Raw genomic sequence first — 57,671 nt, forward strand, 5'->3', positions numbered from 1 at the left:
GCGGAGGTACGGAGCACGTCCTCGCCGTCCTCGTTGCCGGCGGGCATGTCGATCACTCGGTGGAAGAGGTCTCTGCTCTCCCAGAGCGCCCCGGTCGTGCCGAGACGACAACGCCCTCGCGGAGAACCTGTGGTGATCACCAAGACGGAGTGCATCCGCGGCCGCGTCTTCGCTACCCGGGCCGAGACGAACCTGGCGCTGTTCGAGTACATCGATGGGTTCTATAACTCCCGGCGCATCCAGAAACGGCTCGGCTACCTCAGTCCGATCGAGTTCGAGGAGAAGCACTACGCCGACCAGGCAACGGCCGAACGAACGAACCTGAAACCCCGTCAACCCGTCCTGACCAGCTGATCAGCACCTCCCGCACGCCGGGGGAACCTCAGTGCGCCAGGCCTTGGCACATCACTGGGCCGATGGCGGACCGCACGTCCGGATCGCCGACCGGCGATCCGCTCTGCGGGACACCAGCACACACCTGTACATGGACTACTGACCCGACAAGACGACACCGGATCGAGCCGTCCGAGCAGGGACAGGGCGGCGGCCGGCACCACCGCCCCCCACCTTCACTTGTCTGGTGTGCCTGTCTTCCCGCTCCCCGCTCCCCTGCTCGAACAACCCTGTCGAACGGCACTGTCAGTGGCGCGCGGTAGCTTCGGGATTGTTCGAGATCACGGGGTGAGAGGGGTGAATTCGTGGGTGTCAGGCATGCGTTGAGCGTCGTCCTGGTCGACGTCAACGACGAGGTGGTGACGGCCTGGCGGTCCGCGTTCGCGGACACGCCGGAGGTCGAGATCAGGCGGGGTTCCCTTCTCGATGTGGATGCCGACGCCTGGGTCTCCCCCACCAACGAGCGTGGCCGGATGGACGGTGGGGTCGACGCCGTCGTCAAGCGGTACCTCGGTGCGGGCATCCAGGTGCGGGTGCAGCGGGCGATCCGCGATCGGTTCGGCGGACGGCTGCCGGTGGGCAGCGCGGTGTGCGTCCCGTCCGGGGCGGACGTACCCCGGTACCTGATCTCGACGCCCACCATGCGCCAGTCGTCGCAGAACGTCAGCGACACGATGAACGTGGCCCTGGCCTGCGCGGCCGCCTTCCAGGCGGTGCATCTACAGAACCGGGCGAAGCCGGGCAGCATCCGGTCGGTGGCCCTCGTCGGGATGGGCGCGCAGACCGGGCAGGTGCCCGCGAAGGTGTGCGCCAACCTGATGTGGACGGGCTACACCCTCTTCCACGACCACGGTTTCGCGGACTACGACGAGTTGCGGGCCGCCGTACTGGGGCAGCTCGACGACATCGAGGGAGCGGGGTCCGCACGGCGGGTCCGGATCAACGTGCCGCAGGGGCCTTCCTTTCGTCACTGACCCGAAGACCTCGCAGGCCGGTGCCGCCCAGGGCGCGGACACCGGCGACGACCCTGCCGCATCTGTTCAGCACTCCGGGGCGCCCGTGGAGGCGTCCGGTTCGAGTATCGGGAGTTCCACCCTCGTGAGTGATGTCGACGTGACGGCCGCGGGCGATGCCGGTTCCCCGGCCGGGGATCCGCTGGGACTGGCCGGCCTGTTCACCGGTGGCGGCGAGCCGTGGCTGCCGCTGCTCGGACCGGTGATCGAGGCGCAGCCGGGAGCCGCCGACTTCATCGGCCCGAAGCGCAGCCCGGAGGTCGTTCCGGTGCGCGAGCTGACGTTCCAGGCGTTGAAGCCGCATCCGCCGGAGAAGTGGAAGGTGGTCGTCTTCGGACAGAACCCCTATCCGCGGGCGGAGAGCGCGACCGGCATCGCGATGTTCGACAACACCTTCAACGACTGGAAGGACAGCCAGTTCGGCCGGGTCGTCAGCATCCGCTGTCTCATCAAGGCGGCCGCGATGTGGAAGTACGGCATCGTCAAGAAGACCCCGATCGCCGATGTCCGCGCCCTGCTGAAGAAGGAGGACACGGTTCAGCCGCCCGAGTGGTTCCAGGCGATGCTCACCCAGGGTGTGCTGCTGCTGAACGCGTCCCTCACGGCGAGCGCGGACGGGGCGATGGCGACCGATCGGCACACGTCGTTCTGGCGCCCCGTGGCCGAGCAGATCGTCGAGGAGATCCTCCGGGCGAAGCAGGACGCGGTGGAGGAGGACGACCGAGGGGTGGTGTTCGCCTGGTGGGGCGCGCACGCCCGGAGTCTGAAGAGGGTCGTCCAGCGGCTGGAGAAGAAGTACCCGGGGGTGCAGGTCCGTCACCTGGACCACGCCAATCCGGCCGCGCAGGGGGATCTGTTCTGCGAGGGCGACCACTTCGCCCAGGTGAACGACGCCCTGGCGGCGGTAGGGGCCGAGCCGGTCGACTGGCTGCCGCGGAAGGGCTGGGACCAGGGGACGGGCGGGGCCGACGGGCCGGAGGACGGTGGTGTCGCGCAGCGGATGGCGGCGTTCATCGCATCCACGATGGAGTTGCACCAGCTGTATCTGGAGCGGCTCACCAGCGTCAAGGACGAGGGCCTCGTCCTGCCGCCCGTCACCGGGGTGTTCGACACGCCGCTGATGGACTTCCGGAAGGCCGTCGAGCCGGTCTCGCGGGTGCTCGCGCACCTGGATCGGCATATCGATCTGTCGAGCCGTTTCGGGGAGACGAAGGCCGCGGAGGCGGCGTCCGCGGGCGCGCTGTCCGGGGAGGCCGGGGGCGCCTTGTCGGCCGACGCGATCTCGGCCCTCTACCTGTACACGTGCGAGTCGGGATTCTACCGCGAGATCAACGCCGTGCTGCGCTCGTCGGACCGCGAGCGCGTGGTGCCGTACCTGCCGTACCTGCGGTTGCTGTTCTCGGCAATGGAGGCGTTGCCGGCGCAGACGCGGCCGCTGTGGCGTGGTGTGGCGCTGGATCTGCGGTCCCAGTACCCGCTGGGGCGGACGGTGACGTGGTGGGGCGTGTCGTCGTGCACGTCCGAGCTGGGTGTGGCCCGCGCGTTCCTCGGCGGGCGTGGTCGGCGGACGCTGTTCGAGGTGACGCCCGCGCGGGCGGTGGGGATCCGGCGGTTCTCCGCGTTCACAGGTGAGGAGGAGTACATCCTCGCGCCGGGGACGCAGCTGGAGGTGACGGAGGTGAAGGCCGAGCGTGGGGGTCTGTGCACCGTGCGGCTGACCGAGCTGGAGGGGGCCGGGCTGGTGTCGTGACGTCCCCGGGCCGGGCACACGAGCGCCCCGTGGCGGGCCTGAGCCGTGCCGTGGAAGAGGACTGGAAAAGCCGTACCTCGCCTTTCACTCTGACCTGGACGGTGCCGCGCAACGGCTGACCATCTCCCGGAGGTTGTTCGGGTCCCGCCCCTGCCTCTGCCCGACGCTGACCAGCCGCCGTAGCTTCACCACCGCGCGGCGGCCGAAGGGCCACCAGCTCCGACGTGTCCGGCGGAGGGGGACGGCCGGTCGTGGTGGTGCAGGCGGCCGCGGCGGCAGAGGCGGGTGTGCCGGGGGCTTCGGCTCAGCGGGTGGCGTCGTATCCGATACGGCCGGACCGGGCGGGGACGTCGGCGTCGGCGGACCGGGGGACGGCTCGATCGACGGTGCCGCTGGCGCCGAGGGCGGGACCGCTGGCGGGGCAGCCTCTGGCGGTGCGGCGGACGTGGGCGGCCCGCTGGGGTGCGGCCTGGGGGAAAGACGGGCCGCCCGTCCCGGTGCAGGCTTGCGTTCGGCTGCCGCCTCGCGAGCCTGGCGGAGGGTGCGCTGGGCGAGGGAGAGCGGTGGCGGGCAGGCGGGCTGGCCGCTGTGGCCGGTGGCGGCGTCGTATGTCCAGTGGGCGGGAGTTTCAGCGAGCGGCGCGCGCGTTGTCGACCGGGGCCGCCCGCTCGTGGAGTGTGCGGGCCGTGCGCGGCCAATCCGCAGGTCCAGGCCGTTCTGCTCCCGGTCTTCCCGAACGTACGCGCCATGGTCCGACGCGCCCTTTGCGGCCGAGGTCGACCGCTTCAACGAACTCGCCAAGCTCATCGCGTTCAAGACGCTAGTGATCTCCCAGCCAGCCGCCCAGCACGAGGAGATCGAGCGCCTGCGCAAGCAGGCCGCCCCGGGCGCCAACTCCCGGCGGCCCGAGGCGGCACAGCCCCGTACGGGTCGTGCAGCTGAGATGGGTGTAGTTCCTTCTGTTTACACTCCCAAGGCGAGCAACCAGGCTTCGGTCCTGCGCCGGATCGGCGAGAGAGTGAGCGCTGCGAACGTCATCGTCCGTTCGGTCTGGCCTTCGCTTTCTGCGGCGTTGGGTGTTCTCGGTCGGGTCAGCATGCCGCACACCTGCCTTTGCTCGGTGTCCTACAGGGTTTTCGCGGCTCGGTGTATGAAGGTGTCGAGCACGCCGTCGGCGACCTTGACGTTGCCGTGCGGGCGAGTGGCGCCGGGGATGGTGCGTACCGCGGCCGCCTCCCGCGCGAGCTCGGCCGCTGCGGTGAACGAGCGGGTGGCCTTGCCCTTCTCGCCCTTGGCGCGGTGTTCGAGCCCGTCACAGGTGTGCTCAAGGGCCTTGGCCCACAGGGTGAGTGCGTCCAGCCAGGGCTTGGTCTCGGCGACGAAACCCGGGTCGGTGACGGTTCTGCGGATCTCGGCGGGGGCTTCGGCGAGTACGCGTGTCTGTGCGCGCAGTGCCGTGACCGCTTGGTGTTTCCTGCCCGTGTGCCAGGATCGTTCGATGGCGTCCAGCCGGGCCTTGAGTGCGGGGGCTGCGGGCTGCCATGGTGTGCCGGTCCAGCTGGGCGCCATGTGCTGGGTGTCGAGGAAGGTCAGCAGGGCGTGGGTGCCTTGCGGGTCGTGGGCGGTCATGTGTGCCGCGGCGCTGTGCCAGGAGTCAGTGGGCCGGTAGGCGCGCGGGTTCCAGGCGTAGTCGGCACCGGTGAATTCGGCGATCTTGCTGGCCGATGCCTGGTTCATGGGGTTGAGCGCGACGCCGCTGAGGTGCTCGCCGAGCCTGGGGGTGCGCTTGGCGTAGGGGGCGAGCAGCAGGCGTCCGGCGGCGTGGTCGTAGTCGTTGGTGGGGTAGTTGTCCCAGAGCAGCACGTCGTGGCCCCACACGTCGGCCGCTCGACGGGTCTGTGCGGTGGTGATGGAGGTGGGCACCACGTCGGCGCCCGTCCACCACACCTGCACGCGGTCGTCCAGGGCGCGGCGCAGGGTCTTCTTGTACGGGGTGTCGGCGAGGTCGCTGTACTGCGTGGGCACGAACTGCAGCGGGCGCATGCCGCGGTGCTGGTCGACAAACTCGCGCTGCATGCGGTTGGTGAGGTCGGCCTGAGCGGCGGCGGCGGACTGCTCCGAGACAGGCCCGTAACGGGCGAAGTCCGCGGCACCGTTCCATACGGGCAGCGGGTGGATGTCGTCGAAGGCCAGGGCGAAGTCCCGGATCCCCAGGTTGTACAGGGACTGGAGCTTGCCGGTCAGGGCCTGGCGGTCGCCCGCATCGTTGTAGGTGATGGACTTGCCCGGGGACAGGACATAGGTGAAGCGCACATGGTGGTCGGCGGCGTGCCGGGCCAGCTCGGCCAGCTCGCGTTCCAGTTTCCTCGGGTAGCGCTCGCGCCAGCGGTCACGTTCGTACGGGTCGTCCTTGGGCGCGTACAGGTAGGTGTTCAGTTTGACGGAGCCGTGGAAGGCGATCTGGTCCAGGCGCTCCTCGTGGGTCCAGGGCTTGCCGTAGAACCCCTCGACGACCCCGCGCAGCGGCATGGCAGGGTGGTCGACGACCGTGGCGCCTGCTATCCGGCCGTCGGCGGTCAGCTGGGTGAAGGTCTGGGCGGCGTAGAGGACACCGTCGCCGTCGACGCCCGCGAGCAGCACTTCGATGTGGCCGTCGAGGCTGCTGGTGGTGATCTGGTAGCCCTCAGGCGGCAGTGTCCCGGAGGTGAAGGCATTGCTGCGTCCCAGCTTGTCGGCCATGTGCGGAGCCGAGACGGTTCCGATGACGACGGCCATCGGCCCTGCGGGACGCGAGGCACCGCTGAGGGGAGAGACACGGACGTCGGTGGCACCCGCGCGGCGCAATGCCGCTTTCACCAGAGCGACGGAGCGGGCGTCGGTGCCCTGTGCGGTGAGCAGGTCCACCCGACGCGGCACCGAGAGATCGGGCCCGGTACGGCGTATCTGCTGCGGGGTCGGCGACACCCGTGGCAGGTCATTACCGGTGACGGATGCCCGGGTGATCGAGGGCGCATCGGGGGTACTGCGGGGGCCTACTGCGTGGTCGTGCCTCCCCACTGCGTCCAGCGGTGCGCAGCCCGCGAGCAGCAGCCCGCTGCCCAGCCATGCGGTGACGGTCCTGCGGCGGATCATCGGCCCTGCTCCGCGCGGCGGGCACCGAGCAGGGCCCAGGCGGCCAGCAGCAGCAAAACAAGCCAGCTTCCGGGCACCAGGAGGAACAGAGAGGTGGCGACGGAGGAGACCGGGTCGCCCAGTGGCAGGACCAGCCAGTACGCCACGGCACTGGTGAGGATCACCACCAGAGCGGCCAGCGGCCACACCAGTGCCCCCGCCACTTTGGCGCGACCGCTCCATCCGCGGGCCGGCAACCACACGGCCAGGCCGATCAGCCAGCCGACGACGGGCAGCAGGAACCCCCCGAAGACCAGTAGCACTACGGCTGTTGTCTGCGCGGGTGTGCAGCCGCGCGCGGCGGTGCGAGGTACAGCCGGTGCGGGGGCGTCCGGGGCAGGAAAAGGGGTACGGTTCATGGAGGTTCCTGTGGGTGCGGAGGGTACGGAGGGCCGCTCCTGGCCGGAGGGGTTCCGGCGGGCGGCAGCTCGGCGACGGCGATGATCGCTCACCCAGCCAGCGTTTCCGCGCCTTGTCCGCCGCCTGTGGGCAGAGTATGGACGGACCGTAACAAAGCTTCCGGAGAGGGCCTGAGCTGCCCGGATCTGCTGGCAGAGGTAGCCATAATTTCCTTATGCCCAAGATTCTGCTCATCGAGGACGACCAGTCCCTGCGCGACGGCCTTCAGCTGGCCCTGGAGCACCAGGGCCACCGGGTCCACGCCGCTGCGTCCGGCCAAGCGGGTCTCACGGCGCTGCGGACAACGCGCACCGACCTGGTCGTCCTCGACCTGATGCTGCCGGACACCGACGGTTTCGAAATCTGCCGCCGCATCCGCGCCTCCTGGCCGGTACCCGTCATCATGCTCACGGCCCGCGGCGACGACTCCGACATCGTGCGCGGCCTCGACGCGGGCGCGGACGACTACGTCGTCAAGCCCGTACGCGGCCGGGTCCTCGACGCCCGTATCCGCGCAGTCCTACGCGGGCAGGACCCCTCACCCGCAACCACAGCCACCGAAATCTACGAGGAGCTCACCGTGGACCGCTCCGGCCTCAGCATTACCAAGAACGGACACCCCGTCGCCCTCACCCCGCTGGAACTACGCCTGCTGCTGCACCTGTCAGCGGACCCCGGTCACGTGTTCGCCCGGCAGGAACTGCTCGAAACGGTATGGGGCCACGACCCGTCGGCCGACGTACGCCTGGTGGACTCCGGTATCGCCCGGCTTCGTACGAAGATCGAGGATGATCCGGCATCCGCCCGCTACATACAGACGGCGCGCGGCTTCGGCTACCGCTTCGGACCGCTGTGAAGCGCCCCTCGCCGGTCAAGCGCCTCACGCTCGGGCTGCGGGGCCGCCTGATCGCCGGATACCTGCTGGTCGCGGCCATCAGCGTAGTGGCGACGGCGGGATTCACCTACTACCAGGCGCACATCTCGATCCTCCGGACCGGGCAGGACACCCTCCTCAACAACCTGCGGGACACGACCACCACGTTCGCCGACGACCTGCCCTACCCGCCCACCCGCGCCCAGCTCACCTCCTTCGCCGGAAAACTGGCCTCCGGCAGCGGCTTCCGGATCATCACCGTCACCTACGGCACCCAATCCGTGACCTCGGCCCAGGGCGGCCCTGCAATCCCCGAAACCCTCCGCCGTGATGTCACCGCCAACCGGGAACTGACCTTCCAGCGCGTCACCCAGGACGGCACCCCCTGGCTCACAGCCGGCACCCCGATCACCTTCGCCGACAGCAGACAACCGTCCGGCATCGAGGTCTACGGAGCCACCCCGCTGCGCTCCCTCAGCGACGCGAAGGCCGCCGTGTGGGTCGCCTCCCAGTACGGCGCGATCCCCGCGCTCGTCCTCGCCGTGCCGCCCGCACTGCTCGCAGCCCGCGGCGTACTGCGCCCCGTGCGCCGGCTCCAGCACGGCGCCCGACGAGTGGCCGACGGCGATCTCACCAGCCGTATCAAGGCCACCGGAAACGACGAACTGGCCGACCTTACCAGGGTGTTCAACGAATCAACCGCCGCACTGGAGACCACGGTCGGTGAACTCCGCAGAATGGAAGCCTCCGCCCGCCGCTTCGCCGCCGACGTCTCCCACGAACTGCGGACGCCCGTCGCCACGATGGTCGCCGTCAGCGACGTCCTCGACGACAGCGCCGACACCCTCCAGCCGGATATAAGCCGGGCGGCCCGCCTGGTCACCACCGAAGCCGACCGCCTCGCACGGCTCGTCGACGACCTGATGGAAATCTCCCGCTTCGACGCCGGCGCCAATACCCTGATCGCCTACGACATCGACGTGGCCGAGGCCGTACGTGCCTGCCTACGCGCCCGCGGCTGGCAGGACAATGTCTCCACCGACCTCCCCGAACCCCCCGTCACCGCGCGCCTGGACCCCCGCCGCCTCGACGTCGTCATAGCCAACCTCATCGGCAACGCCCTGCGCCACGGAGCACCGCCCGTGACCGTCCGGGTGACCGCATCCGAGGGCGACGAGGATTGCGTACGGATCAACGTCACCGACCACGGCGGCGGGCTGTCTCCCGAGACCGCCGCGCATCTCTTCGACCGCTTCTACAAAGCTGACCAGGCCCGGTCACGTTCCGAGGGCAGCGGCCTCGGCCTCGCCATCGCCTGGGAGAACACCCGCCTGCACGGCGGCACCCTGACCGCAGCCAACGGCCCGCACGGCGGAGCAGTCTTCACCGCAGAATTCCCACGCACCCCCACGGCAGGAGACGGTACGTGACACAAAGCAGCCGCCTCCTTCGCCCTTTTCTCCCTGTGCTCCTACTCGGCCTCACAAGCTGCGGCACCGGTCCGGCGATCGACGCGTCCAAGCCCATGGGAGCTGGTGAGCCGGCCACCGGAATCGTGGCAGGCACCGCCGTCTATTTCCTCAAAGACGGAGCGCTGCACCCCGTCGAGCGCTCCGCCGCCGGCATCACATCACCCACCGAAGCCGTCCGCGCCCTCCTCACCGGCCCCTCACCCGAAGACCGCAAGCAGGGCCTGACCAGCGCACTACCACCCCTGACCGGCACCTTGGAAACTGCCTTGGCCAAGGTGACCGCCACCCCGAACGCCCCCGGGCGGCTGCGCGTCACCCTCCCCTACGACCCGACCACACTCACCCCTCTCGCACTCGGACAGCTCACGTGCACGGCGTCCGCCACAGCACTGGTGGAACTGACCGGCACAGGCCACACCACCCCGGCCACCCACTGCTCCGACTACGCTGTGCGACATCCCGTGAGTTCTCCTGAGTCCCCCTGAGTGAGCCCCTGTGCCCGTGGCCAGGAAGTTGTTCCTCCTCGGGCGCTCTGCGGTCTCGTGACGTAACCGGCCAGGCTCGTGCAGGCAGGCCATGCCCAGGGCAGCCTCGAGGCCGTCGATGCACGCGCGGGTGGTGCGGACGGTCCGGGTCCCAGGTGGAACCACAGGTCGTAGTAGCCGTCGCCGTCCAGGGCCGGGCCGACGTTCTCACGGGTGGACAGCGGCTGCGGCTGAAGGGGTTCGGTCAGGGCCGGGGTCTGCCCGGCCGGCCACGCGTAGAGGGGGCCGGCCGCCGACATGAAGTCGCTGGACATCACCCCGTGGCCCACCAGACGGCCCTTGTCGCGGGTGACGGAGAGGGTGGGGTGGAAGCCGCCGTGGACGACGGGGACGACGATCAGGCCGTCGTCGCTGAGCTGGTCGAGCCAGTGGGGGGAGATGCCGGTGACGCCGCAGGTGACCACGATCCGGTCATACGGTCCCTTGGCCGGGTGGCCGAGGTAGCCTTCGGCCGTCAGCGCGGTGACGTTCTTCTCTCCGGCCCGCTCCGTTGCGCGTGCGGGCTCAGCGCGGCCTCCAGGGTGCGCGACAGGGTGGTCTTGCCGATCCCGCCGACACCGTGGAACACCAGCACGTTTGGTGCGGGGCGCCTCCAGGTCCTCAACGGTGAGGCCGGTGCCGGTGATGCGGGCCAGGTGTTCGCCGAGCGCGGCCTGGACGATCTGCCACTGAGCCTTTTCCAACCTCACGCTGACGCGTGATGAAGGACGAGGACGGCCTGGACGATCGCCGTGATGCGGTTGGTGCTGCAGCGGAGCTTGGCAGGAGGCGCCGGCCCTTCAAAGTGGCCATGGCCTGCTCGCCGAGGCAGCGGATCTCGGCGTGCGTGCTGTTGTGCCGACGCTGCCACCGCTTGAGACGACGGCCACGGAAGGGCACCCGGATGGAGCCGCCGGCACCCTGATACGCCTTGTCGGCCCAGCACTTGAGGCCCGCCTCGGCGAGCGCGTCAACGATGCCGTGGGTGCGGGTGGCGGTCAGGTCGTGGGTGGAACCGGGCAGCGCGGGCGAGACCCACAACAGCCGCCCGAAGGGATCGGTGAGGACCTGGACGTTCATGCCGTGCCGCTTGTGTTTGCCCGAGTAGTACGGGGTATCGGCGGCGATCCGGTCGATCGGCAGCAGGGTGCCGTCCAGGATCACGAACGCCTTGGTCCGCGCGATGTGCATCGCCTCGGCCAGGGTGGGCGCGAGGCCGGCCAGCACCTCGACCGCCTCGCGTATGTAGCGGTATACGGTCGCGATGCCGATGCCGAACCCAGCGGCGAGCTGGGCGTACGTGTCACCGCATCGCAGATGGGCCAGGGCGAGGAGAGCCTGACGACCGGCGGTCAGACGCCGCCACCGGGTCCCGATCTCCCCACGCCGCACAGCGAGCCGTCCGGTCAGGCACCGCAGGGTGCGACTGGACAGGTCGATCGACGACGGGTAGACAAGCACACGAAGCTCCTGGTGGCTGCGGGCGATCTTGGTCGAGAACCCGTCTACCAGGAGCTTCGTCGTTCCGCAGAACCGTCCAACACGCGGCCATCAGTGTCGGGTTGGAAAAGGCTCACTCTCTGCGCTCGTGGCGCACTTAAAGATCAAGTTAGCCGCGAACTGTTGCAAGGCGCAGGTGAATCACCGTATTGTCTCGCAGGCGATGATGATCGCGACGGGGATTCCGCCAGCGGGCACCGCGAGGTCCTCGGGCTGATGGTCGGCGACAGCGAGTCGAAGCCGTTTTGCACCGAGTTCCTGCGCCGTCTGCGGGCCCGCGGCCTGGACCACGTCCAGCTGGTGATCTGCGACTCGCACAGCGGCCTGGTGGCCGCGACCATCCACACGATCCTCGCCCAGACCGTCCGCAGTCAGCTGAACGTGGTGGCCGACATGCTCGCACGGCAGTTTTCCCCTCGGTCAAGGCCATGCTGCTGGAGGCAGCCGGAGACATCACAGCGTTCGCGTACTTCCCACCCTCGCACTGGAAGAAGATCTGGTCGACGAATCCACTGGGGCGCCTGAACCGGGAGATCAAACGACGGACCGACGTCGTCCAGGTCTTCCCCAACCGCGCCGACCCTGGACCGACTCGCCGCCGTCCTGATCGAAACAGCTGCCGTGACTACACCGCTCAGCGGGACGTGACCGTTGAGTCGGCAGGTCAAGCCCGTACCGGGGGCTCAGCGTCGGCAGGACAGGGTACGTCGTGTCGAGAGCTGTTCCGGCAGGGCGTGCTGGTCACTTCGCACACCGAACAAGGAGAGATCTTGCCCACCCATCCGCTCACGTCAGACGGCAGTGAACTCAGCTCGCTTCAGCATGATTTGCCGTTCGACCCCACCTACGGCTACGACCTGCCGCGCCTCCTTGCGGTGGGGGCTCCGCCAGGCCCGGACGGCTTCGCCGACTTCTGGCAGGAGCGCTACGCGAGTGCGCTACGCGTCGACCCGGCGCCTCGGATCGAGGGACCTTGGGCCACGGTGGACGGCGTGCGGGTCGCCGACGTCTCGTACACATCCGCCGACGGCGTCCGTATCGGCGGGTGGCTGACCGTCCCTGCCGATGGCCGCGTTACGCAGGGCTGTGTGGCGACACACGGATACGGAGGCCGGGCGGCCCCGGACCCCTGGCAACCCCCGCCGGGGACTGCGACCATCTGGCCCTGCCTGCGCGGGCTCGGAACGCGGAGCCTGCTGCCCGGCGTTCCCTCGGTCTCGGCGGGGCACGTTCTGCACGGCATCGGCGCCCGGGAGTCGTACCTCATCGGCGGGTGCGTGGCGGATGTCTGGTGTGCGGCCACCGCACTGCTGCGGCTGGTGCCGGAGGCTGCCGGGCGGCTGACGTACCTGGGCACGAGTTTCGGCGGCGGCATCGGGGCGTTGGCGCTCCCCTGGGACGACCGTTTCCATGCCGCCGGCCTTACGGTGCCGACCTTCGGAAACCATCCGCTCCGGGTGACACTGCCGTGCACGGGCAGCGGAGAGTCGGTGCGTACGCGGCTCGCCGAGGAGCCCTCGGTGCTGGACGTCCTGGCGTACTTCGACGCCGCGACAGCGGCCCGGCACCTTCACATCCCAGTGCATGTGGGTGCCGCCCTGTTCGATCCGGCGGTACCCCCACCGGGGCAGTTCGCGGTGCACAACGCACTGGCCGGGCCGCGCGAACTCTTCGTTCTGCGGGCGGGGCACTTCGACCACCCGGACGAGCGGGCCGAAACGGCGGCCCTGGAAGAGGTCCAGCGACGCTTTCTGTCGGGGGCGGACTGAGTGGTGGTATCGCGCCCTACCGCTTGACCGCCTCCCGCGCGGACGCGGTTACGGGGCTCAGCACAGTCGGCGTGACAGCGGTGAGGGGCAGCTCGCGCCTTCCCGGGGGAAAGGGCCCGCCGGACGGGCAGATGGGAGAACACAGGTCCGATGCCTGCACCACTGAAGTACCCCGACGGCCTGCGCGAGCGGGCCATCCGCGAGGTGCAGGCCTCCGGCCGTCCGGTCGCCCATGTTGCGAAGGACCTGGGCATCCACAAGGAGGCCCCGCGCGGCTGGGTTCACCAGGCCGAGGCGCTCAACGGTTCCTTCAAGGCTACGAAACTCGGGGCAGCTCGGACTGACGGGTGAATGCCGGCAGTTCCGCGACGTCACCCGCGTCCGGCCCCAGTGACGTCGCGGAACTGCCACTGTCGCTGATTTCAGGTACGGGCATCGACCATGCGCGATATGCTGATGCAGATTGTGCAAGCGATTTGCAAAACGAGGAGGGTCATGGCTACGCGGGCGACTGATGTCGGGACGAACCAGAGCGTCGAACGAGCGGTCTCGGTGCTGCGCGCACTCGACTCCGGTCGGGCCGAACTCCGTGTCTCCGACGTCGCCGAGCTCACCGGACTGGGCTCGTCGACCACCTCTCGCCTGCTGTCCACCCTGGAACGCCTCGACATGGTCGAACGCGATCCGGTCAGCAACCTCTACCGGCTCAGCCTCGGCCTCCTCCCCCTCGCCGCCACCGCCACCAACCGCCACCCCGTGCACCGGGCCGCCCGCATGGTGCTCCAGGACCTCGCCGCCCGCACCGGGCTCGGGGCCAACGTGGCCGTACGCCGCGGTACCGAGCTGATGTTCCTGTGCAATTTCGAGGGCCCGCGCGCCCCCAAGTCCTATACGCAGGCCGGACACACCGCCCCGCTGCATGCCACGAGCATCGGCAAGTGTCTGCTCACCGGTCTCGCCCCCAAAGAGCGTCGCAAACTGCTGGGAGAGCCTCTCGACGCGCACACCGAGTACACGACCACCAGTCACGACCTCCTCGACAGCGAGATCGACACCGTCCGGCGCACCGGTTACGCCGTCGAAGCCGAGGAGCGCGCCCTGGGCCGCGCGTCCCTGGCCGCGCCCGTCCGCGACGCTTCGGGGGACGTCGTCGCCGCCATCTCCCTGTGGGGCCCGACCTCGCTGCTCGGGGACCGCTCCGATACCGAGGGGCAGCGCCTCGCCCTCGTACGCGAGGTCATCGAGGCCGCCGACGCCATCAGTCAGGCACTTGGCGCGCTCTGACGTACATGGCGAAGGGGTCCGGTGGAGGCTGATCAGCCTCCACCGGACCCCTTCGCCATGTGGCTATGCGCCGTACGCCTTGAAGGCGATCACGTGCGCGTGCCGTGCCCCGTGCGTCGCCTCGACCACGAGCCGTAGCGCGTCGGTGCGTACGGGGCTGCCGTCCGCGGCCTTCAGTTCGTGTACACGGTGGCGGCGTCGGTTGTCCGTCACCGTCAGGAGTGTGTGCCAGGTACCGGCGGCGTCGCGGCTCTGGATGCGGTAGTCGCGTACGAGTTCCGGCATGACCTCGTACGGGGTGCGGTGGCGGTGCAGGTTGTTGAGGTATTCGTCGACGTCGTCGTCGAACACCAGGCGGGTTTCGACGAGTTCTTGCTCGTTGTGCCAGTCGAGACGGAGCCACTCAGCGGCGTCCTCCGGCGCGGAGGACCACATGTGCGGGCCGCCGTAGGGACGTTGGTATCCGCCTACGGCCCGTTCGGGGCGGAATGCCGTGGTGTCGGGGGCCGCCCGAAAGGCGAAGGTCTGGCGGCGCAGGCCGCGGGCCTGCCATTCCAGGACCAGTTGTCCGTCTTCTTCCGGGATGTCGTGGTCGACGGCCGCGTCTCCCTCGGCCTTCCTGCGCAGGGCGAGGACACCGTCGGTGCGTTCGGGGAGGAGGACCAGGGCCGTGTCCGCGCAGGCCCGGACGATGAGGATCGCGTTCTGGGGGGTGTCGGGGTGGTGGTCCAGGCGGGCCGTGACCCAGTGGGGGCCGTCGGACGGGACGGTGACAGTGGTCGTGAGGAGGTGGTCGGCGGGGACCGCGTTTTCGGGGTGGCCCGTGCTCCACAGTTCCACGGTGAGTTCGCGGGACTGGCCGTTCGGGGCGCCGTGGACGAGGAGGTCGACCGTGTCGAGTGCGGGGTCGACCGGAAGCAGGAGGGCCAGGTCGCGGGTGAGGGGGTACGGGGTGCCGGGCGCGGCCGGTGTGGGTTCGGCGGCCAGACGGGTCAGGTGGGAGGAGGCGGTGACGCGGGCAGTGCGCGCCAGGTTGTCGGGGTCGTCGTCGGCGAGACCGATCACGGAGGCGTCCTGGCGCAGCAGGGTGTGGCGTACCAGTTCCGTTCGTTTGGTGGCGAGTTCGCGCGGCGTGAGGCCCTCGGCGACGCACAGGGCCGCGGCGGTGCCCGCGGCCTCGCCGAGTGTCGCGCAGGTGGCCATGACGCGGGTGGCCCCGAAGGCGATGTGGGTGGCGGAGATGTTGCGCCCGGCGAAGTGCAGGTTCGTGACGTTCGCCGAGTACAGGGAGCGCAGCGGGATGTGGAAGATGCCGTCCGCGTATCGCTGGCGGGCACCGGGCTCGTCGGCGTACATGCCCTGCACGGGGTGGAGGTCGACGGACCAGCCGCCGAAGGCGATCCGGTCGGCGAACTGGCGCTGCTGAAGGATGTCCTGCTGAGTGAGGACGTAGTCGCCGAGGAAGCGGCGGTACTCGCGCTTGCCGGGGAGACTGCCGACCCATTCCAGGGTGAGGTTCGCCGCGTCGGGGAACTGGCCGGAGTTCTTGATGTGGTCCCAGATGCCCATGATCACGGCCTGGAGCTCGTCGCGGATGCGCTCGTTGTCGTGGACGGTGTCGAGTTCGCCGCCCCACTCGATCCACCAGTAGTCGCAGCCGTTGTCCCCGGTGCGCAGGATGCGGTTGCGCAGGATGGGCGTGGTCGACAGGTCCTTGGCGTAGGCAGGCGGTACGAACTTCGCCGGCCGGCCCGTGTCCCTGGTGTGGAAGAGGATCGTCGAGCCGAGCAGCGCCTGGTCCGCCTCGGCCGGCGCCCAGGGCTCGTCGAACTCGGTCTGTGCCTCGCGGCCTATGCGGTAGCGGGCGCCGGCGAGGTGGCCGAGCAGGCCGTCACCGGTGCAGTCGAGGAACTGGCTTGCATGGAAGGTGATGCGGCGCTCCGAGCCCACCATCCAGCCGGTGCAGGAGTGCACCTCGCGGCTGTCGTCGGGGCCGCTCGCGTCGACCTCGCGTACGTCGGTGTTGAGGTAGAGGTCGATGTTCGGTTCGGCACGGACGGCGTCGAGGACGACCTGGTCCCAGTAGTAGGGGTTGCCCTCGGGGTTGCGGTACTGGTTCTCGGTGTACAGCTCGCCCATGATTCCGGTCTCGCGGGCCCAGCGGTGCACGCCGTGTGCGGTGGCGCCGCAGACCCAGACGCGGATCTCGCTGCTGGCGTTGCCGCCCAGGACGGGCCGGTTGTTGACCAGGGCGACGCGTCGGCCGAGCCGGGCCGCGGCGATGGCCGCGCAGGTCCCCGCCAATCCGCCGCCGATCACGGCGATGTCGTAATGGACCTCTTCTTCCCGCACGTGCGGCCTCCTTGGTGTGAAGCTCGGATACTCCCCGTCGCAGCGGAGCAGCCTTGAACGTACATCACATCCATATTGTGCAACTACTGTTCAGCCCGTGGGATTCGTTGTAAGTTCCGGTTACGGCCACCGACCCGTCTGTCGCAAGCCGAAGTTCAAGTTCAGAGCAGGTGGGGCGAGTTCGCCGGTCCTGCACAGAACCGGCGATTCGCCGACCAAAAGGGTTGACGCCATCGCACGATATGGAGAACGATCCCGCATGCTGCAACTTGCATTCACTGGAGCATGGATGGCGTTCACACAGGGCCCCGGCGCTCCTGCCCCGTTTGAGAGGACACACCCATGAGTACGGCCGCACCTCCCCAGAAGGCGCCCCCGCCCCGTCAGCGGACCGGCGGACGGCTCTCCAACGGTGCGTTCGCCCTGCTGCTGACCGCACCGGGACTCGCCCTGTTCGCGGCGATCATCTTCTACCCGCTGCTGTCGGCGCTGTTCACCGGCTTCTTCAAGCAGGATCTGCGGCTGCCGGGCCGGGAGTTCGTCGGCCTGGACAACTTCACATACTGGCTGGACGGCGACTTCCTCACGATCCTCAAGCAGACGCTGATCTTCACCGTCGGCGCGACGCTCGTCCCCTTCGCGCTCGGCTTCGCGCTCGCGCTCGCGCTGAACACCGGCCTCAGGGGCAGCGGCTTCCTGCGCGGCCTGTTCCTGTTTCCCTGGGTGATCCCGGGCGTGGTGGTCTCCTTCCTCTGGATGTGGATCTTCAACGCAAACTACGGGGTGCTCAACGGCGTCCTCATGGAGACCGGAATCATCGACGAGTCCGTCGCCTGGCTCGGCCGGCCCGGCACCGCGATGCTCGCCGTCATCGTCACCAAGACCTGGGCCAGCTTCCCCTGGATGATGGTGATGCTCCTGGCCGGTCTGCAGACCGTGCCCAGGGAGCTGCACGAGGCGGCCTCGATGGACGGGGCGGGCTCGATCCGGCGCTTCTTCGCCGTCACCTGGCCGCAGGTCCGCGGTGTCGCCTCGATCGTGCTCCTGCTGGAGTTCATCTGGAACTTCCAGCACTTCGACACCATCTACGTCCTCACCGGAGGCGGACCGGCCGGCACCACCGAGACGTTCGCGACCGCCGTGTACCAGACCGCCTTCAAGGGCTTCGACATCGGCCGGGCCACCGCGCTGGGCGGACTGTGGATGCTGCTCCTGCTCCTCCTCGTCGCCGTCTACCTCAGGATCACCGAGCGGAAGGGCGACGCCTGATGACCTCCACCACCTCCACCGCGCTGTCCGCCGTCGACCGGCCGCGGCCATCCGCCACGCGGGCTGGGCGCAGCGCTCGGCGCCGTATACGCAAGGACGTGCTGCGCTCGCGGATCGCCGCCTGGAGTGCGGTCGTCGTCATCGGCGCCTTCGGTCTGCTGCCGGTCTACTGGCTGCTCGCCACCGCGCTGAGCACCCCCGAGTCGACCTTCCGGTTCCCGCCGAAGCTGATACCCACCGATCTCACCCTCAGCAACTTCACGGCCCTCGCCGAGAACGACCAGCTGATCAAGTACATGATCAACTCGCTCATCGTGGCCTCGATCACCGCCGTGCTGAGCGTGGTCGTCGCCACGTACATGGGCTACTCGTTCTCCAAGTTCCGCTACCGCGGGCGCCGGTCGCTGATGCACCTGGTGCTGGCCTCCCAGATGTTCCCCCAGGCGCTCCTGCTGGTGACGCTGTACGCCGTCTTCTCCAGCTTCGGCATGCTCAACACGTACACCGCCCTGGTGCTCTCCTTCACCACGTTCACCATGCCGCTGTGCGTCTGGATGCTGAAGGGCATCTTCGACACCATCCCGGACGCCCTGCTGGAGGCGGCGTCCATCGACGGCGCGTCCCGGTGGCGGACGCTGCACTCCATCGTGGCGCCGCTGGCCGCGCCCGGGATGATCGCCGCCGGGCTCTTCGCCTTCGTACGCGGCTGGAACGACTTCATCTTCGCGCTGACCCTGGCCGACAAGGAGAAGCAGACCCTGCCTCCCGGCCTCGTCTCCACCTACATCGGCGAATTCCAGACCGCCTGGCCCCAGTTGATGGCGGCCTCGCTCATCGTGTCCATCCCGGTGGTCGTCGCCTTCATGTTCCTGCAGCGCTACCTCGTCGGCGGCATGACCGCCGGTTCGGTCAAGAGCTGAACCCGCGGGATCAGCCCGCGCCCTCACCTACCTCCCCTCCCGCTTACTCCCCCATGGAGAGATCATGACCACCTCTGGCATCAGCCGACGCGGCGCGCTGCGCATGTTCGGCATCGGCGCGCTCGGTGTGGCCGGCGCCGGTGTGCTCGGCGCCTGTGCACCGTCCGGCGCCGGCAGCACCTCCAACGGCGGCGACCCGAAGTCCAAGAACTTCGACTTCACCTCCTGGTCGCTCAACGAGGAGGCAGCCAAGCCCTCGATCGAGAAGATCATCGCGGCATGGGAGAAGGCCGAGAAGTCCACGATCCGCGCGGTCTCGTACCCGTACAACGAGTACCTGAGCCAGCTCACCCTCAAGCTGGGCGGCGGGGAGACGACGGGTGCGGTGCACCTCGACATCGCCTGGCTCGCCGCGATGGCGCAGATGGGCAAGCTGGCCGACCTCGGATCGGTGGCCGGCAAGGGCGGCTACACCGACGTGGCGCTGAACAGCGGCAAGTACGACGGCAAGCAGTACGGGCTGCCGTGGAACACCGGATCGATCGGTGTGATCGCCAACTCCCAGCTCCTGGAGAAGGCCGGGATCAAGAAGCACCCCACCACCGTTGAGGAGTTCGAGGCCGCACTACGGGAGCTGAAGGGGCTCGGCGGCGGTGTCGTACCGTATGCCGCTGCCACCAAGGTCGCGCAGCTCAAGGACATCTTCCCGTGGATGCAGACCTTCGGCTGCAAGCTGCTCGACGGTGGGAAGGTCACGATAGGCGACGACGCCTCGATCGACGCGGTCACCTGGTACAAGAAGCTGCACGACGAGAAGCTGATCGCCGCCGACGTGGACCGCTTCGACGCGCGCGCCCTGTTCGGGCAGGGCAAGGCCGCCTTCTACGACGACGCGATCATCGGCAAGGGCGTGACCTCCGCCCAGTCCAAGGACAAGACGCTGGCCAACGCCATGCAGCCGATGGAGCGTCCGGTGCTCAAGGCCGGGGACACGCCGCAGGCGCTGCTGTGGGGCGGCGTGATCGCGATCGTGAAGGGCAAGGGGCAGGACGCGGCGACCGAGTTCGCGCTGCACACCACCACCGACCAGGCCACCACCTCCGAGTACTTCGCCGCGCGCGCACTGCCGCCGTCCACCACTGCGGGTCTGGCCGCCCCGGAGGTCGCCAAGGACACCTTCACCACGGAGTGGACCGAGAAGATCACCAAGACGGCGACCGGCAGCCCGTTCTGGCAGTTCGCGCAGAATGCCCAGATCGAGGAGGCCGTCGCCAAGCAGGTGCAGGCCGTCCTCGTCGGCAAGTCGAAGCCGAAGGACGCGATGAAGCAGGCCGGCGAGGAGGCCGCCGCGCTCATCAAGCGCTGAGGCCGAGCGCCGTAGTCCGGGCCCGGCGAACGTCGCACGACCCTCGCCGGGCCCTGCTCCGTACCCCGCACGACGACCGCGCCGGCCGGCCCTCGGGCCGCTGCCGACCGCGTCACCTCCACGCCCGCGCACGCACCCGCGAAGGAGCTCATCTTGCGACGTCCCACGGTACGCACGTACACCGCCTCGGCCACGGCCCTGGCCGCCCTGCTCCTGCCCGTCCCGGCCGCCCGGGCCGACACCGCGCAGAGCAGGGCAGCCGCGGCGGCGGTGATCGAGAAGGTCCCGTACGCGATGGACTCGTCGAACCAGGCCGCTTGGTGGACGCCGGTCGCCACGTACAAGGGCCGCGGCCAGTACACGTACTTCGCCTTCAACGAGCCGGGCTCGACGGCCGCCACGCACCGGCCCGCCATCGCGCGGCGCGACCCGGACGGGGTCTGGAGCCTGCTGCCTCTACTCGACCGGAGCGGGGTGCAGGCGGAGTTCCCTGACGACAACGGCCACAACCAGCCGTCCGTCGCGCGGGACGGCAACGGACGTCTGCATGTGTTCGCCTCCATGCACGCCGACGCCTGGCGCTACTTCCGTACCGAGGCCCCCGGCGGGGACGTCACCGACCATGCGGCCGAACTGCCCGACCAGGGCCAGGGCATCACCTATCCGATCGTCGCCACGGCGCCCAACGGCGATCTGTACCTGGCCGCCCGTGTCGGCGCCGGCGCCGATCAGCGCCCCGGCAAGCTCTACCGCTGGGACAACGCAGCGGCGCGCTGGAGCGTGGTTGCCACGTTCGCCGGCGCGCTGAACCGCTCCGTGTACCCCGACGACCTGACGGTCGACAGCGAGGGGCGTGTGCATCTGCTGTACGAGTGGGCCAAGGCGCCGGCGACCGGGTTCCGCCACCAGCTCTCCTACCTGCGCTTCGACCCGGCGACCGGCGACTTCGCCGACAGTACGGGTGCGGCGCTCACCGTCCCGGTGACGCCCGACACCTCCGACGTGATCCAGCAGCTGACCACCGGCGAGGAGTGGAGCATCGACAACGGGTACGCCGGTCCTGCGGTGCAGAGCGCCAAGCTCACCCTCGACGGCTCCACCCCGAAGGTCGCCTACCGCTACCGCTCGGCCGACAGCGGCAGCAACTTTCGCGTGTACTACGCCTATCCGAGCGGCAACGACTGGGTCAGCAAGACCGTGTACGCCGGCGGACAGACCGCAGCCGCCCTCGGCATCACCTGGGACGAGACGGACACCAAGCGGATCTACTACGTGACCACCTCGGGCACCGACCGGGTCTTTGCCGCGACGCAGTCGGCGGACGGGGCCTGGACCGCGCAGTCCGCCGCGCCGGGCGTGAGCGCGGACCGGCTCGCGGTGCGGCGGGACTCGGACGGTCACGATGTGCTCTATCTTCCGGACACCGTGCACAACACCCTCTACTACGGCTTCCGTTGAGGCTGGTGCACCGCCCGCGCCATCTGTACGGGGACGAAGCCGTCCCCGTACAGAACCCGCAAGCGGTCAGGTCGCGGGCTTGCTCGCCAGGTACTCGTCCAGCCCTTCACCGGTGAGTGGGTAGTAGTCGGAGAGCAGGCCCCCCTCGTCGAGGCGACGGCGTGCGAACGCCTCACGGTCCTGGTGCAGGAGCGAGTCCTCGGCCAGCGGGACCGCGCGGTCCTGCGGTACGACCACGGACGGCACCGTCCTCGTCGGCCACGATCAGGTCCCCCGGCGTGACCAGTGTGCCGCCGACACCCACCGGCGGGGGCCCGCACGGACGCCTGCCGGGCCGGAGCAAGGGCGTCCGCAGGGGTCGTGGATGCCGGTACCGCGAACTGACGTGGTGCCGGAGATCTTGCAACCTTGCCCTGAGGGCCGAGGCCGCACGGGGTGCTGTACCACCCGAGGGGACATGAACTTCACGCGCGCTATGCTCGGCACTTCAGTCTTGAGGGGCCTGTGTCGCGGAGGATCTGAGGTGCCGAGTCCGGCGGTTGTGGTGGTGGGCGCGGGACCGACCGGCCTTGCCCTGGCGTGCGGCCTGGGCATGGCCGGGGTGCCGGTCAAGGTCATCGACAAGGAAGAGCGGCCGTCAATGGCATCGCGTGCCTTGGGGCTGCAGCCTCGGGGCTCCGAGGTTCTCGACCGACTCGGGGCTCTGGAAGGGCTGCCGGAGCGATCGGTTCATGTGGCGGAGTTCGTCACTCACGTTAACGGCAAGTGCCTGGTTCGCTTGAGGGTTGGCGCGCATGCGACGTTGGTGAATCGTCCTGTGCTGGTCAATTCGCAAGCAGAGGTGGAGGCGCAGCTGCGGCGCCGGCTCGGCGAACTGGGTGTCGAGGTGGAGTGGGGGCAGAAACTTGTCCATGCCACTCAGGATGCAGAGGGAGTGACTGTTCAGCTCAATGACGGGGAGGTGCGCGCAAGGTGGTTGGTTGGCTGTGACGGGGCGCACAGCCGTGTGCGCAAACTGGCGGGCATCGACTTTCCCGGAGCCCCCATGATGGACGGATTTCTGCTCGCGGATGTGCGGGCACCGTTGCCTTTCCCCAGAGACGTGGTGTCGGCATGGCTGCACAGGGATGGGATGCTCGGGGTTTTCCCGCTGCCCGGAAGTGACATCTGGCGCCTGGTGGCCTCGGCCCCGGCAGACGGTGAGAACATCGACTCACACCGAGTGCCGACCGTACTGGGACAGGCCCTGCAGGACCATGCGGGCATTGAGCCGCCAGAGGCATGGAACGCCTTGTGGACCTCCGCATTCCGTATTCAGCGCCGTCTGGCCACAAGGTACCGGTGTGGCCGGATTCTGCTGGCAGGAGACGCCGCTCACGTGCACAGTCCGTTCGGTGGACAAGGCATGAACACCGGACTCGGCGATGCCGAGAACCTGGCCTGGAAGCTCGCCCTGGTCGCCTCGGGCCGAGCCCAGGACTGTCTGCTGGATACATACGAGGCGGAGCGGCGGCCGGTGGCGCGCGAGGTGGTCGCGGCAACCAGCGGCGTTACCCGTCTGGTCGCCGGGGACAACGCCCTGGCTCGCACCTTCCGTGATCGCGCTCTGGCTCCGCTGCTGAATCTGCCCATGGCCCAGCGGCTGCTCTGGGAGAGGTCTTCGCAGCTCAGGACCACCTACCGTAACGGGCCTCTTGGACGCCGGTGGCCTCGCTCGTGGACCGGCGCCGGTTTGCGTGCCGGTGACCGTGCACCTGACCTGCCGTGCGTCCGGGAGGACGGCAGCCGGACCCGCCTGCACGGGGAGCTCGGTCCCCGGTGGGCGCTCGTTGCTCCCGCTGCGAACGGGCGGGCATTCGTGGACGTCGCCCGTCGGCGGCTGGGGGGAGACACCGCTGTTGCCACGCTGTCGGAGCCTGGAGACGGGCGGGAGATCATGCTGGTACGCCCCGATGGCCATCTGGGGTGGTCCGGTGCCTCGCCAACTGCCCTGGACGCCTGGCTGACTCGCGCCCTGGGCTAACAGTTGCGGCCCTCCGGTGATTCAGAGGGCCGCAACTGCCTTCGTCACTGCTTGCTTTCTACGCCATGGCGAGCAGCACGGCGGACAAGAAGGACACCATCCCGCTGAAGAACAGAACCGCCGCGGCGAAATGCAGGGCCCTGCGAAGCTGGACACGGGCGGTGATCCCGAACACGAGCACCAGCAGCGAGGCCATCGCGGGCAGCACCGCCAGCATCAGCATGGTGATGCCCAGCCCGACCGAGCCGTTCCCGGACTCACCGGCTTCCTGTACATGCTGCATGCCGTTCAGAGTGAGCGGTAGGACCGCGATGAGCCAGGGAACCGCGGCCACGATGGTGATGACCAAGTAGCTCAGTGCCGACCGTGTCCGGTCGTGGGCTGCAGTGTCCATGACGCATCACCAGATTCCGTAGGCCGTTGTATAGAACGCGATGTTCACCGCGAAGACCGCAAATCCTGTCCTGGCAGAGATCTTGTTCGCTGTCGAACAGAGCTTGTTGTTATTGCACTTCGTGTTGTTCGGCCCCCATGCCTTGACCTTCATGTAGACCTGCCCCCAGCTCTTGGTGAAGGTGAACCTCAGTCTCTTGCCAGGGCCTTCGAAGTGCCCCTTCAGAGAAAGGAATTGGAAGTAGGTCGAGGTCAGCTTCTCCACCTTGACCGGACCCAGCACGGGCTTGAGGTTGCACCGCTCCCCCCTGTTGAGAGTCGAGCCGCACCCGGTGAGGGGGAAGACCCAGAAGTGGTTGCGGATCCATTTGAAGACCGTCTTGGCGGAGCTGAAGTAGAAGCCGAGGTTATACGAGAACGAGTACGAGTAGGCGCCGGTCAGGTCCGTGCACGAGACGGGGTTTCCGCGGCAGTAGTCGTAGCTGTTGTCATTCCCTCCGTAGACTGGGTCGGTCTGGAGAAACCGGCCGCTGGAGGAGTCGTAGAGACGGACTCCCATGAGGGTGATTCCACTGAGGGTTCCACTGTCCCTCTGGTAGGAACCCAGCCATCCGTACGCGGTCGACGCCGTACCATCGAGCGCGTTGCCGTACTCGTCGTACTGCTGGACGGTCGGAGCCACGGAGGTGTCCAGCGGAAGCTGGACCGTGACGTCTCCGTGCAGGTTGGACAGTTGGAGAACCACGTCCCCCGTCGCTGTGCTGACGGCTCCGAGAGCGCCGGTCAGGTCGGCGACGTTGCGGCTGACGGCACCGGCCGAGGACTTGCTCCAGCTGGGGCTGTCACAGTCGCAGCCGTAGTGATTGGTGACGGTGCTCGTCGTACTCCAGGAGCCGTCCGTGGCCTGGGTCTGGTCTGCCAGGACGGCCAGTCGCCCTGCAGCGTCCAGGGACCGGGTCTGCCGGCCGGTGCCGACGGTCTCGCTGTGCACGAGGTCGTTGACGTAGTACGTCAGCGTGCTGTCGCCGCTCGTTGTGGTGCGGCCGAACGCGTCGTAGGCCACACCGTCGGCGACGTACCGGTCGGCACTGTCGTAGGCGTACGACATGGTGGCCGTGGTCGTGTCGTCGGTGCTGTTGTCGCAGTCGTCCGAACTGGCCTTCAGCGCTGTCCGGTTGCTGCTCGCGCCTAGGGTGTAGGCGCGGGTGGTGCAGCCGGTGGCAGTGGTGTCGGCGGCCTGGGTGAGGCGTCCGGCACTGTCGTAGAGGTAGGCCGTGTCCGTGGTGGAGCCGTCGGTCTGGGTGTGCCCGACCTGCTCGCCACGGGCGTTGTACCGGGCGTTGTCCGAGACGATCGTGTCACCCTCGGCATCGGTGTAGACGCGGCCGGTCTCGTTGCCAGTTGTGTCCGTGCCGACCGTCAGCGTGCTGCCGCCGGGCAGGGTTTCGGAGGTGAGTGCACCGTCGGCGTTGTACGAGGCGGTGAAGGTTCCCGCGACCGAGTCGGTCAGGGTCTTGCGGTTGCCGGCGGTGTCGTACGCGTACGTCACGCTGGACGGAGCCGAGTCCGTGACCTTCACCGGCCGGTCGAGGACGTCGTAGGACATGGTGGTGGCGTTGCCGGCGCCGTCACCGTAGGACGTCTGGCGACCCAGGGCGTCGTAGGTGTAGACGATGGACTGTCCGTCCCCGGTCCGAGTGGCCACCTTGCCGTTGGTCTCGTTGTAGGCGACTGTCACTGCCGGGACTGCCTGGCCGGTGCCACCGGTGACGGTCGTCCTGACGGGTCGGCCCGCACTGTCCTTGGCGATGGTGGTCGTGCGGGTCACGCCATTGGCGCTCTCGGCCTTTGTGGCGAGCTGGGTCCATCGGTCGTAGGTGTAGACCGTGGTGACCGTCTCGTTGGGATTGCTGCCGCCGCCGGTGATGCCGGCCGCCGGTGAGGTCCGGCAGACCAGGCCCGCCCATTCCGGCCGACCCGCACAGGTGCCCGTGCCATTGGCGGTGTAGTACTCGTACCTGATGGTCGCAGCATCCGTCCCGCTGGATCCCGCGGTACGTGTGGTGGCCACCTTCCCGGCGGAATCGTACGTAGTGACCATGCCGGTGGAATCGTCGCCGCCGCTCGCCTTCGTCTGGCCCGTGGACCATTCGTAGCTGGTGGTCACGGTGCGGATGTCGCCGTCCGTGCCGTACCCGTCGACAGAGGCACCCGTCTTCGTGGTGGTCACCAGGCCCGACAGCTCGGCGTCGGAGGGGCGGTTCTCGTCGTACGCGTACGACGTGTGGGTGCGCGCGGGGACGACCGTGCCCGCCGCGAGGGTGGACTCGGCGGTGGAGCCGACCAGTTCCTTGGTCAGGGTGACCTCGTGGAGCGGGCCGTAATCGTTCAGCAGACGCTCGCCGTCGGAGGAGTAGGCGGAGACCACGGCCAGCAGCTGGGCGCGGTCCGCGGTGGACAGGTCGGTGAGACCGAGTGCGGCCAGCGTTTCGGCGGCACCGGACGACTTGCCCAGCGCCAGTTCACGGTTGGCGGCGCTCAGTTCGGTGACCGTGTTGCCGTACTCGTCGTACTCGGTAGTGGTGATGGATCCGCCGGGCGTGGCGGTGTTGGTCTCCTCGCCGTTGGCGTCGATGTAGGTGATGGTGGCGTTGGTGTAGGCGTCAGCGGCGAGCTCGCTCCCGGTGTGGGAGAGCGGAGCCGAGCCGGGCGGGAAGACAGCCGTGGCGTCGGTCGGCGCCCCGTCCTGGGCCCAGGTGGCGACTGTGTCCTTGTCCAGCTTGTACGGAGCCTTGGACCCGGACAGCGGGACGTCGTAGACGACACCGGTCACGGCGGTACCGGAGACGTTGCTGTTCGATCCCGTTGCGAGTGCGGGGCGCGAAGCCTGCAGCAGCATGCCCGCACCGGAGGTCAGCGCTGAGCCCGCCTTGCCGTAGGTGAAGGTCCAAGGGAGTTCACCGGGCTCGGTGAGGGTCGCGACGCGGCCGTCGGAATCGTAGGTGTAGGTCGTCTTCAGCGCGGGGCTGATCTGCGGGTCCCACACGCTGCGCAGGTGCCCGGAGGCGTCGTAGGCGTAGGACGTCACCGTTTCGGCCGTGGAGGCGGAGGTGCCCGGGTCAGTGGCCCACAGCTTCACGGCCTTGACCTGGTTCCTGTAGTCGCCCAGGGCACTGCTGGTGGCGGTGGTCGTGTCGGCGTAGACGAACTCCAGTACTCGGCAGCCCTTGGTCGGCGGGTCCGCCTGGCAGGTCGAAGTGGTGACCGCCGGGGTCGGGGAGATGACGTACTTCGGACGGGCCAGCGTGCCGTCGCCCACCACCACCGATTCCGACGCGACAGTGACGGACGAGTCACTCACCGCGGACGCCGTGGACGACAGCGTCCAGGTCGAGGCCGCGGATGCCGCCTTGGAGAAAACCGTACTGTTGGCGTCGGTGTCGGTGAGCGTGAACTTCGTCCCCGACAGCGTGCCCGTCAGGGTCAGTGACTCATAGCCAGGCTGCGCCTTCCACCCGCCGCTCGTGGTACTGGTGAACGCGATGGAGCTGCCGTCCGCGCTCAGAATCTCGACCGAGGTGCTGGAGGTGGCGCGCAGCTGGGTGTACGAAGCGCCCTGGGACGCGACGGACGAGATCCAACCCGGACCGAAGATCTCCGCCTGGCCTTCGTTGTCCGTGTCATTCGCCCGAGACGAGAAGGAACGGCTCACGGTCGTGTCGAACGCCGAGGCGTCGGTGGCCGACAGGGTGTAGTCACCGGTCAGCTGGTTCACGGAGCCCGGCCCCACGGGGGCGCCCGGCGCGGTGCCGGCGTCACGGTCGAGGGTGACCTCGACGGTCTGCGAGCGGCCGGTGCCGCTGCCGTCCGTGAAGGCGGCACGCAGCTCGATCACGCCGTCCTCGGAGAGACTGGCGACGGTGTTCCACACCAGCTTGGTGGCAGTGCCGCCGCTGACCGCGACCGGCCAGGCGGAGACCGCCGCGCCGGAGGCGGTGACGTCGTCGACCGGAACGGTGTGCCAGGAGTCCTCCTCACCACGCCGGTACTGCCAGGTCACGCCGGTGTAGGTGGTCAGGCCCTTGGCAGACAAGGTCAGGCGGCGGGCCGTCTCGTCACCATCCTGCGGGGACAGAATCGCCGCGCCGTCCGCGCCCACGCCGAAACTGTAGGCAGTGATGGCCGAGGAGAGGTTCCCGCCGGAGTCGACCGTGCGGGCGTACAGCGTGTGCCATCCGTTCGCCGGGTCGATGCTGATCGTCAGTGCGTCGCCGCCGTTGCCGTCGGTCGTGTCCAGCTTCTTGTTCGGCAGGCTGCTGTTGTCCAAGCCCCAGTGGTACCCGGCGCCGTCGGTGGAGGAGGTGTCCAAGGTGCAAGACACCGCGCTGTCGGCCTTCGCTGTCCAGCCGTTCTCCTCGTACATGTCACACGTGACTGTCGGGGCGACGGGCAGCCCGGTGTTCATCACGAACGTTGTGAAGCCGGACCACGAGCCGTAGTCCGTGCCGTCGTACGCACGCACCCGGTAGCGCAGATGCTTGCCCGCAGGGAACGTGCTCGCCGAAGGAACCGTCAGCTTGGCCGTCGAGCCCGAGGAGACCGACGAGGACGTGCCGGTGTACGAGTACGTGGTGTCCGCGTAGCCCGGATCGGCGGTGATCTCGAACTGCGCCTTGGTGTTGGAGCCGTCCGGGTCGGTCACCTTCGCCGACAGCGTCGGGGCCAGCGAGGTGACGTACCGCTTCCCGTTGTAGGCGTTTACCTGCGACGGCGAGATCGCCAGCGAACTCGGCACCACAGGGTACGAGTTGTACGTCACCGTCAGGTGCGGCTCGGTTGAGCCGTCCCCGGAGACGTAATTCGCGGAGCGGAAGCGGCGCCAGGTATAACTGTCAGTCTCGCTCGCACCGGCGATCCGCAGGCCGTAGTTGGACGATCCGTCTGCCCACGCTTGCACGATGGCGTCGATGTCGAAATTCATCGTGCCGGCCGGGCAGTCGGACGAGTATCCCTTGGCTGCGGTGTTGGTCACGGCGCCGGTGGCCGTCGTGGACGGCTGGTCGGACCAGGTGATGTCCGACGACGACCACGACGACGTGATCCGTCGCACCTGCGTACCCGCCCCCGAGGTCAAGCAGGTCGAGGAGTAGTACGAGTACAGCGCCAGGTTGGTGTCGGTGATGTGCTTGCCCTTGAACGCCGACACGTCGAACTTCAGATACGAGCGGGCCGTCGTCGATCCCGCGTCGTACGTGCCCGACTTCAGCTCAGTCGAGGAGACCTGCGAGTCGGTGTAGTTGGTGGCCACCCAGGTGTCCGTGGTCACCGCGAGGGTGGAGGTCGGGTCGACCGTGACCGGGTAGGCCAGGTCCTGGTCGAAGTAGTCGGCGTCCGGGGTCAGGACCAGGATCTGGGAGCCGTCGCCGGCGGTCTCGACCTTGGTGGTCACCTTGGCCTGGTGCCTCGACTCGCCGGAGGCGTCGTCCTTGCTCGAGTCCCACATCATCGGCGCCGGGGCCTCGGCCACCAGCTTGCCGTCGGAGTCCTTCAGCAGCAGGTGCCCGGAATCGGCCACCGAAAGCTCAAGTCCCTTCAGATCCAGGGGGATCCGGTACTCCGGGGCCTCGGCGGGCGCAGCGTCTAGGATCACGTTCTGGCTGAAGCCCTGAGACAGTGCGGTCACCGTAAGCGTCTGGCCGTCGCCCAGGTCGTAGGAGGCGGTGTCGTCCTTGACCTCCGGGGTGGGCAGCTTCGACTCCCAGCCCAGGCCGAAGGACTTGCTGCCCTTGTCGACCGAGACCAGCGTCGTGTCCCCGCCGTTCGAGATGGCGATGTCGGCCACCGCCACCTCCGGCTCCAGCGATGTGCCGGTGTCGGCCAGAGTGGTGTCTATGTCCTGCCACTTACCATCCACCTTCTGCCGGATGGGCCCGGCATACGTGGACGTCTGCAGCTCACCCGTCGGCAGCGCGTATGTCGTCGAGGCCGCCGAGCGCTCCGACAGCACCTCGATCTTCCGGTCCTGCAGGCGGGCCGTGAGCAGCGCCGCCGCCACCGAATCTGCCGATGAAGCCAGCGACTTGGTGTCTGCCTGGGCCACCGTTGGCGTACCGGTATCAGCCGCGAATGCCACACCGGTCACCGACACCAGCGCGGCCTGAGCCGTCATCACCGCGGCCACGGACAAGGCTATTCGGCCCATGGCCACTGACGACCCGCGCCGTTGACGGAACGCTCCGCCTCCAGCTCTTCGTCTCATCGCTTCTCCCCTGAAGTAACGTAATTTACCCATGAGGTGTCCACATCATGGGAGGCTTGATCATAAGTGGGAGATCTTGCAAAGGAACGGTAGAGATCGTCAGTCGCGGGTGGGACCCTGAGGGACCGTTACCTCTCCGTGCTTGCCAACCCCTTGACGCGAACGGACGCGGGTCGGACAAACATCCCGACGGCAACGCAATCACCTTTGGACAGCGTGTAATCACGTGAACGCCCGGGGTGGTCGCCCGGAAGGTGACAGGTGTCACCCTCAAGCCTCAACGGAGTCTTGCGCAGAAAACGATATGGAAATGCAATAGCGTTGACCTGCGGTGCTGCCGGGTCGGGTGGGGCTCTGAACCGTGCGCTACACCGGTGACCGAAACCAGAGCCGCAGCGCGGAGCAGTGCGTTCTGTCCGGTCCACGGCGTGGTTGAGCTGTGCTGAAGTACTCCCCGTTCCATCGTCACATGGACGTGGCGGGCGGCCGGGCTGCTCGAACGTGACGTACAGACTGCCGCCCTTGGCTGCCACGTTCGGTGCGGTCGCGGCGTTGTCGGCACGGGTCTGCTCGCCGACGAGCCGGCCGTTCTGGTACAGCAGGACGCGGTCGGTATTACTGAAGACCCGCACCTCCTTCTCGGAGCCGGCGGTGTGGGCGCTGGCGACGAAGACCATCGGGCCGCCGTGGTTCGAATTGCGTGCCGGGCTGTATGGACTTGAGCCAGTGGTAGCAGTACTTGGGGTAGCGGTCGATGTCGACGGCGCCGGACTTCTGGTAGACGTCGTTGGTGCCGTAGTCCTCAAATACCCACAGGAAGTAGCCGCCGATTCGGTTGTTGGCGTCGAGACCGCCCCAGTCCCAGTAGCCGTCGCCGTTCAAGTAACGCTGGCGAATGACGACTTGGTCCACCATCGCGCTCTCGCAGGCCGCCCGGTCGGTGCGGCTGGGGTCCTCCCAGTCACCCCACTCGCGGGTCAGGAAGGGCACGTTCGGCGCGGGATCCGAGCCGTCGGTGTTGTCGACCTTGTAGTCGACGCCGTACTCGCCGCCCCAGATCCCGTAGTTCGCCGAGGTGAACATCTGGTCGCCCGGCATCTCGGCGTGCGCGACGGAGTCGGCCTCCTTGGCCCACCACTGCGGGTAGTGGGTCTCGGTGTGGTGCGACGACTACCGGACCGTACGTACCGCCGTCGCACCACACCGATCGGGTCAGGCGCAGACGTGCGCCCCATGCCCCGCTACGGCAGGGTCCAGCGCTGATTCACCGCCGTGCCGTCGCAGTCCTGGATCACCAGCTGCTGCGTCGCGTCGGATCCGGGCACCGCGAGGCACCGCCCGGACTGCTGGCCCTGGAGCGTGCCGTCGGCCTGGGGCACCCACTGCTGGTTGCCTCCGCCGTTGCACTCCCACAGTTCGACCGGGGAGCCGTTGCCGGTGCCCGCTCCGGTGACGTCCAGGCACCTGCCGGTCGAACTACCCAAGCGCAGCTGGCCGTTGCCCCACCACCACGTCTGCGCGGCGCTGCCCGCGCAGACGCCCGCCAGCACGCGGGTGCCGTCGGCTTCGGCGCCGTTCTCCGCTTCGAGGCAGGTGTCGGTCAGGCCCGAGGTGACGGGGCCGAGGTGCTGAGGCGACGGTGCGCCCGGGGTGAGGTCGAAGTTGTCGAACTGCTGGGTCTGATAGCCCGTCACCCCGAGCCCGGCCTGGCCGCTGCTGAGCGAGTAGTCGGTCACGCTGCCGAGTTCCTTGCCGTCCACGGAGGCGGTCAGCTTCGTGTCCTGCAGGGTGAAGGCGACGGTGTGCCATTTGTTCAGGCCGAGGGTGTTGGTCCGTCCCCCGGTGAGCCGGGTGAACTTCCACGTGGTGTCGCTCTTGTCGATCGACCAGGTGCCGTTGTTGCTCACGCGGAGGTGATACGCGTCCAGGCCGTTGTTGTTGCGGCCCTGCTGACCGACCCGGCCGAGGAGTTCCACCGTGCCCTTCTCGCTGAACAGGGCGTCCGCGGTGACGGTGTAGTTGGACCAGGACCCATCGCCCGTGATCGAGTACGGGGCGTTGTAGGGCTCGTCGGTCCACCGGATCGGGCTGGTCGGCGCCATCTGGCGCAGACAGGTGCCGGAGCGGCCGCCGGCGCACGCCGTGGTCTCGAAGGCGCCGTTCATGTCGGTGAAGTAGCGGGGGCTCTTCGAGGCGGCTCGCTTGTCGAAGTTGTCGGAGTAGGGCAGCTGCAGCGCGGCATCGGCCGGGGACGTCGCGGTGCCCTTGCCCTGGCCGCTGGTCGTCGTGAGGGTGTAGACGTGCCCGGGCTCCAGGGTCAGCGAGTACGAGCCGTCCACGGGCGTGATGTCCGCGCCCCGGACGAAGTCGTCATCGGTGCCGGACGACTTCACATCGGTGGACCAGACGTGGACCGTTCCGGTCGGGAGCCCACCCCGGACGGTGAGGTTCACCGTCTGCTCTGCGGTGGCGTCCATCGTCTCGATGACGGTGGAGTAGTCGGAGCCGTCGTGCGACTTCAGCGACACGTAGCTGCCGTTGGAGCGGTCACCGCCCAGATAGCCGCTCGCCGAGTCGATGTAGCTCCAGCCGGGCCGGGTGAACTGGGCGGTGTGCGCGGTCACCCAGGTCGTCGCGCCGATGTGGTAGGCGCCGGACCACGGCTGGTTGGCGATCGACATGCCGTCCGTGGAGAAGAAGAGGTTCGGGTAGAGCGACGCGATCACCGGCCAGTTGACGAACGCCGTCATCTTGCCGTCGATGTAGTCGCGGTTGATCGCGCGGGCCACGGCCTTGGCTCCGCCATCGGTGTCGAGGGACCCGTTCTCGCTGGCCCACAGCGGCTTGTCCATGGACTGGGCCACGTCGCTGGAGGGGCATGAGGTGAAGGCGCTCTGGTAGCCGCAGGGGTAGTGCGATCCGATGACGTCGACGGCGTCCTTGAACTCGCTGTCCTTGGCCATCGCGTCGACGACGTCCCAGCCGAAGCTCTCGGCCGCGACGATCTTGGTGCGGTAACCCTTCGCCATGAGCGTCGACTTGAGCTGCTTGAACCAGTCGGCGTCCCAGCCCCGCTCGTTCCAGCCGCCCACGTAGTCGATGGTCAGCCCGTGCTTCTTCGCGCAGCCGAACCAGGACATCAGATAGTCGATCATGTCCTGGGACCAGAAGTTGCCGTTGCCGATCCACCCCGGCGCCCCCCAGGCCAGGGCCTGCAGCTTGATGTGGGGGTTGCGGGCCTTGGCCTGTTCGGCGAGCCACCACTCGTAGCCGCTGTTGCAGTCCACCTTGTCGCGGGTGTGCATATGGCTGGGCTCGGCGCCGTCGGTGGAGTTGGTGTCGCCGCCCACTTCCAGCTTCAGGAACTGCAGGGACGCGCCGTAGCCCGGCTTGAAGAGGTAGTCGAGGATCCGGCTGCGCTGCGGCTCGGGGTAGTCGATCAGCAGCCGCGAGTTTCCGCCGCCGCCGCTGATCGCGCCGATGCCGTCGAAAGTGCGGCCGGGCTGAGTGCCGTCGACGGTGACGGCCGTACTGGTGGCCGCGTGGGCGGGCGGTACGCCCCAGCCCGTCACGGCACCGAGGAGCAGTGCCAGGAGCGCCGCGAACAGCGCCGGCCTCCACTTGCTTGTCCAGGTCATGTCGACTCCGAGGTGGAAGGGGAGTGCGTGATCGTTCCGACAGACACCGACTGCGATGTTCGGTTGTGGTGGATTATTGGAGGCGCAGACAACACAATCCGCGCCCGCGTCGGGCTACGGATCATCGGAGCTCGACCCCGTCGAGTTCTATCCCTGCGACTCAGGTGACGCCATGGAGGAATGTCGAACGACCTTGGACTTCTGTCCACCACGTCGCCAACTCGCTGTAAACCATGACCATTTGGGGAAAGCACTTTCTCTGGAGGTATGCGACCAGGTCGGACGGCTGCACGGCGAAGCGGAGTCGATCCATCCGATCTCCCGTGCCGTCCACCCGCCGAGAAAGGTGCACCAAAAACCCTTGACGTTCGACCAGTCGAACAGCCCTCATGGGCACCGCTGTTCGATCGTGTTTTGTTCTGATTGGCCATGTGGACCGCGACGACGCCATCACCCTTCCCTCTGCCTTCAGGAGCCGTCATGAGATTCCCTCCCACCGCCACCTCCGCCCACGGCCCCGGGCGCCGCACCATCCTGCGCGGACCGGGCGGGGCGGCCCAGGCTGCGGGGCCGTTGGCTGCCGCTCACCATGCTGGTTGCAGCGGTGGTGGTGCCCATCGCCTCGATCGTGTGAGCCGCCGGCGTGACGTCGAGCGATCCGGCCCGGCGAAGATGGGCGCAGTCTCCCGCCACGGACCGGTGCGCAACCTGGACGGCGCTGAGAGCACGGCCGGTGAGCAAGACGTCGCGCCCGCATCCGCAGCAGCTCGGGTGGCATCGAGCCCAGCGTCAGGGCGTGCCGCGCAGGGCACACGCGCCACCAGTCCATTGACGCCTGAGACCGCAGGCGGGCGAATGAGGAAGCCCGGGACCTCGCCTGTGTGCTCGGGCCCGGACGGACTTGACGCCGACGTCGGGCGACACCAGGACAGCCATACCAGGTGTTACCTCGGAAAGCGCGCCACAGCTCAGTGGTGGGCGCTCAGGGAACCGCCGTTCCACGGTAGCCCCGCCGAGGCGGGAGCCCGGGCAACACCGTGGACGGGGCCCGCGGCCGCGTGTCGGCGGGTTCCTTCTGCACCGGACGACCGGCGAGGGCCGCGACGATGTCGGCGGCGGTCAGCACCCCGGCGAGACGCCCGTCTTCCTCCAGCACCGGCAGGGCGTCGGCTTCGGTGCACCTCATGAGGTCGGCTGCGTGGCGTACGGTCTGCCCGACATGTACGAGCGCCGACCTGCGGGCGGGCAGCAGGTCGCCCACGCGCAGGCCGGACAGCGAAGAGGCCGGTGCCGCACAGGCGACCGCCACGTCGGCCCTGTCCAGCAGGCCCGCACAGCGACCGTCCGGATGCACGACCAGAAGGTGCCGGGAGCCGGATCGCTCCAGCAACTCCCAGGCCACGAGCACGGTTTCGTCGACATCGATCGTGACCACAGCAGTGCGCATCACGACGGCGACCGTCCGCGCCAAGACCTCCTGCTCGCCGTGGGCCGTCCTCGGCTGCTGCTCCTCCATGGTCGCCTCCATCTTGTTTGCGAACGTGCCGCGGCGTCACGGGGAGGGCGTCGGCTTCCCTGGCGCCGCGGGATGACCGTCCGGCCGCTCTTGCTGGTGGAGTACGTCGAGGACCACGGATCCGTCGACGGTCTCGCGGGTGGCGAGCAGTCCGGCAAGGGCGTCCAGCGCCTCCCGGTGGTCGCGCAGCAGAGCCACCGCGCGTTCCTCGGCCTCCCGCAGCAGGCGGGCGGTCTCCTCGTCGACGATGCGCTGGGTCTGCTCGGAATAGGGCCGGTGCAGCGTCTCTTCGGTGCTCTCGCCACCGAGGTAGCGGGAGGCTCCGGAGCCGTATCCGATGGGGCCGAGGGCCGGGGACAGGCCGAACTCGCGGACCATGCGAGCGGCGAGCTGGGTGGCGCCGGCCAAGTCGTCGGCGGCACCGGTCGAACCCTCGCCGAAGACGACCAGCTCGGCCGCACGGCCGCCCAGCCGGACGGTCAGCAGGTCGGTCAGATAGCCCTCGCTGTACAGGTGCCGTTCGGCCTCCGGGAGCTGCTCAGTGGCGCCCAGCGAAGGCCCGGAAGGCAGGATGGTGACTTTGGCGACCGGGTCGGCGTGCTCGCACAGGGCCGCCATGAGCGCGTGTCCGGATTCGTGGACGGCCACGGAATGCCGTTCCTCGGGCAGCAGGGCGTTGGTGGACTCCCGCCGCCCCAGCAGCAGCCGGTCGCGGGCGTCGCCGAGACCCTGGGCGTCGATGACGGCACCCCCTGCCCGGACGGCATTGATGGCGGCCTCGTTGACCAGATTGGCCAGGTCAGCGCCGGAAAAGCCGGGCGTGGCCCGGGCGACGGTGTCCCAGTCGACGTCCGGTGCCAGGGACTTGCCGCGGGCGTGGACGGCCAGGATGGCCGCCCGTTCGACCTGGTTGGGCAGCGGCACGGTCACGTGCCGGTCGAAGCGGCCGGGGCGCAGCAGCGCCGGGTCGAGGGCCTCGGGCCGGTTGGTCGCGGCCAGGACGACGATGCCGCTGGACTGGTCGAAGCCGTCCATCTCGGCGAGGAGCTGGTTGAGGGTCTGCTCGCGTTCGTCGTTGCCGCCCAGCCGGGCAGCCCCGCCGCGACGGCTGCCGACGGCGTCGATCTCGTCGATGAAGATGATCGAGGGGGCCCGTTTTCGCGCCTCGGCGAACAAATCGCGCACCCGGGACGCCCCGACACCGACAAACATCTCTACGAACGCCGAGCCGGTCACCGAGAGGAACGGGACCTCAGCCTCACCGGCCACCGCTCGGGCGATGAGGGTCTTACCGGTGCCCGGCGGGCCCACCATGATCACACCACGTGGTCCCTTGGCTCCTGCGACCGCGTAGCGCTCGGGGCTGCGCAGGAAGTCGACGATCTCGCTGATCTCCTGCTTGACGCCCCCGTAGCCCGCGACGTCCTCGAAGCGGGTGGTCGGCCGCTCCGTCTCGATGATCTTGGCGCGGGCCCGCCCGATGGCACTGAGCCCCCCGCCCAGTGTCCTTGCTGCCTGGCGGCCCGTCCACATGAACAGGGCGACGATGAACAGAAGCGGCAGGAACAGCACCAGCAGTGTCCCGAGGGGACTGCCGCTGCTGCTCCGGGACGCGGTGATCTCCACATTCTTGGACTGCAACTGCTGCTCCAGGCGGCTGTTGTCCAAGGCGATGGGTATCCGCGTGGTGAATTTCTTACCGTCCTTGAGGGTTCCCTTGATGGCGCCCTTGTCGTCGATGTCGACCGTCTTTACCTGACCGACGCTCACCTTGCCGACGAATTCGCTGTACGACAGCGACGCGCCCCCCTGGGGGGAGGGAGTTCGCATCAGCACCACGAGCAGCAAAACCAACGCAGCGACGGGCAGCAGCCAACGAGACCAGGAAGGCACCGGCGAAGGCGCCGACGGCTTGGGCGCCTCGCGCGGGGCCCGCGGTTTGGCCGAGCGTGACAGATGACGGCCTGGCAGACGGACTGATGTGATCACCGGACGGCTCCCTCGGCGGAAGGACGAACCTCGGGCGAGACCGTTCCCGCGATTCGAAAAGGCGTGGATCGCAGGTGGGCGTCCCACTTCCAGGATCAACCTCATGTTCGACGTGTACCTCCTGGATAGACGCGAACGCGGCGTTGAGGACGATCGCGGCGGCCACGACGTTCGAGCCCACGGCGGCGAGCAGGGCTACGGCGAGCCACAGCAGCAGGGCGAGCGGGTACGTGAACTGGCCCGCCAGTTCACGAGGCCGGCGTCGGCCGCCGCGTCGACGCAGCTCGTTGCGGCCGTACCGCAGCAGTCGCCGCCCGGCCTCGACCGAGGCCAAACCGCCTCGCGAACTGTGCAGATCGCGCAGGAGCAGCTGCGCCGCCTCCTCGGGGTCGAGCCCCGGCGGCCGCGCCCCCGCCTCGTGTCGTGTCGACTCCTCACTCAGCAAGGGTTGGGTCCCGTGCGGAGCCCGTCGGCGGAAGGACACCTTGGCTGGGACCCCTGCCTGCGCGCCCCGGGCGGGCAGGCAGGCCGTTGGGCGTTCCGGCCACACGTTCGTCAGGAGAGTGGTCCGTCCCGGTGCCTCCTGCGGACAGCTGCGTGCACGACAGGACCGGGGACCCGGTACAGGATGGTTCGCTTATGGCTCATCTCGTCCGGCTCTGCGGCGCCGTACGGTGTCCGACATGGACGGCGCGGACGACAACGTCGAGCATGGCGAGGACTTCGTTGTCGCACCCTTCAGGGCGCCACGTCGGCTGTGGTGGCTCGGCTCCATCGCCCTGGTGGTAATCGCGGCGGGCGTCGCGGTGTACCGGCGGCACGACGTGGCCGCGGCATCGCACCTGATCGCCGCAGTCCGGCTGCCCCGGCTGGTCCTGGTCGCCGGATTCGAGGCAGCGTCTCTCGGCGCTCTGATCGCACTGCAGCAGTGGCTGCTGCGGATGGGCGGGGCGCGCTTGCGCCCCAAGGTCGTCGGTACCATCGTGCTGGCGGCCAACGCCGTCGCCGGTGCACTGCCAGGCGGGGCGGCGTTCGCGGCCGCATGGATGTTCACGCAGTTGCGGCGCAGGGGTGTCGGGCAGGTACTCGCGGGAGCGGTGCTTGCCGTCTCGGGAGTGCTGTCAATGGCCGCACTCTTTGCGCTGCTGGTGACCGGTGCGCTGGCGAGCGGCCCCGCAGGGCTCGGCGCGCTGCGGCCCGTGGTGCTCGGGCTCGTGGCGGTCCTCGGCGCGATGGTGGGCGCCGTGGCTGGTCTATCCCGTTTCGAGCCGGTACGACGCCGATTCTGGCGGCTCTGGCGGCGGCTCGGGGTACGTTCCCAGCAGCTGCGGAACATCGAGGACGGCCTGCTTGCCCTCGTACGGCACGTCCATGCCGTACGACCGGGACTGCGCCCATGGTGGCAGCCCTTCACCCTCGCGCTGCTCAACTGGGCGTGCGACGTGGCCTGCCTCCTCGCCTGCGCATGGGCTCTGGGCATCGGCATTCCCTGGCGCGGGATCCTCGTGGCATACACGCTCGCCCAGATGACAGGCAGCCTTCGGCTGACGCCGGGCGGTCTCGGTGTGGTGGAGACCAGCCTGACAGCGCTGCTCGTGCTGTACGGGCTGCGCACCGACCAGGCAATCGCGCTCACGCTGCTCTACCGGACAGCGAGCTACTGGGCGTTGCAACCCATCGGCTGGGCGTGCTGGCTCGGTCTGACCTTCAGCTCGCGACGCGCGGACCACCGCGCCGGACCTGACCGGCACACCGGATGAGAGCGCCGCTGCGTCCTCTCCATGGGGCGCCGCGAGAACCTCGTCCGCCCTGCGTACTCAGGCACCGGACCAGCCATCCGGTCGCCCGGCGCCAGCAGCTTACCGGGGCACGGACCTGCCACCGGCGAAGCGGTGCTGATCACACGGTCTCGGTCACTCCGTTCGGCACCGGGCCAGGGACCACTTCGGCGATCTCGACGGGCGGCATGGGGATGCGGCCCCAACCGCCCGGTACCCGTACCAGCAGCTGTGAAGCTCAGGTCCCGATCGGCTGCGCCCGCGAGATCAGCTCTGCCCAGCGGCCTCGGACATGCCTCGCTTACGAAGCGAACCACCACCGAATGGCACCAAGATCCGGACCATTCCCGGACCACCTCGCCCACGAGGAACACCAGATTCAACGTTTCCGCTGGTCAGCAACGTGCATGATGTGTACCACCAGCAGACGAAGAATCTATTGGTGAGCTACTCACCGAAGAAGCTGGGCTTCTTCTAAAGGCATGGAAAAGGGCGTCTGAGCTGGGGAAACTCCCAGCCGGACGCCCTTCAGCTGCGGCAGCAGGGCTTCCTCGCGCTCGGTGGGAGTCAACGCCCTCCGAATCGCCAAGAGGCCCTGCCTTCATGCACCGGCGGCGCCGAGATCATCCGATCCAGAGCCCTGTGAGATCCCAAGCTCCATAATTCGGTATGAATACGGCTTGTAGCCAGACAGCCCGATCACACCTGATTCCCGGTAGGCCCCTGGGCCAGATCCGGACGCCAGGTGGGATCGGCCCACCAGCGGTGGACCTCTTCCGCGGCGGCGCCGATGTGGAAGGGAGTGGCGTCGTCGTAGGCGCGGCCGACGATCTGCGCGCCGGTGGGGACGCCGTTGGCGGCGCGTCCGGTGGGGATGTTCAGGACGGGGTGGCGGCTTGCGACGTTGAAGACCGGCGTGAGGGCGGCGCCGAGGTAGAAGTCGAGGTAGGTTCCGTCGACGGTGACGCCGTGGTCGACGTGGTCGTCGCCGGCGAGGAAGCCGGTGCTACCAAGGGTGGGGCAGATGATGGCGTCGTAGTCCGCGAACACGTCGGCCAGAGCCTGCTGGACATCTGCTTCCAGGCACAGGCCCTTGAAGAAGCCGTGGGCGGTGAGGGCTTGTCCCGCCCGGTCGGCGAAGCGGCGTGCGTAGCGGCTCAGCCGGTCGTCGTCACCGAGCTCGGTGATCATCGGCCCGAAGATGGCGCCGTAGTGGATCAGGGCCGCGGTGAACACGGTCTCGTGGGGGATGGATATCGCGACTTCCTCGACCTTGATTCCTGCGTCCCGCAGGGAGTCGGCCAGGGCGCGGGTGTTCGCGGCGACGTCCGGGTCGATGGGGAAGTCGCCGATGGTGGCCGCGAAGGCGACCTTCAAGCCGCGGGCCTTCGTCGCGTCCGGAACCACCGGCCGGGGTGCCGGGAGTGACACGGGGTCCATTGGGTGCGCGCCGGCGATCAGGTTCTGCAGCAGCGCGGTGTCGGCGACGGTGCGGGCCATCGGTCCGTCGTGGCAGTAGGTGTCCAGGTTGAACGGGGGAACACCCGGGACCCGGGCGTAAGGGGGCTTGAACCCCACTACTCCGCACAGCGAGGCGGGCAGCCGGATGGAGCCGCCGATGTCGGATCCGGTGGCCAGGACGGTGGTGCCCGCCGCCAGCGCGGCGCCGGAGCCACCGGACGAACCGCCCGGTCCGTAGCCGAGGTTCCATGGGTTCCGCGTGACTCCCCACAGCGCGGACTGGGTGAACGCCGCACACGAGTACTCCGGTGTCGTCGTCTGGGCGTGGACCATGCCGCCGGCCGCAAGGACGCGCTCCACCACCGGGTGGGTGATCGGCGAGGGAGTGTCGTCCGTGAGCAGGGATCCGAGACGGAGCGGAAGCCCGGCGATGGGCTGCTCCTCCTTGGCCGCGACGGGGATTCCCTCCAGAGGACGCGGATCACCGCCGCCCCGGCCGGCATAGCGGGCCTCGGCTTCGACCGCGGCGGTGCGGGCCTGCTCCTGGAGCCGGTGGCTCAGGGCGTTGACGGTCGGTTCGACGGCGTCTGCCCGGTCCGCGACCGCGTCGAGGACCTCGACGGGCGACAGTGCCCTGGTCCGGTAGGCCTCCAGCAGCTCGTGCGCGCTGAGGTAGTGCAGATCTGTCATGAACGTTCCTTCGTGTTCTGTGTCGCATCCGTGCCGGCGAGCACGGCGTAGAGGTCGGGCCGACGGGCCCGGAGGCGGAGCGCGTACCCGGCTCCGCCGAGGCCGAGCAGCACCACCGGGCTGAGCAGCGCGGCGTTGATCCAGCCGGTGCGGCCGGTGAGCAGCTCGAAATTGGTGAGCATCAGGTACAGGCCGACGGTGAGGCCGACGGCGGCGAGCGCCGGAGCGGCCTTGACCCGTGTGAAGTGGTGCCCGCAGTTGTCCTTCCAGAAGAACCGGATGACCGCGAGCGCGCACAGCACCTGCAGGGCGACGATCCCGGTGATCCCGACGCCGTTCGTCCACAACAGCAGCTGCATGTAGGGGTCGGCGTGGACGAGCGTCGCGAACACCACGACGACCACCGAGACCGCGGTCATGACGACGCTGGCCACGTGCGGCGAGCTGTGCTTCGTGTGGGTGCGGGCGAGCCGACGGGGCAGGAGCCGCTCCCGGCCCAGGGCGAACAGGTAGCGGGTGCTGGCGTTGTGGAACGCGATGAGTGCCGCGAAGATGCTCGTGACGATGAGGACTTCCATCACGGACTTCGCCGCGCGTCCGACGAATTCTTCGGCGAGGTCGAAGTACATGTTCCCGAAGTCGTCGGACTGGGCCAGGCCGACAAGGCCGTCGGCTCCGAAACCGACGGTCGCGGCCCAGGTGGCGAACGTGTAGAAGAGGGCCAGGAAGGCGACGGCCAAGTAGGTCGCACGAGGGATCGTCCGCTTCGGCTCCCGCGTCTCCTCCGAGTAGATCGCGGTGCCCTCGAAACCGATGAACGCGCCGAGGACGAGCACGAACATCCCGCCGGCGCCGGCGCCGAACACCTGGCCGGGCTGGAAGGAGCGGGCTGACATACCCTCCGGGCCTCCGGTCACCAGCACGGCCACGACCACGACCACCAGGATGAGGACCTCGGCCACCATGAACACCCCGAGCACCCGGGCGCCCACGTCGATCTGGCGGTATCCGAGGCACCCGACGACGGCCACCGCGGCCAGCGCCCACAGCGGCCAGGGAACTGTCACACCGGTGAGGTCGGCCAGGGTGTTTCGCGCGAAGTAGCCGAACGCCCCGTAGAACCCGGTGCAGATCGCGCAGTACGACAGCAACGCGACCAGCGCTCCCCCGACGCCGACAGGCTTGGCCAGGCCGCGGGAGATGTAGGCGTAGAACGCTCCGGCGTTCGCCATGCGTTCGGACATGGCGGTGAATCCGACCGCGAACACGATGTAGACAACGCCGGCGAACAGGTAGGCCGCGGGCGCGCCGATGCCGCCCAGCCGGAACGCCAGGGGTGCACTGCCGGCGACCACGGTCAACGGCGCGGCGGCGCCGACGACGAAGAAGACGATGTCGAAGGTACGGAGCCTCCCGCCGGCAAGCCGCCCGGCGGGGACATCGGGAACGGGGCGGTCGTCAGTGGTTGGCACAGCCATGAGCGGCTCCTGAGGGCGCTGACGTACTTAGTACGGTATGGTGTACGGAGTATTGTGGTCGAGTGATTGCAAGTCAAGAGACCCAACGGCGCCCACGTGGATCGCTGTCCCGGCAAAGCATCGGCGCCGCGGCGCTGCGCGTGATCGAGCGGGACGGACTGGACTCCCTGACCATGCGCCGAGTCGCGAGTGAGCTCTCCTGCGGGGTGATGAGCCTCTACTCCCACCTGACCGATGCCGACGACCTGCGCGGCGTCGTGGTCGGGCAGCTCATCGATCGCATGGACCTGCGCCCGTGCGAAGGGGAATCCTGGCAGGACGCGACGCGCCGAATGCTGAGCACCTACGCGGACCTGGCCGCCTCGTTCCCCCGCTCGTTCGAGCTGCTGGCCCTGGCCGGCGCCGACCAACGGCCGGTCGCCCCGAACATGGAGCGGCTGGTCGACCTGCTCGTCGCGGCGGGGCTGACCGAAGAGGACGCCCTGATCGCTCTGAGCGTGATCGACGCCTACGCGTCCGGGTTCCTCGTCATCGCCGTCCGGAACCGGCCGACCGCCGCCTCGGTCGAGCGGGCCGCTCCGCACCAGCACGATCGGCTCGCCCGGCTGCACCACCTCGACTCCTACGACGTCGGGGCGGAGGTCGTCATAGCAGGGCTGGAACAGCGCTTCGAAGGGCGGCGGTCCGGGCGAAAGCAATGATGAACGTCGCCGTCCCCATCGCCACTTGGCGACCGGTCGCTCGAGGCCCGGGCTGACCGGTCGTCAGCACAGCCCCGGAAATCTCCGCTCGGCCTCGGCCGACGCGAGGTCGAGGGCGGTGCGATAGCTGTCAGCGGCCTTTTTGGTGTGGCCGAGTTGGTGCAGCTGGAGTGCGGGAGCGGGTGAAATGGGTCAGCAGAGGAACTTGTCGGCCAGGGTCGTGCGACCGCCCAGTCCTGCATGGCGACGCCAATGGTCTGGAATAGATCAGGGCGGTACCCAACTCGGTGAGGCCGTCCTGGGGGGGAACACATCGAGATAGCGGGCCCGGTCGAGTCCGGCGACTCAAAGCTGGACGCCGAACTCATGCGCAAGCATCTTGCCCACATCCGCGGCATCCGGGCGGGGCGGGCCGAGACGGACTCCTGAGTGAGAGGCGTACGCGGGACGGCGCGCACGCGCTTCCTCAGCCGGTCGACGGGGCGGCTACCGCAGCACGAAGCCGGTGCCGAGGTCGTCCGCGGGATTGAGCTCGAAGCGGTGCTCGCCGGTCCGGTATGCCTTCCCCGTGACCTCCGCAACGACCGCGGGGTAGCCGTCAGCGGCCAACTCCGCGACGATCCGCGCGTGGAAGCGGGTGCCGACGATCGAGTCGTGGACGAGGATCTGGCCTGGCTTGAGGTGACCGGTCGCTGCGAGCACGGCGACGCGGGAGCAGGTGCCGGAGCCGCATGGGGAACGGTCGACCTGGCCGTCGGCGAAGACGGTGACGTTACGCTGGTGCGGGTTGCCGTTCTCGTCGATGCCGAGGTCGTTGTACAGGATGGTCCCGTAGATGCCGCTGAGGCGGTCGTCGACGGGGTGACGGGCGTGCTTGCTGTCGTTCAGCGCCCATTTGACCTCGCGTCCGATCGCGATGAGGTCGGAGTAGTGCTCGGGGGTGACGGCCAGTCCTACGCTGGCTGCGTCCAGATGCGCGTAGATGGCGCCGCCGTAGGCAACATCGACGGCGATGTCCCCGCAGGACGTTGCGACGGTGACGCGTTCGGCGAGCCGGTAGCTGGGGACGTTGACGAAGTCGACGCCGGTGATCTGTTCGCCGGCGGTGTGCACGCGCAGGGTGACCCGGCCTGAGGGGACGTCGATGACGACTGTGGTGATGCCGGAGGGGTCGCGGGCAACGCGGCCGGTCTGCACGGCCCAGACGGCGAGCGCGATGGAACCGTGGCCGCAGGCTGTTGAGAAGCCGTCCTTGTGCCAGAACAGCACGCCGAAGTGAGCACCCTCGTTGTCGGGTGGGGTGATGAACCCGCCGTACATGTCGGCGTGCCCGCGTGGTTCGAAGCACAGCAGCTTGCGCAGATTGTCCACTTCGGGGTTGCCGATGGCGAGCATACGGCGTTCGGCGACGGTGGCCCCTTCGATGGCGACCGGTGGTTCGGGGACGATACGGAACGGTTCACCGCCGGTGTGATAGTCGGTGGTGAGTACCTGGTTGATGGTCATGAGGTCCTCCACAGAGCTGGTGAGGGCAGGGTTTGAGGCGGTCAGAACCGACCGGCGTCGACGAACTCGGCCAGTTCGGGATTGCGTGAGGTTGAGGGGCAAGGCGAGCCCGGCGGAGAAGTCCCCAGTGAACCAGGTGCTGTTGAAAATGCTGTCAGCCAGCGAACCGGGCCATCCACGCCTCGACCTCGTCCGCCGACAGGTTCTCAGTACCGACCAGGTCGTCCTCGATCCGGACGCCGATGCCGCGCCACTCCTGGGGCACGGTGAGGTCGTCCGGATGGGCCAACGCCGCTCCCTCGCCGCCGAGTCGGAGCTCGTGCTCGGTCTGCCCTGCCGGGATGTCCGTACGACGGCCGGTGACCTGGCTGCCGCCTCCGGTGCGCCGACCGGGATCGTTCACGGTCTCGACCCGTCGGTGAATCCGCGCACCGCGGAGTCCACGGCCTTGCGGAGTTCGCTGAGCGCCTCTTCGAGTTCGGCGTCACGTTCCTCCTCGGTGGTCACGGCGGCCTCCCAGCGCGGCTCGGGTACCCCCGCTGCCGCCGTTCGGCGGCGGCTCTCGGACGGTATCCCGCACCGCGCCCGCTCGGTGCCCAGGAGCGCCACTGGCACGAATCGGCCACGGTCGGCGGCCACTTCATCCCGGAGGGCGACGTGGACCGGATGGACCGGGCCGCCGCTGAACTCGCGCTAGCCGACCGATCCCTCGTCTGCACCTACCTCAGCGACCTCGACGCGGCAGGCCACATGCTCGGTGTCGACTCCGATTAGTGGCGCGACCGAGCAGATCGCGAGGGCAGCCGGATCGGCCTTCGCTCAGGTGGATACGGAGCCGTGGCGACTGACCGCGCAATGAGCAGTTTCCCGTGTACCAACTGATGCACATTCACGTGGGCGCCGACAGACGTCCGGGTACTCATTGAAGTGACCCTGGCACGTTCGCCATGGAGGTCGCTCCCAGGCAACGCGGCGCCAGTTCCGGAACACACTTCCCGGCATGCACGAACCGCATGCTCAGAAGTCTTGTAGCCAGCGCACGGAGCGGGGGCGCAGCATGGACGGCCCCCGCTCCGTGGCCGCGTGCTACGTTCGCGTCATCGGACGACCGGGGGCACGTGGTGACGGAAGCAGGCAAGCCGCAGCCGACGTCGCGGGCGCGGCTACGGAGGCAGCCTCAACAGGCACGCAGCCGGGCCCGGGTCGAGGCCATCCTCGCCGCGGCCGACCGGATCCTGTCTCAGGAGGGGTACGAGGCGCTGACGATGCGGCGGATGGCCGAGGAGGCGGGCGCGCCGGTCGGCAGCATCTACCAGTACTACCCGGACAAGAGCGCCGTCGTGGACGCGCTGGGCCAGCGGTACCTCGATGCCTTCAAGGCCGCCATCGACGAACTCGTCGCGCGTACCGTCGAGGGCGAACTGACCGACCCGGTCGGCACGATGATCGGCGTCTACGCCGAGCTCTTCCGGTCCCAGGCGGGCGGCATGGCTCTGTGGGCCGGGCGGCACCTCAGTCCCGAGCTCGCGCGGGCCGACGAGGCGAGCAACACACACATCGCCGAGGGCCTGCAGCGCATCGTGGAGCACCTGACCGGCGGGCCCGGCGGTCACCGGACGCAACAGGCGACGCGGATGGTGGTGTGGGCCGCTAACGCCGTGCTGCACGAAGTGTTCAAGAGCGACGGCGAGCCGGACCTGGAAACCGTGGACGAGCTCAAGCGGATGCTGAACGCCTACTGGGAGGACCTGCGCGGCCGACTGACGGCCGCGGAAGGGTGAACCGAGGCGTTCAGCAACTCGCCGGGCCGCGGGCCCGGACTGTCGGGCCGACCGATAGCGCCGCTGACCAGCCCGCACCCTGGGCGTCGTGACACGGGCAATCATCCCGGCCAGGCCCTGCCCGCCAACTCGCACCGGCCGAGCCCAGTCACCCGAGGTCCGCCGCCGCGGACCGTGGTCTCGACCTCGACGCTCGCCCTAATAGGGCGTGCATCGAAAGTGCCTGGTGAGGATGGCGGAGAGCCCATTTGTGATCCAGAATGATTGAATGGTCACGCTTGAGACTCCCCGTTTGATCCTGCGTCGCTGGCGCGAGGAAGACGTTGCGCCCATGGCTGCCGTCAATGCCGACCCCGAGGTCATGCGGTGGATCCGTGACGGCAGCGTCCGTGACGAACAGCAGACTCGCGACGGGGTCCGGGCATGGGAGAGCGAGTGGGAGTCACAGGGCTTCGGCCTGTTCGCCGTGGAGATCCGGTCCAGTGGCGAGCTGGCCGGGTTCACCGGCCTTTCGGTGCCCAACTTCTTGCCGGAGGTACTGCCGGCGGTTGAGGTCGGCTGGCGGCTGGGACGTTCCCACTGGGGGCAGGGCTTGGCCACCGAGGCCGCTGCGGCCGCTGTACGGTTCGGGTTCGAAGAGCGAGGGCTGGAGCGGATCGTCAGCATCGCTCAAGTGGGCAACGACGCCTCCGAACGGATCATGACCAAACTGGGGATGCATCCGGTCCGTGAGACCGTCAATCCCACCTGCGGTCGGCGAGTACGGGTGTTCGAGTTGTCGTCGGACCAGTACGTCACAACCACTCGTTGATGGCGGCAACGAGGACGGTAGCCTCGTAGCGGACCGCGAGTTTTTCGTACCTGGTGGCCACGGCTCGATGTCTCTTGAGGCGATTGATGCCGCACTCGACCGCGTGCCGGGCCTTGTAGTCCTCTGGGTCGAACTTCGGTGGGCCGGCCACCGCTGGACCCGCGCTTCTTGCGGTTGCGGACCTGGCCGGCCTTGTCCGGAATGGTGCAGCGGATACCGCGACGCCGCAGGTGGGCGCGGTTCTTGCGGGACGCGTACGCCTTGTCTGCCCGCAACCGTCGCGGGCGCACGCGGGGCCTGCCGCACCCCAGCCGGGGCACCCGGATGCGGCCCAGCACGACCTCGAACTGCGGAGAATCCCCGCGCTGCCCGGCCGTGATCACGATGGACATGGGCTTCTGCCTCTGTTCGACGGCCAGGTGCAGCTTGGTGGTAAGACCGCCGCCGGAGCGTCCCAGCCCGTGGTAGTCCGGCTCGCAGGCGACACCGCCAGGCGGTTCCTGTTGGAACTCCCCTTTTTACGCGCACCGGCGGCGTGCTGGTGGGCGCGCACGATCGTGGAGTCCAACGACCTCGGGGGAAATTGAGGTCGGGACGTGCTGGCCTGGCGGTTCGGCTGGTGTGATCAGCAGGCGCCGTTGCGGACGAGGATGAGTGCGGTGCTCGTCCGGCGCCGGGTGGGCCGCTGTGCGGAGCGGTCGGAGACCAGGCCAGCGATCGCGCCAGGTGGGTCTCCTCGTAGATTTCATGGCGTCCGGTAAAGCGCCGCAGGGGTGCCCACTGCCGCAGCTCGGCGTTGGTGTGCTCGACACAGATCCGGGCTGAGGACTGGTGCCGCCGCGCCTCGTGCCAGGCCCGCTTGTCACCGTCGCACGCGTCGTTCTTCGGCTTCTTGGGCGGGGCGGTGACCTGGCGGGGAAACTCCTTGGCCAGCCCCGCGTACCCGGCGTCGACCTGGGACATCACCGAGGGGTGGAGTCGGAGCTGTTCGGCGAAGCCCTCTGTGCGCAGGGCCGTCTGGTCGTGCATCCGGCCGGGCCGGACCACCCCGGACAGCAGCATGCGGCCCTGCCCGTCGCTGAACGTGGTGGTCTTGATCGTGTTCTGTCGGCGCTTGCCCGAGACGAAGGCCCGCCGCCCGGGTCGGCCCGCCCGCGGGCGTCTGACCTGGGTCTCGGCGCCGTCGAGCCGAAGCTCGACGTCCTCGGCCTCGGCGTAGGCGAAGACGTCCTCCAGTGTCCGTAGCCGCACTCCAGGCCGGTCGGGCACTGCGAAGCCCCGGGCCGCAAGCAACGGCCGCACCTGCCGAATCGCCGTCGAGACGGTCGAGCAGTCGACGCCGTACAGCTCGGCCAGGACCTCGTGCGGCAGTTGATGACGCAGGTGCACCAGGGCAAGAAGCAGCCGGTCGCAGAAGACCAGCTTCGGCTTGCGCCCGGCGCCGGCCGCCCTGCGGCGTTCCCCACCTCGGGCTTCGCGAAGTCCGGACTGCCGCGCGGCCTCCCACGGGGTGGCGAGTTCGGCGAACAACTCGCCGAAGTGTGCGCGGGAGACACCAGGCAGGGCAGGATGGGAGCAGACCGCGCGGGCCCAGGTCAGCTTCACAACTCACCTAACCCGCATGGCCCTTGCTACGGCACAACGCTGCGAGCGGCAACCGCTTCACATGGGCTCAACCAGAGCCGCCCGCCACTCCGGGCGCGGATCAGCCCCAACACTCGTCCAGTACTCCCGGCCACGCACGATCCGTCCCTGCTGGATGGTCCAGAACGAGGCCACGCGGAACACGCCGAACTCGTCATGCGGCACCTCGACTTCGGAGACCACCTCGCTGCCGTCAGCCACGATCCGCAGCACCCGAATCGACCAGCCCCCCGGGTATTCGCTGTTCACCGCGACGAAGTTCTTGTTGCCAACGATGCGCTCCGCGCTGACCGGCCACTCGACCACGACGTCCTCTGCGACCAAGTCGGCGACACCTGACCAATCGCGCGCCTGGATCCGATCCCACAATGCCTCAATCACTCCCGAAGGTTCCATGGGGGCACCCTTGTATGAACCACTGACACCCCGGCCCTGGGAGCCCAGAGGCGACCCGGCACATCGCCCCTCAAGCAGCCGCTCTGCCGCTAATAGATCCCAATGTCGTAAGTTGAGGTCCCAGGTGATCAGCTCCTTGGCATTCGCCCGGGCCTGCAACGCGGCGGAGATCCGATGCCGGGTGCCGTCCCGCTGCCATCGAACGGAACAGGTCGTACGCCCGACCGCGGCCTCGAACTCCTCGCTCCCGCACGGGCATCCGGCCGCACCGGGCTCGTCGTCCTCCCAGGACTCCTCGCTCCAGAACACTCGCGTTCCGCTCCGGACGCGTTGACCAGCGAGAAGAACGCCCGACCGCCGCACCCCTCGCAGACGGAAGGAGTGATCTTCATCGGGCGTCCATCGACAGGAACCCGGAGAAACACCGCGAGCTCGGCGGGAACACCCTCGCCAACCTGATCACCAGCATGCACAGGCATATCGTTCCAGACGCCCCGAACCACTACCCGACCAACTTGACCCAAGACATAGGGGCACCCCCTCCCCGCCGGCCAGGTCGTGGCCAGGCCCGACCCATAGAACGTGAACGCTGGTTCATGTTACGGTTCGGCCCACCTTGGACGGCGTGCCCCGGTCACGAACAGCCGCCCTCCAGGCCGCCGTTGGGGCGCGAGGAGCGGCCGTCGGCAGAATTCCGGAGCCGCGCGCGGGCGGCCGAACCTGGGCGACTCGCGCATCACCAATGAAGGCAGGCGCCAGTGACGACGAACTCCACCGATGCCACCCGACTCCCCCGGCTCCCGGCCGACTTCGTCTGGGGCGCCTCGACCGCCGCGTACCAGATCGAGGGCGCGGCCGACGAGGACGGCAAGGGAGCGTCCATCTGGGACACCTTCGTAAGGCGCCCCGGGGCCGTACGCGACGGCCACACCGGCGACGTTGCCTGCGACCACCACCACAGATTCGACGAGGACGTCACGCTGATGCGCCGACTCGGGCTCGACGCGTACCGCTTCTCGGTCTCCTGGCCTCGCATCCTGCCGACCGGCGCGGGCAAGGTCGAGCCGCGAGGACTGGACTTCTACGACCGCCTGGTCGACGCGCTGCTCGACGCCGGGATCGAGCCCACACCCACCCTGTTCCATTGGGACCTGCCGCAGGCCCTGGAGGACGAGGGCGGATGGCTGAACCGCGAGACCGCCGATCGGTTCGCCGAGTACGCGGCCGTGGTCGCAAAACGGCTGGGCGACCGGGTCAAGCGGTGGATCACCCTGAACGAGCCCTTCATTCACATGTCTTTCGGCTACGGCTTCGGCGTCCACGCCCCAGGCCGCGCACTGATGCTGGACGCACTGCCCGTCGCACATCACCAGCTGCTCGGTCATGGCCTCGCGACCGCGGCGCTGCGGGCCACCGTCCCAGGTGGGCAGATACTGATCGCCAACAACTGCACGCCCGTCCGTCTGCGCTCCGACGCCCAGCAGGGCAAGGACGTGGCGGCGGCCTCTGCCTATGACGCCCTGCACAACCGGCTCTTCAACGACCCTCTGCTGCTGGGGAGTTATCCCGACCTGTCGGCCTACGGCATGACCGACCCGAGCTGGGGAGGAGTGGTGCGCGACGGCGATCTCGCCACGGTGGCCGCACCGCTGGACGGGCTGGGCGTCAACTACTACAACCCCACCTGGGTCACCGCCCCGGCCGATCCCGCCGCCGCGCTGCCCTTCGACCTGACCGAGCCCGCGGAGCCGTACGAGCGAACCGCGTTCGACTGGCCGGTGGTTCCCGACGGGCTCACGGAGCTGCTCACCGGCCTCAAGGCCCGCTACGGCGACGGCCTTCCGCCGGTGTGGATCACCGAGAACGGCTGCTCGCAGCCGGCCGGGCTGCACGACCAGGCGCGCATCGAGTACCTCGCCGGACACATCGCCGCGGTCGCCCGCGCCGTGTCCCGCGGGGTGGACGTGCGCGGCTACTTCACCTGGTCGTTGCTCGACAACTTCGAGTGGGCCGAGGGCTATCACCAGCGTTTCGGTCTGGTCGAGGTCGACTTCGCCACCCGACGTCGCACGCCCCGGGCGAGCTTCGAGTGGTACCGCGACCTGATCGCCTCCCAGCGGTCCTGAGTGACGGAGTCGTCATGTCCCACGCCTCCGCGGCGGACGACGCCGCCGTCTTCGCCGAGCCCACCGTCCCGGTCAGGGCCGGCTGGACGGTGAACCTCTCGCTGGCCACGCTCGCCGTCTTCATGGCGTTCATGACACCCATTCAGATCCTGCTGCCACTCCAGTTGGAGCATATCGACCCGCACGGCAAGAACGATGCGCTCTCGCTCGTCACCGGCCTCGGCGCGCTCGTCGCGGTGCTGGCCAACCCGCTCGCCGGCGCATGGTCGGACCGCACCACGAGCCGGTTCGGCCGCCGCCGGCCCTGGATTCTCGGCGGCGCCCTCGCCGGGGCAGCGGGGTTGTCGGTCACCGCCACCCAGCACACCGTGGCCGGGGTCGCCGTCGGCTGGTGCCTCGCGCAGGCAGGCCTGAACGCGATGCTGGCCGGGGTCACCACCCCGATCGCCGACCGCGTACCGCTCACCCAACGCGCTCAGGTCTCCGGCTGGACCGGCCTCATGCAGTCCTTCGGCCTCGTCCTCGGCGCCCTGATCACCACACTGCTGATCACCGGTGTCCGCTCCGGTTACGGCACCCTCGCCGTGCTCACCGTCGCACTCGCCCTCCCCTTCGTGCTGCGCCACTCCGAGCCGCCCCTGCCCCGGGCACTGCGCCCCGCCTTCGACGCCCGCGCCTTCGCCCGCTCGCTCTGGGTGAGCCCCCGGCAGCACCCCGACTTCGGCTGGGCCTGGCTCACCCGATTCCTGATCAACCTCGGCAACGCCCTCGGCACCCTCTACCTGTTCTACTTCCTCGCCGACGCCGTCCACTACGGCGACCCCGGCACCGGCGTACTGATCCTCACGGTGATCTACACCCTCTGCGCCGCACTCACGGCCATCCCCGCCGGTGTCCTGTCCGACCGCGTCGGACGCCGCAAGGTCTTCGTCGTCCTCTGTTCGCTGGTCATGGCCGCAGCGGCAGTGCTGCTCGCCCTGCTCCACACCTGGCCGTCCGCGCTCGCCGCCGCGGCCGTCCTCGGCGCGGGTTACGGCATCTACCTCGCCGTCGACCAGGCCCTGGTCACCCAAGTCCTGCCCGAGGCCGCCGACCGCGCCAAAGACCTCGGCGTCATCAACATCGCCAACTCCGGCCCGCAGGTCCTCGCCCCCGCCCTCGCCTCGCCGATCATCACCCACCTCGGCGGCTACACCGGCCTCTACACCACCGCGGCCCTGGTCATCCTCATCGGCGGCCTCCTCGTCAACCGCATCCGCATCGTGGCCTGACGATGGCCGCACGGGCGAGCCTGTCCGTCCGGGCCACTCGACACTCGACACTCGATCAACCCTCAACTGACTGCGGCCGAGCACGAGTTCACCAAAGCTGAGAAATTCTCATGTTTTTCGGCCCGGACCGTTGACTCCGCCGACGGTGGTCGCGATTCTGAAAACCCGTCAGTAACTTGAGTGCACATGTCAATCAAAGTGAGTGATGACCATGGTTCAACCTCCGCGCCGCAGAATCAGATCCCTCACGGTGGTGTCACTGCTCCTCGCCGTGATGGCCCTGGTACTCGGCCCGATGCCCAGCTCCGCGGCGGAGCCCGACCCCGGCTGGTGGACCCCGACCGCGCGGCCCTCGCCCGACGCGCAGATCGACGTCACGGGCGAGCCCTTCAAGGGCACCGACGCCCAGGGCCGCGTAAGAGGCTTCGTCGACGCCCATGACCACATCATGGCCAACGAGGGCTTCGGCGGCCGGCTGATCTGCGGCAAGCCGTTCTCGGAGCAGGGCGTCGCTGATGCGCTCAAGGACTGCCCCGAGCACTACCCCGACGGCTCGCTCGCCATCTTCGACTTCGTCACCAAGGGCGGCGACGGCAAGCACGACCCCAATGGGTGGCCCACCTTCAAGGACTGGCCCGCCCACGACTCGCTGACCCACCAGCAGAACTACTACGCCGGAATCGAGCGGGCATGGCGCGGCGGCCAGCGGGTGCTGGTCAACGACCTGGTCACCAACGGCGTGATCTGCTCGGTCTACTTCTTCAAGGACCGCAGCTGCGACGAGATGACCGCCATTCGTCTTGAGGCGAAGAAGTCGTACGACATGCAGGCCTTCATCGACAAGATGTACGGCGGCCCGGGCAAGGGCTGGTTCCGGATCGTCACCAACAGCGCGCAGGCCCGCGAGGTCATCGCGCAGGGCAAGCTGGCCGTCGTCCTGGGGGTCGAGACGTCCGAGCCGTTCGGCTGCAAGCAGATCCTGGACATCGCGCAGTGCAGCAAGGAGGACATCGACCGCGGCCTGGACGAGCTGCGCGAACTGGGCGTGAGCAGCATGTTCCTGTGCCACAAGTTCGACAACGCCCTGTGCGGGGTGCGCTACGACTCCGGCGCCCTCGGTACGGCGATCAACGTGGGCCAGTTCCTGTCGACCGGCACCTTCTGGAAGACGGAGACCTGCCGCGGCCCGCAGCACGACAACCCCATCGGCAACGCGGTGGCAGCGGAGGCGGAGAAGCAACTGCCGAAGGGGGTGGCCGTCCCCTCGTACGCCTCGGGCGCGCAGTGCAACACCCGCGGGCTGACCAGCCTGGGTGAGTACGCGGTGCGCGGGCTGATGAAGCGCCACATGATGCTGGAGGTCGACCACATGAGCGTCAAGGCCGCGGATCAGGCCTTCGACGTCCTCGAATCCGAGTCGTACCCGGGCATCATCTCCTCGCACAGCTGGATGGACCTGGGGTGGACCGAGCGGCTCTACAAGCTCGGCGGGTTCGCCACCCAGTACATGAGCGAATCCGCAGCGTTCAGCTCGGAGGCCAGACGCACGGACGCGCTGCGCGAGAAGTACCAGGTCGGCTACGGCTACGGCACCGACATGAACGGCGTCGGCGGCTGGCCCGGTCCGCGGGGCGGGGACATCCCCAACCCGGTGAAGTACCCCTTCCGTAGCACGGACGGCGGCTCGGTGATCGACAAGCAGACCACCGGCGAGCGCACGTGGGACTTCAACACCGATGGCGCGGCGCACTACGGCCTGGTCCCGGACTGGATCGAGGACATCCGGATCGTCGGCGGCCAGGAGGTCGTGGACGACCTCTTCACGGGTGCCGAGTCCTACCTGCGCACCTGGGGGAACGCCGAGAAGCACAAGTCCGGGGTGAATCTGGCCTCGGGTGCGGCCGCCTCGGCGTCCACGTCGGAGTGGTGGAACCCGTTCGTCAGCTTCGCTCCCGGCAAGGCCGTGGACGGAGACAAGGGCACCCGCTGGGCCAGCGAGTGGAAGAACGACGAGTGGCTGCAGATCGACCTCGGATCCGCGAAGCCGGTCAAACGCGTCACCCTCGATTGGGAGGCGGCATACGCGAAGTCGTACCGCATCGAGCTGTCGCAGGACGGCGAGAACTGGCAGACGGCATGGTCCACGGCCGCTGGTGACGGCGGCCTGGACACAGCGTGGTTCGCCCGGACTCCGGCGCGCTACGTACGAATCCACGGCCTGGAGCGCGGCACCGAGTGGGGCTACTCACTCCACGAGGTCGGCGTCTACAGCGACTGACGGCACCGGCGGCGGTGTCCCGGGCCGGGACCGGCCGGATCAACTCTCCCGATCCGGCCGGCCTGACGTCCCGGCACGCCACGAAGAGCGCAGGCACCCTGCCGGTGCCCGCGCCTGGGCGAGTGCGGAACGGGTCAAGATAGCTGGGCTCGTTGCGGGAGTGGATGGCTTCGTACGGCCTTGCTGCCTCCAAGTACACGGCTGCGTCGGCGCAAGTGAAGCGCAGCCGTGGCAGGTGTCCGAAGCGTTCAAGGGCGCACTGGTGCTGGGTGAGGGAGGCGTCGACCGCGTCGCTGATGCTGCGGCAGGCCAGGACCCAGTGCCCGAAGCCGTCTTCCCGTACCGGGCGGATTGCGATCCGGGCCCAGTAGTAGAACCGCCGGCCGTGCGCGCCCGCACCAGCGGAGATCCGTTTCCATGCCTGCCGGGGCACGGCGGTGACCAGGTCGCGGACGGGCCCAAGTCAGCCGCTGGACCAAGCACGCCGGCGCCTACGCGCTGGTGATCCGGGCCGATCACGACCACCGCACTTTGAAGGCGCAGGCCGAGCAACTCGCCCGGAAATCGACCGACATCACCCTGCCGAACCCTGCCACCGCGACCCTCGCACAGGCCAACGCCCTGACCAGCTATGCGGATGAGCTCGCCGGACAGTTCGCGCCGCACCCCGGATCCCTGCCACGCACCCTTGTGCCCCCACCCCGGCCACGGGACACCGGCGAGGACGGTCCGCCTCCCTTTCCGGTCGGGGCCCGTGACGCGCACGTGCATGTGCCGGATGTGGAACCGGAGGTGGTGACTTCCGGAAATCTCCGGTATCCGGCCGTCGAACGAATAGAGCTCCCTGCCGACCGTGGCAGTGATCTCGTCGTTCATGCGGCGACGCTATGCCCGGTGATCGGTGCGTGTCAGGCCCCTGTCCAGCAGCACGTCCATCACCGCCCCCACCACCGGGCCCGTCCGGCGCTTGCGGAGGTCGAGGACTGGAGACGGGTTCGAGACGGCGTGGGACGCCAGCAGGTTCATCAGGGGCCAGAGGGTGTCGGAGCGTCGCGGCACGGGGATTTCCCGGCCGTCGGGGGCGATGACCGTGGCCGTGGTGACGCCCGCGAGGAGATTGGTGCGGCTCCAGTCGATGTCGTACGACCGGCCGTTCGGGCTGACGCTGAGGACCACTTCCCGGGTGTGGTGCAGGACCACCAGGTAGTTCATGGGCACCGTCAGCCGCCGGGCGACGTCGAACGGACGTGTGCCGTCCGCCGGCCGGATGCGCAGCACCGTGTCCAGTACCGGACCGTGGTCCTGGAAGGTGGTCCTGCCGCGCATCTCCAGGAACCGAGCCCGCACCAGACGGCCACCGCGGCGCGACCATCCTCGGCCGACATGGCCGAACCCGCCCTCCTCACCCGGAAGTTCGTCCACCAGCAGACGTGCCTCCTCGCCCGGCTCGGTCACCGGTGCCCGGTCCTCAGGGCAGGCGCGGGCGCGGGCGGCCAGGGCGGCGTACCGCGCCGCCGTCTCCGCGTCCAGGCGCCGGAGATCGATCGTGTCCCCCACCATCTCGACGCCTCCGACCTCCCGTGAGATCCGCATCTGCGCCAACTGGCGGCCCGGACGGCGGGTCACGTCGGTCAGCCGGCCTTCGAGGTCGATCACCCGGCAGGTTCTCGTGCCCGCGAGCAGAGTGCTGCGCGGCCATTGGACGTCGACCTTGCCGGAGCCCTCGGGGCCGACCGGGTCGACGAGGACGACCAGGCGGCCCGCCGTGATCGCCGACAGGCACAGGGGTGGTACCCGCCACTCGTCCGTGACCTCGAACCCGGCGCACCCGTCGGCCCCATCGGCCTGGTCGACGGTGTGCACCCGCAGCCTCATCCTGATCACCGGCGTGAACTCCGCGGGAGCGTAGTTGCCGTAGTGCGTCGTGAACGTCGCCTCCCCTTCGGGGCTGTACCGCACGAGCGACGCCTCCAGAACGTCCGCCCGCACCAACCGGGCGCCCGTCGGGCCTGGCGCGGACCGTGGCGCCAACATCACGAAGGTGTCGTCCCCGTACGCGCCGCCCGCGCCCTTCACGCGGTCCCTGCGCGTGATCCGGGTGTAGATCTGCCGTGTGGTGCCGGCGGCCGAGACAGGGATCATGACGGTGACGACCGCGCCGGCCGCGGACACCGCAAGGCCCCAGCCCGCGCCGTCATGCCAGGCGGCGTACCCCAGGACGAGGAAGATCGGTCCTGTCGAGAGGCAGAGCGCGGCAAACAAGAACTGGCCGACGAACACACCGGTACGGCTGCGCATCGTCCCTCCTCACTCGTGGTCGGTCGGTGCGATACGACTGGGGTGGCTCATCGGACCTCCACGCGGAAAAGGCCGCCTGACGGTTCAACGACGGCCGTGAGCCGCAGGCCCACGCGCAGG

General features: G+C 68.7%; 39 protein-coding genes and 6 pseudogenes (1 of these 45 running past the window's edge). 22 read left to right on the top strand and 23 right to left on the bottom strand.

Features of this window, described 5'->3' with window-relative positions; genetic code table 11:
• Positions 1 to 129 precede the first annotated feature (129 nt).
• The 3 genes from IEZ15_RS30650 (at position 130) to IEZ15_RS30660 (ending at position 3,156) form a co-directional block, all read left to right on the top strand.
• Positions 130 to 354, top strand: coding sequence for an IS3 family transposase (locus IEZ15_RS30650; RefSeq protein ID WP_189280278.1), 225 nt, complete (start codon positions 130 to 132; stop codon positions 352 to 354).
• Positions 355 to 698: 344 nt separating this feature from the next.
• Entirely contained in the window at positions 699 to 1,367 is a 669-nt protein-coding gene (locus IEZ15_RS30655; protein WP_189280279.1) for a macro domain-containing protein, read from the top strand.
• 124 nt (positions 1,368 to 1,491) lie between these two features.
• Positions 1,492 to 3,156, top strand: a complete 1,665-nt coding sequence (locus tag IEZ15_RS30660) for an ADP-ribosyltransferase domain-containing protein (RefSeq protein WP_189280280.1) — start codon at positions 1,492 to 1,494, stop codon at positions 3,154 to 3,156.
• Between the two features lie 1,125 nt (positions 3,157 to 4,281).
• Here the strand turns inward: IEZ15_RS30660 and IEZ15_RS30665 are convergent.
• Positions 4,282 to 6,288: a glycoside hydrolase family 84 protein gene (locus tag IEZ15_RS30665; protein WP_189280281.1), complete on the bottom strand. Its 2,007-nt coding sequence runs from the start codon at positions 6,286 to 6,288 to the stop codon at positions 4,282 to 4,284.
• Positions 6,285 to 6,686 carry a hypothetical protein gene (locus IEZ15_RS30670; RefSeq protein ID WP_229846195.1) on the bottom strand — a complete coding sequence of 134 codons (402 nt, stop codon included), beginning with the start codon at positions 6,684 to 6,686 and terminating at the stop codon, positions 6,285 to 6,287. The genes IEZ15_RS30665 and IEZ15_RS30670 overlap by 4 nt, the downstream gene beginning before the upstream one ends.
• 215 nt (positions 6,687 to 6,901) lie before the next feature.
• Between IEZ15_RS30670 and IEZ15_RS30675 the strand changes: the two genes are divergently transcribed.
• From IEZ15_RS30675 to IEZ15_RS30685, 3 genes are all read left to right on the top strand, one after another.
• Positions 6,902 to 7,582, top strand: a complete 681-nt coding sequence (locus IEZ15_RS30675) for a response regulator (protein ID WP_189280282.1) — start codon at positions 6,902 to 6,904, stop codon at positions 7,580 to 7,582.
• Positions 7,579 to 9,030: an ATP-binding protein gene (locus tag IEZ15_RS30680; RefSeq protein ID WP_189280283.1), complete on the top strand. Its 1,452-nt coding sequence runs from the start codon at positions 7,579 to 7,581 to the stop codon at positions 9,028 to 9,030. The genes IEZ15_RS30675 and IEZ15_RS30680 overlap by 4 nt, the downstream gene beginning before the upstream one ends.
• Positions 9,031 to 9,125: 95 nt before the next feature.
• The gene (locus IEZ15_RS30685; protein ID WP_157987252.1) at positions 9,126 to 9,557 is read left to right on the top strand and encodes a GerMN domain-containing protein; all 432 of its coding nucleotides are present in this window, start codon (positions 9,126 to 9,128) and stop codon (positions 9,555 to 9,557) included.
• On the opposite strand, the gene IEZ15_RS30690 is transcribed toward IEZ15_RS30685, so the two are convergent.
• Complete coding sequence (locus IEZ15_RS30690; RefSeq protein ID WP_229846208.1) at positions 9,515 to 10,300, bottom strand: protein-L-isoaspartate O-methyltransferase family protein; 786 nt, start codon at positions 10,298 to 10,300, stop codon at positions 9,515 to 9,517. The two genes, IEZ15_RS30685 and IEZ15_RS30690, sit on opposite strands and share 43 nt — an antisense overlap.
• 2 nt (positions 10,301 to 10,302) lie before the next feature.
• Positions 10,303 to 11,057, bottom strand: a pseudogene (locus IEZ15_RS30695) (transposase family protein).
• A gap of 148 nt (positions 11,058 to 11,205) precedes the next feature.
• Between IEZ15_RS30695 and IEZ15_RS30700 the strand changes: the two are divergent.
• The 4 genes and pseudogenes from IEZ15_RS30700 to IEZ15_RS30715 all read left to right on the top strand — a co-directional run.
• Positions 11,206 to 11,668 (top strand): annotated as a pseudogene (locus tag IEZ15_RS30700) (transposase); the annotation flags it as partial.
• Between the two features lie 198 nt (positions 11,669 to 11,866).
• Positions 11,867 to 12,865, top strand: a complete 999-nt coding sequence (locus tag IEZ15_RS30705) for an acetylxylan esterase (RefSeq protein WP_189280331.1) — start codon at positions 11,867 to 11,869, stop codon at positions 12,863 to 12,865.
• A 150-nt stretch (positions 12,866 to 13,015) separates the two neighbouring features.
• The gene (locus IEZ15_RS30710) at positions 13,016 to 13,216 is read left to right on the top strand and encodes a transposase (protein ID WP_189280284.1); all 201 of its coding nucleotides are present in this window, start codon (positions 13,016 to 13,018) and stop codon (positions 13,214 to 13,216) included.
• A gap of 144 nt (positions 13,217 to 13,360) precedes the next feature.
• Positions 13,361 to 14,149, top strand: a complete 789-nt coding sequence (locus IEZ15_RS30715) for an IclR family transcriptional regulator (RefSeq protein WP_189280285.1) — start codon at positions 13,361 to 13,363, stop codon at positions 14,147 to 14,149.
• Positions 14,150 to 14,212: 63 nt separating this feature from the next.
• On the opposite strand, the gene IEZ15_RS30720 is transcribed toward IEZ15_RS30715, so the two are convergent.
• Positions 14,213 to 16,501: an FAD-dependent oxidoreductase gene (locus tag IEZ15_RS30720; RefSeq protein WP_189280286.1), complete on the bottom strand. Its 2,289-nt coding sequence runs from the start codon at positions 16,499 to 16,501 to the stop codon at positions 14,213 to 14,215.
• A 342-nt stretch (positions 16,502 to 16,843) separates the two neighbouring features.
• Here IEZ15_RS30720 and IEZ15_RS30725 point away from each other — a divergent pair, with 342 nt between their 5' ends.
• The 4 genes from IEZ15_RS30725 to IEZ15_RS30740 all read left to right on the top strand — a co-directional run bounded on the left by IEZ15_RS30725 (position 16,844) and on the right by IEZ15_RS30740 (position 21,514).
• Positions 16,844 to 17,770, top strand: coding sequence for a carbohydrate ABC transporter permease (locus tag IEZ15_RS30725; protein ID WP_189280287.1), 927 nt, complete (start codon positions 16,844 to 16,846; stop codon positions 17,768 to 17,770).
• The gene (locus IEZ15_RS30730; RefSeq protein WP_189280288.1) at positions 17,770 to 18,690 is read left to right on the top strand and encodes a carbohydrate ABC transporter permease; all 921 of its coding nucleotides are present in this window, start codon (positions 17,770 to 17,772) and stop codon (positions 18,688 to 18,690) included. Before IEZ15_RS30725 ends, IEZ15_RS30730 begins: the two co-directional genes overlap by 1 nt.
• Positions 18,691 to 18,754: 64 nt before the next feature.
• Positions 18,755 to 20,056, top strand: coding sequence for a sugar ABC transporter substrate-binding protein (locus tag IEZ15_RS30735; protein WP_189280289.1), 1,302 nt, complete (start codon positions 18,755 to 18,757; stop codon positions 20,054 to 20,056).
• 153 nt (positions 20,057 to 20,209) lie between these two features.
• Positions 20,210 to 21,514: a BNR-4 repeat-containing protein gene (locus IEZ15_RS30740; protein WP_189280290.1), complete on the top strand. Its 1,305-nt coding sequence runs from the start codon at positions 20,210 to 20,212 to the stop codon at positions 21,512 to 21,514.
• A gap of 66 nt (positions 21,515 to 21,580) precedes the next feature.
• Here the strand turns inward: IEZ15_RS30740 and IEZ15_RS30745 are convergent, their stop codons facing one another.
• On the bottom strand, positions 21,581 to 21,751 hold the full coding sequence (locus IEZ15_RS30745) for an RraA family protein (RefSeq protein ID WP_189280291.1): 171 nt from the start codon (positions 21,749 to 21,751) through the stop codon (positions 21,581 to 21,583).
• 286 nt (positions 21,752 to 22,037) lie between these two features.
• Here IEZ15_RS30745 and IEZ15_RS30750 point away from each other — a divergent pair, with 286 nt between their 5' ends.
• Positions 22,038 to 23,537 (top strand): FAD-dependent monooxygenase, encoded by a 1,500-nt coding sequence (locus IEZ15_RS30750; RefSeq protein ID WP_229846196.1) that lies wholly within the window; start codon positions 22,038 to 22,040, stop codon positions 23,535 to 23,537.
• 58 nt (positions 23,538 to 23,595) lie between these two features.
• On the opposite strand, the gene IEZ15_RS30755 is transcribed toward IEZ15_RS30750, so the two are convergent.
• From IEZ15_RS30755 to IEZ15_RS47275, 7 genes and pseudogenes are all read right to left on the bottom strand, one after another.
• A complete protein-coding gene (locus IEZ15_RS30755; RefSeq protein ID WP_189280292.1) occupies positions 23,596 to 23,931 on the bottom strand; it encodes a hypothetical protein in 336 nt (111 codons plus the stop codon).
• Positions 23,932 to 23,937: 6 nt separating this feature from the next.
• Positions 23,938 to 30,132 (bottom strand): DNRLRE domain-containing protein, encoded by a 6,195-nt coding sequence (locus tag IEZ15_RS30760; RefSeq protein WP_229846197.1) that lies wholly within the window; start codon positions 30,130 to 30,132, stop codon positions 23,938 to 23,940.
• Between the two features lie 672 nt (positions 30,133 to 30,804).
• Positions 30,805 to 31,287, bottom strand: coding sequence for a hypothetical protein (locus IEZ15_RS30765; RefSeq protein ID WP_189280293.1), 483 nt, complete (start codon positions 31,285 to 31,287; stop codon positions 30,805 to 30,807).
• Between the two features lie 143 nt (positions 31,288 to 31,430).
• Positions 31,431 to 33,827: a ricin-type beta-trefoil lectin domain protein gene (locus IEZ15_RS30770; RefSeq protein WP_189280294.1), complete on the bottom strand. Its 2,397-nt coding sequence runs from the start codon at positions 33,825 to 33,827 to the stop codon at positions 31,431 to 31,433.
• A gap of 982 nt (positions 33,828 to 34,809) precedes the next feature.
• On the bottom strand, positions 34,810 to 35,343 hold the full coding sequence (locus IEZ15_RS30775) for a CBS domain-containing protein (RefSeq protein WP_189280295.1): 534 nt from the start codon (positions 35,341 to 35,343) through the stop codon (positions 34,810 to 34,812).
• A 36-nt stretch (positions 35,344 to 35,379) separates the two neighbouring features.
• The gene (gene ftsH, locus IEZ15_RS30780; protein WP_268250446.1) at positions 35,380 to 37,332 is read right to left on the bottom strand and encodes an ATP-dependent zinc metalloprotease FtsH; all 1,953 of its coding nucleotides are present in this window, start codon (positions 37,330 to 37,332) and stop codon (positions 35,380 to 35,382) included.
• A gap of 202 nt (positions 37,333 to 37,534) precedes the next feature.
• Positions 37,535 to 37,882 (bottom strand): annotated as a pseudogene (locus IEZ15_RS47275) (cation-transporting P-type ATPase); the annotation flags it as partial.
• 133 nt (positions 37,883 to 38,015) lie between these two features.
• On the opposite strand from IEZ15_RS47275, the gene IEZ15_RS30790 reads away from it, so the two are divergent.
• Positions 38,016 to 39,092 carry a lysylphosphatidylglycerol synthase transmembrane domain-containing protein gene (locus IEZ15_RS30790; protein ID WP_229846199.1) on the top strand — a complete coding sequence of 359 codons (1,077 nt, stop codon included), beginning with the start codon at positions 38,016 to 38,018 and terminating at the stop codon, positions 39,090 to 39,092.
• 717 nt (positions 39,093 to 39,809) lie between these two features.
• On the opposite strand, the gene IEZ15_RS30795 is transcribed toward IEZ15_RS30790, so the two are convergent.
• Both IEZ15_RS30795 and IEZ15_RS30800 read right to left on the bottom strand, forming a co-directional pair.
• Positions 39,810 to 41,261 carry an amidase gene (locus IEZ15_RS30795; protein WP_189280297.1) on the bottom strand — a complete coding sequence of 484 codons (1,452 nt, stop codon included), beginning with the start codon at positions 41,259 to 41,261 and terminating at the stop codon, positions 39,810 to 39,812.
• On the bottom strand, positions 41,258 to 42,739 hold the full coding sequence (locus tag IEZ15_RS30800) for an APC family permease (protein ID WP_189280298.1): 1,482 nt from the start codon (positions 42,737 to 42,739) through the stop codon (positions 41,258 to 41,260). Before IEZ15_RS30800 ends, IEZ15_RS30795 begins: the two co-directional genes overlap by 4 nt.
• Positions 42,740 to 42,801: 62 nt before the next feature.
• Between IEZ15_RS30800 and IEZ15_RS30805 the strand changes: the two genes are divergently transcribed.
• Entirely contained in the window at positions 42,802 to 43,440 is a 639-nt protein-coding gene (locus IEZ15_RS30805; RefSeq protein ID WP_189280299.1) for a TetR/AcrR family transcriptional regulator C-terminal domain-containing protein, read from the top strand.
• A 486-nt stretch (positions 43,441 to 43,926) separates the two neighbouring features.
• Here IEZ15_RS30805 and IEZ15_RS30810 read toward each other — a convergent pair whose 3' ends face one another.
• Together IEZ15_RS30810 and IEZ15_RS30815 are read right to left on the bottom strand one after the other, a co-directional pair.
• On the bottom strand, positions 43,927 to 44,946 hold the full coding sequence (locus tag IEZ15_RS30810; RefSeq protein ID WP_189280300.1) for a proline racemase family protein: 1,020 nt from the start codon (positions 44,944 to 44,946) through the stop codon (positions 43,927 to 43,929).
• Positions 44,947 to 45,100: 154 nt separating this feature from the next.
• A complete protein-coding gene (locus IEZ15_RS30815; protein ID WP_189280339.1) occupies positions 45,101 to 45,349 on the bottom strand; it encodes a hypothetical protein in 249 nt (82 codons plus the stop codon).
• A 715-nt stretch (positions 45,350 to 46,064) separates the two neighbouring features.
• On the opposite strand from IEZ15_RS30815, the gene IEZ15_RS30820 reads away from it, so the two are divergent.
• Entirely contained in the window at positions 46,065 to 46,727 is a 663-nt protein-coding gene (locus tag IEZ15_RS30820) for a TetR/AcrR family transcriptional regulator (RefSeq protein WP_189280301.1), read from the top strand.
• Positions 46,728 to 46,995: 268 nt separating this feature from the next.
• Complete coding sequence (locus tag IEZ15_RS30825) at positions 46,996 to 47,538, top strand: GNAT family N-acetyltransferase (RefSeq protein WP_189280302.1); 543 nt, start codon at positions 46,996 to 46,998, stop codon at positions 47,536 to 47,538.
• Positions 47,539 to 47,720: 182 nt separating this feature from the next.
• On the opposite strand, the pseudogene IEZ15_RS47280 reads toward IEZ15_RS30825, so the two are convergent.
• The 3 genes and pseudogenes from IEZ15_RS47280 to IEZ15_RS30840 form a co-directional block, all read right to left on the bottom strand.
• A pseudogene (locus tag IEZ15_RS47280) lies at positions 47,721 to 47,930 on the bottom strand (transposase); the annotation flags it as partial.
• A gap of 424 nt (positions 47,931 to 48,354) precedes the next feature.
• Positions 48,355 to 49,143: pseudogene (locus IEZ15_RS30835) on the bottom strand (transposase); the annotation flags it as partial.
• A gap of 57 nt (positions 49,144 to 49,200) precedes the next feature.
• Positions 49,201 to 49,578 (bottom strand): nuclear transport factor 2 family protein, encoded by a 378-nt coding sequence (locus IEZ15_RS30840; RefSeq protein ID WP_189280303.1) that lies wholly within the window; start codon positions 49,576 to 49,578, stop codon positions 49,201 to 49,203.
• A 758-nt stretch (positions 49,579 to 50,336) separates the two neighbouring features.
• On the opposite strand from IEZ15_RS30840, the gene IEZ15_RS30845 reads away from it, so the two are divergent.
• From IEZ15_RS30845 to IEZ15_RS30855, 3 genes are all read left to right on the top strand, one after another.
• Positions 50,337 to 51,704 (top strand): GH1 family beta-glucosidase, encoded by a 1,368-nt coding sequence (locus IEZ15_RS30845; protein WP_189280304.1) that lies wholly within the window; start codon positions 50,337 to 50,339, stop codon positions 51,702 to 51,704.
• Positions 51,705 to 51,718: 14 nt separating this feature from the next.
• Positions 51,719 to 52,975 carry an MFS transporter gene (locus IEZ15_RS30850; protein ID WP_189280305.1) on the top strand — a complete coding sequence of 419 codons (1,257 nt, stop codon included), beginning with the start codon at positions 51,719 to 51,721 and terminating at the stop codon, positions 52,973 to 52,975.
• Between the two features lie 205 nt (positions 52,976 to 53,180).
• Complete coding sequence (locus IEZ15_RS30855) at positions 53,181 to 55,253, top strand: discoidin domain-containing protein (protein WP_189280306.1); 2,073 nt, start codon at positions 53,181 to 53,183, stop codon at positions 55,251 to 55,253.
• Between the two features lie 280 nt (positions 55,254 to 55,533).
• Here IEZ15_RS30855 and IEZ15_RS47685 read toward each other — a convergent pair.
• The 3 genes and pseudogenes from IEZ15_RS47685 to IEZ15_RS30865 all read right to left on the bottom strand — a co-directional run.
• A pseudogene (locus IEZ15_RS47685) lies at positions 55,534 to 55,707 on the bottom strand (IS701 family transposase); the annotation flags it as partial.
• A 431-nt stretch (positions 55,708 to 56,138) separates the two neighbouring features.
• Positions 56,139 to 57,551: a hypothetical protein gene (locus IEZ15_RS30860; protein ID WP_189280307.1), complete on the bottom strand. Its 1,413-nt coding sequence runs from the start codon at positions 57,549 to 57,551 to the stop codon at positions 56,139 to 56,141.
• A gap of 47 nt (positions 57,552 to 57,598) precedes the next feature.
• A protein-coding gene (locus tag IEZ15_RS30865) for a hypothetical protein (protein ID WP_189280308.1) crosses the window boundary here: on the bottom strand, positions 57,599 to 57,671 show its end. The gene runs 392 nt beyond the window's last position; the window shows 73 of its 465 coding nt (coding positions 393-465); its start codon lies beyond the right edge, outside the window; its stop codon occupies positions 57,599 to 57,601.

Origin of the sequence: Streptomyces atratus, from assembly GCF_014648655.1 — a bacterium.
Classification (GTDB): Bacteria; Actinomycetota; Actinomycetes; order Streptomycetales; family Streptomycetaceae; genus Streptomyces; species Streptomyces atratus.

Coding starts and splice junctions, on each gene's coding strand:
- IEZ15_RS30665 (WP_189280281.1), bottom strand. CDS start 6,288: ATGATCCGCCGCAGGACCGTCACCGCATGGCTGGGCAGCGGGCTGCTG.
- IEZ15_RS30670 (WP_229846195.1), bottom strand. CDS start 6,686: ATGAACCGTACCCCTTTTCCTGCCCCGGACGCCCCCGCACCGGCTGTA.
- IEZ15_RS30675 (WP_189280282.1), top strand. CDS start 6,902: ATGCCCAAGATTCTGCTCATCGAGGACGACCAGTCCCTGCGCGACGGC.
- IEZ15_RS30685 (WP_157987252.1), top strand. CDS start 9,126: ATGGGAGCTGGTGAGCCGGCCACCGGAATCGTGGCAGGCACCGCCGTC.
- IEZ15_RS30710 (WP_189280284.1), top strand. CDS start 13,016: ATGCCTGCACCACTGAAGTACCCCGACGGCCTGCGCGAGCGGGCCATC.
- IEZ15_RS30715 (WP_189280285.1), top strand. CDS start 13,361: ATGGCTACGCGGGCGACTGATGTCGGGACGAACCAGAGCGTCGAACGA.
- IEZ15_RS30725 (WP_189280287.1), top strand. CDS start 16,844: ATGAGTACGGCCGCACCTCCCCAGAAGGCGCCCCCGCCCCGTCAGCGG.
- IEZ15_RS30730 (WP_189280288.1), top strand. CDS start 17,770: ATGACCTCCACCACCTCCACCGCGCTGTCCGCCGTCGACCGGCCGCGG.
- IEZ15_RS30735 (WP_189280289.1), top strand. CDS start 18,755: ATGACCACCTCTGGCATCAGCCGACGCGGCGCGCTGCGCATGTTCGGC.
- IEZ15_RS30755 (WP_189280292.1), bottom strand. CDS start 23,931: ATGGACACTGCAGCCCACGACCGGACACGGTCGGCACTGAGCTACTTG.
- IEZ15_RS30760 (WP_229846197.1), bottom strand. CDS start 30,132: ATGGGCCGAATAGCCTTGTCCGTGGCCGCGGTGATGACGGCTCAGGCC.
- IEZ15_RS30765 (WP_189280293.1), bottom strand. CDS start 31,287: ATGCCGGGCGACCAGATGTTCACCTCGGCGAACTACGGGATCTGGGGC.
- IEZ15_RS30770 (WP_189280294.1), bottom strand. CDS start 33,827: ATGACCTGGACAAGCAAGTGGAGGCCGGCGCTGTTCGCGGCGCTCCTG.
- IEZ15_RS30775 (WP_189280295.1), bottom strand. CDS start 35,343: ATGGAGGAGCAGCAGCCGAGGACGGCCCACGGCGAGCAGGAGGTCTTG.
- IEZ15_RS30790 (WP_229846199.1), top strand. CDS start 38,016: ATGGACGGCGCGGACGACAACGTCGAGCATGGCGAGGACTTCGTTGTC.
- IEZ15_RS30795 (WP_189280297.1), bottom strand. CDS start 41,261: ATGACAGATCTGCACTACCTCAGCGCGCACGAGCTGCTGGAGGCCTAC.
- IEZ15_RS30800 (WP_189280298.1), bottom strand. CDS start 42,739: ATGGCTGTGCCAACCACTGACGACCGCCCCGTTCCCGATGTCCCCGCC.
- IEZ15_RS30810 (WP_189280300.1), bottom strand. CDS start 44,946: ATGACCATCAACCAGGTACTCACCACCGACTATCACACCGGCGGTGAA.
- IEZ15_RS30825 (WP_189280302.1), top strand. CDS start 46,996: ATGGTCACGCTTGAGACTCCCCGTTTGATCCTGCGTCGCTGGCGCGAG.
- IEZ15_RS30840 (WP_189280303.1), bottom strand. CDS start 49,578: ATGGAACCTTCGGGAGTGATTGAGGCATTGTGGGATCGGATCCAGGCG.
- IEZ15_RS30850 (WP_189280305.1), top strand. CDS start 51,719: ATGTCCCACGCCTCCGCGGCGGACGACGCCGCCGTCTTCGCCGAGCCC.
- IEZ15_RS30855 (WP_189280306.1), top strand. CDS start 53,181: ATGACCATGGTTCAACCTCCGCGCCGCAGAATCAGATCCCTCACGGTG.
- IEZ15_RS30860 (WP_189280307.1), bottom strand. CDS start 57,551: ATGCGCAGCCGTACCGGTGTGTTCGTCGGCCAGTTCTTGTTTGCCGCG.